The sequence below is a fragment of the Nostoc sp. NMS7 genome (assembly GCF_017115085.1).
GTDB lineage: Bacteria > Cyanobacteriota > Cyanobacteriia > Cyanobacteriales > Nostocaceae > Nostoc.
Genome location: NZ_JABXKJ010000174.1, coordinates 1 through 48,026 on the forward strand (window position 1 = coordinate 1; position 48,026 = coordinate 48,026).

Consider the following 48,026-nt stretch of genomic DNA (forward strand, 5'->3'; position numbering starts at 1 on the left):
TATTTCTAACCCTTTGAATCTAGCAGCATAGACCAGATGATTGTTCAAAATTCTGGCAAATATATACTCTGAAACAATAATGCTAGGAATATAGTTCGTCAAGCCACCTCCAAATTTCTCTTACCTCTTCTAGTTCTTTTCGCCTCTGGCATCCAATTGCCAATTTGTACTAGCAACCAAGTAGACGCGATCGCATTTCCGTGAACTGCTTTGGCAACCATTGCAGCACCATTGAAAGTACAAGCCCAAACTACAAAATCTCTTAAGTGAATTTTGTAAGATGACTGCTTTTCCCCGTTGCGAGTCACCTTTAATCCAAGGCTTATCCAGAGCTTAACCGGATCTTCGGAAATGCCTAAGCATTGATGAAGTTGGCGGATGCTCAACCACCCAGCAGACTCATCTAAGTTCCGCCTACTGTCGATAGCTCCTTCTGCCATTAATAAAGAAATGTGTTTATCAAGGGCGTAATGCGATCGCTCTTTCCACCCTCTGAACTTGGCAGTCCGGTTCCAGCGTTTATATAAATTAGGGCTACGATAGACACAGCAAAGATAATCCTCCTCTTCTGCCGACCAGATATCTCTTCCTGTTGCCAACCTCCCTGGCGTCAGAGCGATATCTAAAGGATGATTCTTGATTCTTTCATACAAGGTTAGGCGACTGATTTGAAGTTTGTCAGCCCAGTCTTTTTTACACAGGGTTTCCCCTGTTGTAGGGTGAGTGATTAAGTGCATTTTAACCATCTTTTTTATCTAAGAATCTCGTGAGTACACCAATACTTTCTAACGCATGAGCAAACTTTAACTTGGTACGGGTGTAGTTTGTTTTGAACTAGACTCTATCGTAGAAGTACGTAGCCGGAGGTCAGTTTTAAAGTATCTTTTTGGGCGTTGTTCATTGTCTTCATTCCAAAGTACTTTTACCTCTTCATCGTCTATCTCTTCAATAACTATCCCCTGTTGGCAATACATCGTAGAGTATTTGTCAGAGTGGGAAACGATCGCACCAACAAGGATTGGCGAAAATGCTGGAAACTCAGCCTCATCGTCTGTTTGGGTACTATCCTCGAAACTATTTTTTAACTGAATTATCAGTTCCTTTTCTTCCCGATCCAACTTGTCCCAATAGTCCTGCTTAATTTGCTCGTACTCGGAAGCGACTTTATACAAATCTTCCCATCCAGATCCTTTGGACAGCTCAATCCTGATATCAATAACTGCCTGGTTTACCAAGTGGTTTCGCTCAATACTAGATGCGATCGCACTTGGGTTAGGCTCACACTTCAAGATAGTTGCAGCAGCAGACATCGCTGCCGAGTCATTCAATGCCTTAGCTAGATTCCCCAAAGCCATGCCCATCAATCGCAAGCATTCTTCGGCATCTTCCTTGGGTGGTTCAAGAGCAAGACTTCGCAAATCAATTGTATTTTTGATGGCCGCTTGAACGTTTTTATTCAATCGCTCGACCACCACATCGCTTGTATCCCACCTCTGCATTGGCTTTTGTTGCAGTTGGTTGCGTAACTCTTCGTTGTCTTGTTGCAACCGTTGATTCTCAACTTCCAATTGCCTCAAGGATTCTAATTCGTCTAACCTCTGTTGCAGAGCTATATTCTCTTCTTTGGTACGTCTGGCGATCGCATTGGCCGCATCTAACTGCTCTTTGACCTCTAAAACTGCAACGCTTTGCGCTTGGGACAACAATCCAACTCGCAGCTCATTCTCTAATCGACTCACCTCCTCTCTGTGTTGCTGCTTCAATTGGGCGATCGCTTCTTCATATTCTGGTGGCAGCTTCCTAATGAGGGCAGAAGGTAAATTCTCATCCCTTCTGCCCTCTGCCTCCGACCCTCTGCCTTCGTCAACAGCTGTTAGGTCACGGTTAAAAATCATCTCCCTGGTTTCTGCAAACTGCACAAACTGCTGCTGGAGGTTTGGCGGATCTCCTGATATCTCACCCTCTTGCCCATATAAAGGATGCGTTTGTGATGAAACCCTGACTTTAACCCCTAAAAAGAACCGTGGTTCTTTGACTTTCCTTTCGTTTTGTGGTGGTGAGGGTTTTGGTTTTTTGGGGAGAACTTGCAAGACTGCTTTGGCGAAATCTTCAGAGGTTGGGTTTTCGTTATTCTGTTTGGCTAGGGCAACAACTTGGCGGATTTTATCAGCTTTGTCGGGAAACTTTAGGAGTTTAGCCACAGGTCTTGCTTGACGTTCGTTTGTCACAGCACCTTCTAATTCAGTCCCCCGGAGAGCATTCCTCACCTCTTTGGCCTGGATTAATTGATTTACTCGCCTGTATCCCCCCCATTGGGATAGGTCTGTCTCACAATATTCTTGGAAGGATGAAAAGCCTCCTTCTTTGTAGATATGGCCATCCCGCATTATACGGAGGTCATCGTAATTTTCCCACTCAAGTTGATCGGTAGTTTTTTCAATAGTGGTAAACCTTTGCTTGATACCGTCTGACAGAGTTGGGAAGGAACATCTATCTTGTAGTGCAACCATTTTGCATCCCCTGAATTAAATTTAAATGTTGGTAATTCTGTGTAGCAGTCATGACACTAATGACAACCATCGCTTCTGTTGAATGCAGAGCAGCAGCTACGCCCACTGTAAGCATCGCTAGTTGTTTATCTTGCTTATTGCCCAAGACCTCATGTGGTGGAAAATGCAGGATTTTCCGATGTGCATCGTGATATTTCCCACCAAAACACCGTTGGTGCAGCTGACGCAAAAGAAGCAATAGTGGACTATTGGCACTCATAGCCTTGCCCCTAGTTGCAGAAACAGGGCGCAGCCGGATATATTTAAGATCAAGATAGAACTCCTACTAAATTTTTTGTGATTTTGTGGAGTGAAAATTCCCAACGCTGCTATCAACAGCGTTGGGAATTTCTTATTGTGGTTGCTGCTGTTCTTCCTGGTATTGTTTGTCCATCTCTCTGGCGATCGCCAAAAGCCTTTCTTTAAAAACCCTTGGCACCCTGATAGTAATTGTTTTACCTGATTGCCAAGTAGGTTTATAGTCGATAAGGTAGTCTCCTTTCTGTTTCTTCTGATCCATTGCCTAATTTTTAACGCTTTTGTTTGATTGTACAACAAAAGCGTGTGACAAGCCCATATAATAAAGACAATAAAGCAAAATTTGAGTATGCTACTCATCTTCTATTACCTCCTAAACACGTAGATACATAAAATCTTTGCAAAGACTCTTCCAAATCCTCATCCATAAAGCAGTACAAGTCAGTCCCCAAGTCAACAATCGCAACTTGCCGCCAATCAATTTGCCGCTCAATTAACCACTGCTTAATCAACCTGTCCGATATATTCTGAAGCAGAATGGAGCTACAGGCTCTTGACAATCTTGCCCAGCCAGAAGGGTCTTCGTGCCAAGATTTGTAGTTAAACCTAGATTTGGTGTGTAAGTGCATCATTCTCTCCTTCCCCAAGGCAGAATCGGACTTAAAGTCTTGAAAGATTCTCTCCTAACCAACCGATACACTACTGCTGCGTTGGGCGATTCGTCTTTGAAGTAATGCTCGATTTTTCCTTCTGCCTCCAAAGATGCGATCGCAGTCCATAATTCGGGATATCGGGCAATCTGTAAGGCATCTTTAAGTTCGCCCGCAAAGCGATCGCCTTTCCTCAACTCCTCAATGATTTGCTCTTTAATTGGTTTCTCCATAACACCTGGGAATAAAATAAGTTGGTTTCATCGAATACACAGCAAAGCGCCAATTTTGTGCTTTAAAAAACTAGTATTTATGGGCTGAAAGCTTCTGATTAGGCGGTTACAAGCTTATGTTTAAATTACTTGAGGGGAAAAAGTATAAAAAAACTAATAATTAAAAACTCCTTTGTATTATTTAAATCAGAAAACAAATTCCGTGTAAAAACTGTGGCTTTTTCATTGTGTATATGTAATAATGTTTGTGAATAAATAAAAACCTGTTGAACATACTTTTTGTTCAAAACCTGCCTGAGCCAAATTAAAAAATGCGGTAATCAGATGGTTGGTTACAATTGCACTACTTGGTCTGCCAAGATTTAGGAGTAGTGCTAGTTTTTATCAGAATGCGTCATGGGTCTTACCTGTGGCGCGTTTTGGTTTGAAACTTATTTTCTCTTCTTCATCTATCCTGCGGTATATATTTCTCCATTAATTTGCCGACATTTTGCACTCGTCTACATATACATTTCCTTTATTAAACACCATACGCGGGAATTGACGCAATTAATTTAACACATACGCTAGAAATATCGTTCTGATTGCGTTGTCCGATGAAGAACATAAAATTGTGTGGCAATGTTCACAATTCTGGAGATGAGTGTAGTGGTAAGAAGGGAGACTCAAGAAAACTACGAAGGCGACAAAAAAAATGTGGTTCTTTACCTGACTCCGAAGGTGAAAGAAGCCTTCGATTCCTTAGCAAGAGGGTTCGGGCTGAATCGCAGCCAACTAGCGGAACAGATTGGGAAAGGAATAATCCCCTTGGGCAACCAAGCCAAGGAGCTAGTGGCGCTGGGAAAATCGCTGCCCATCTGATTGATGATTGCCGGAATCGCATCAAGCGAAACAATCACCAGATTGCTCGAAACGAGCGAAACATCAAGTTTTTAAAGGAGCAAATTGTCCATTTAGAGCAAGAACAGGTTGATCTTGCTTCTGAAAATGAACAACTTCTTACCGAAATTCTTGATTTACAAGAAATTCAAAATCAGATGGTTGACCCTGAATAGCGCCTGCACTTGCGGGCGTTTTATTTTCGGGTTTTAGCGATCGCCCCGAATTGAGGCCAGAGCGATCGCCAGGAGTTCAAGAGCTAAAAGTGAGCCTTGAACGCCGCACTAATAGTGATGAACGCACTATTCGTGTTTTTTTGAAACAGATATCAGGTTGATATCCGCCTCATAGACGAATCAGAAAATATTCGTTTACGAGGAGAAATAAACATCTATCTTTAAGGCTAATGCTTTTTGGCTACTAATTTAGTCAGTATTGTTAAATTAATTAGTAGTCACGAAGAATACATATAGTTTGCGTAAACCTCGCCAAAATCATGGACGATGGAATTTGGTTGACAATTGTGACCTTGCAAATGGATGATTTGGCGAAGCAGCGATTGATAGATTTATTGGTGCGGGTGCAGGGCGATCGCTCACAGAGAGAATTTGCCAGAGATTTAGAAATAACCCCAGGCGCTCTTCAAAATTGGCTACTAGGTCGTGTACCTTCGTCAGATAATTTGCAGAAAATTGCCACAGCCGCCGGAATGACGATTGAGCAATTGTTTAGTGAATTAAAAGGGGAATCCTCGGTTTATGTACCGAAGGTAGCCGAGGATGTGCTGCAAATTGCTCTGCAACTGAATAATGAGCAACGACGGAGATTAATTAAGCTGTTGATTGACACTATCTAGGTTCTTAGCTTCCAAAAATTGCAGTTGTGCTGGAGTGACTGCATGAGTAAACACGCCAGTCCTAAACCTGTCCCGCCATACGTCAGCAGGACAGAAGTTAATCCCGGCATTGATAGCCGACTGTTCGTCCTCAGTGCGATCGCCTATCATCCACGCTTGGTCAACAGTCTTCCCCTCATCTTCAATACCTACTAGTACGTATTGGATCATTCCGAAGTTGGGCTTACGATACTTGCCTTCTAGTGGCTCCAAATATCCAATCTCCGTCGGTACTTCTTCCTGGCAGACAACAAACAACTCTTTCCCTTCAAAATCAGGGCAGAAATAGATTTCTTGTAGCTCCGGGAATAACCCAAGCGTAAATTCAAACTCTTCGCAAGTCGCATCTAGGGTCTTGTGTCCTGATGCAATAGACTACGCCTAGTCATAGACACGCTCCAACAAGTCTGTGACGGTTACTTGAGTGCCCGACAGCTTATCTAGCGCTTTGCATAGGTTGTCTAACGAATCGCCGTCCATTCTAGGAAGCGTATCCGCGTTTTTCATTCTAGTTACAGAATTTGGGTGCATTCCAAGCTCTGAGGCTAAGTCTATAGCCTTTATTTTGTGCCTAGCCATCAACTCTCTTAAAGCCCATTTAATCACTGTTTGTCCCATATATATCAATACCTCAAGTTTACTCTTCCTCCCCAATATACTACAAACTTACGTTAGACAGTGATAACTCACTTTAAGCAATTGACAATTCACTATCAAAAGGTGATAATGAGTGCAGACACTAAAAAGGGCGATCGCCGCCTCCACCACGAGTAAAGCGATCGCTGATTTGCATAACTCACTTCAGGAGATTAATCCCGTGTCCGTAACTCAATCTGAAATCAAGTTAAATTTGGGCAAACTTTATAAATTATCTTCTGGTGTGGTAGCTCAATATATTGGTCGATGGGAAGATAGACACTACGGTTTTAACTGCCTGAACAAACCTGACGAATCGATATTTTTCTTGACTGAAGATGAAGCATTGAACGCTGTACTTGCGGATATCAACTTAATGTTGTTTGTAGAGATCGCCGACGATAAAATTTTACAAGCTTCCCCAACTTGGGACGGGTTAAGTCTTAATTCTCAAGAATATAGGCGACATAGCGAATACTCGCTAGTGGCATTTATTGGGGAATATGGTGACAAGCACGTTACTATCCAGTGTTCTTGCTCTAGTAAGCCTTTTAGCTTGAGCCAGATACAGGATTTAATATATGCTTCACCTGACGAGTTGATTCAATCAACTTTGGATTATTGGAACTCTGCTGAATTGGTCGCAACAAGTAGATAGAAGTTTTTACAAAGCCACTCAGAGGAGCGGCTTTGTTACCAGCTGATGAAAAGAACAGTAGTATTGTAGCAAGTTATTTGCCTGCTAGACACTACACACAATGCCGTTTTAGTACTAAAGAAAGAGAAAGTTTTATGGCGATCGCAGGATTAACAAATAAAGACCAAACCTTTAACTCCTTGGGTAGAGTTGAGGTGAAAGTTTTTAAGGGAACCAGAAAGCAGATTGGAACCACAAGGGAAGGAAAAGAATACGAGGGATACGGGAACGACTTGGGGAGTAAACTACGGATAACATCCGATAATCGACTTATCCGCACGATTTTAAATTCAAGTTATGGCCCGCCAGATGCCAACGGAGACTTCCTAACTGAAGAATTGCGGGTTTACTTCCCCTTTGACGAAGTGGAGAGAACCTTTGCTACTTCGATGTCTGCTTACAAGGGGTCGGGGTTAGAGATTCAGTGCGATCGCACCAACATCCTCAAAAAATGCGTGATGCTCCAAGACAGCAAAGGCCAATATCGACAGATTGTTGACTGTAATGCCCCATGTCCCATGCAGGGGAAACCGTTATCCATGAAGTGCGATCGCGGGTGCAATGCTGAGGGGCAATTGTTCTTTTATGTCAAAGAACTGCTGGACAAGGACTTGATGATTGCTGGACGAATTGCACTGCACTCACTGGAAGATGTCAGTTATGTTGATGCGAAGTTGCGAGAATTCAAGGAAATGCTCGGAACAATAACTAATTCCCCTTTCCCCTGCTGGTGGTATCGTCATAAAGTCCCGTTCATCCTGTCGCGTACCCAAGTTAAAATCAAAACCCCGGTGGTTGAGAATAAGATGCGGACTGGGAAGAGGGCGGATAAAGTGGTTTGGGCGATCGCGCTGCAAGTCGATCCAGAATATATGGAGTTACGCCGAGCTTGGATGGAGCTTGAGGAGCGCAGCAGAAGACAGTTACCCGTGTCGCAATCGGTTGTCAAAGGCTTACTGCGTGGGGATACTTCCGTGATTGAAGATATTGATGCTATTGATGTAGAAGTTGTGGAAGTTCCTGCACAAGCTCATATTTTAGCTGCTGCGCCCCTGTGGATGGACTGGAAATCGCCGCAAGATGCGATCGCATGGGCAATTGAAAAATTACCATTGGTATCGGAAGATCAGTTATGGCAACAGTTTAACGATTTGGAGCCTATAAATGGTAAGAAGGCTCCTGCGTGGTTTTCCATGATTGAAAGTGTAGTGGCTCAACAAAAATATGCAGACTAGATAGGATTTTCTTATGACCGCACACATTCACATAGACTTAACTGGAACAAGTAGAAACCCACTGTTGAGTATTGCTCCCCTTGATATGTACATTGCAGTAGGGTTTGGGAAAGCTCAAATTCTCAAAGATGGCAAAATAATTTACGACGGGGAAGATGAGGAAGACGAAGCTGAGATTAAACAACTTTTGGAGTTTGAAGCGATCGCGCAATCTGAATCCACAACACAATTATCTATGCCATCTTAATGCTCCGCTTTGGAATGCAACATGGGAGAGGCATGACTGGTATTTATTTTTGAGGTCTGGGGATTGGAAAGTCATTGAGGAGAGTAATGGCAAGACGGGAATTTGGGTTTGTATTGAAGCAGGGGAGGGGTTTGCGTGAAAGAACGACCGCTACTCTTCAAGGGTGAAATGGTTCGGGCAATACTTGAGGGTAGGAAAACTCAAACGCGCAGAGTGCGATCGCTTGAAATTATCAACCAAAGCCCTGATAGCTTCAAGTTTGAAAGTTTATCAAGCGAGAAAATCAAAAAGGATTTAGTCGTCATTGCTAACTTCACCCAATCTACTGGCAAATTACTACGTATTCCTTATATTCGTTGCCCCTACGGTAAACCACAGGATTTATTCTGGGTGCGGGAGACATGGCGGCAAGCACTCTCTGAAACTCACGAATGCTACGCCTACCGTGCCGACATGACTTATCAGTGCGGCAAGCCTATGCCGCCAAATGATTACAGTACAGTTGGGTGGAAACCTTCAATTCACATGAAAAAGGCGATCGCACGTATTTGGTTGGAATGCACAAGTATTGGTGTGGAGAGATTGCAGGATATTACTGATGAGGGTGCGATCGCGGAAGGGGTAGAACGACATTCGTTGGACGAAAGCAAATGGCGATCGTACTTGTACCCTAAAGAACCTTGGGCTTACACTGTCAGCGCAAAAGAGAGTTTTGAATCCCTGTGGAAATCAATTAATGGTGTTGAGTCTTGGGATAAAAATGATTGGGTTTGGGTTGTGGGGATTAAAAAAATTACAAAAACAGGTGTTTCGTTATGAGTACCAGCATCTCTTGGACGGATGAAACGTGGAATGCGATAACTGGATGCTCCCGTATCAGTGCTGGTTGTGCTAATTGTTACGCTGCTACAGCAGCAGCATCCCCAAGGCTGCAACAATTCCCGCAATACCAGAAAGTTGCAGATTGGGATGGAACTGTAGAATTTGTAGAGTCGCAGCTACTCAAGCCACTTTCATGGAAGAAACCGAAGCGGATATTCGTCTGTTCGATGAGTGACTTGTTCCATGAAAATGTACCCGATGAATGGCGCGAGCGCATTTTTGCAGTTATGTCGTTATGTCAACAGCATACTTTTCAAGTTCTCACAAAGCGACCAGATAGGGCATTGGAATATTTTAACCAACAATCGCTTTGGGCTAAATGGTATGAAGCAGCTTCATGCCATCTTTGGAGTGCCATTGGCGAGAAATTTGGAGGATTAATTAATCTCCAACAGCACTTTAATAAGCAATCTTTTCCCTTGCCTAATGTCTGGATTGGTACAAGCTGCGAGAATCAAGCGATGGCTGATAAGCGCATTCCTGTTTTGTTGCAAATTTCCGCAGCAGTTAGGTTTTTAAGTTGTGAGCCATTACTGGATGAAGTTAATTTATCTCATTGGGTGGGGTGTAATTGCCCTGCTGATTGTTTTGGACAAGATCCACACAATATTTATTGTCCAAAATCCACAAACTTTGTTGGCAATCATTTATCTTGGGCGATCGTTGGTGGTGAAAGTGGCAAAGGTGCAAGAGAGTGCCATATTGATTGGGTGCGATCGCTTGTACAGCAATGCTTCATTGGAGATGTTCCAGTGTTTGTGAAGCAGTTGGGCAGTAACCCTCTTGGGTCGTCACCATACATTGATGGTGTGGCTTGTGTAAATTATTTTGTCAAGCTGCGCGATAAGAAAGGTGGTGATATTTCAGAATTCCCAGAAGATTTACAAGTTAGGGAGTTCCCTGATGTTTAGTTATCAAGCGCAGCACAAGCCCAGCCAGTTAATTTATGGACAGGGACAAACAGCAGTAATTACCGGGTGGACAGTTAAAGAGGCGATCGCTAAACACCTACAACCCCAAGAGTACGCTGTAATTGGGCAGTTATACTCACCCACTCGTGGGGTAAACCTGCTGATTCGTAACTTATTATTAAATCCCCATGTGCGGTATTTGGTAGTACTTAATGCTACTAAAGAAGATGATAATGCAGGTGCTGGAGAGTGCTTGCTAGACTTTTTTGATCAAGGATTTAAAAAAGGCGTATGCGACACTGGAAGCGAGTGTTGGGTAATTCGCTCCAAAATCAGAGGATATATTGATTTTGAAATCGATAGTAGTGCGCTGGAGACTTTGCAGGATTTTATAATTTATTATGAAGCTAAGTCAATAAATGATGCTATCAGGATAGTTAAAGGCTGCTCTGGTTCAAAACTAAGCCCTTGGGGTCTGCCGATGGAATTCCCAATGCCTGTCCTACAGCCAACGGTTTTACCAGGGCCGCGCTATGGGCATCGAATTGAAGGTAAGACGATCGCCGAAACTTGGGTAAAAATTATCCACCGAATTAAGACAACGGGAGTAATCAGACCGAATAGCTACGACGGGCAATGGCAAGAATTAATTGACTTGATGGCGATCGTTACCGATGAACCAGATAATTTTTATTTTCCAGAACCCAATTATCTCCCTATTGATCGCCCTTTCTTAGAGAAATATATCTCACAGATTTTAGAGGATGCGCCTATTACTGTGGGGGTCAAGTACACCTATGGACAACGATTGCGAAGTTGGTTTGGCTATGACCAAATTGAGCAAGTGATTGAGAAGCTAGTTAACGAAATTGATGCTGCTAGTGCAGTGATGAGCTTGTGGGATGTGAAAGACCATCTTACAGGTAGCAGTCCTTGTCTTAATCACATTTGGTTGCGAGTGGTTGACAATCAATTATCCTTAACTGCAACCCTGAGAAGCAACGATATGTTCTCTGCTTGGCCTGCGAATGCTTTTGGGTTGAGGGCTTTACAGCGATATATTAGGGATAAGATTTGTAGGCGCTCTGTATATAAATTGGCAATGGGGCCATTAATTACTGTTAGTCAATCCGCTCATATATATGATGATACTTGGGATTCGGCGGAGTTTTTAATCAAAGAGCAGTATGCAGGCATGAAAAGAAAAATTGATTATCATGACCCTAGCGGAAACTTTTTGATTGAAATTATAGAAAATGAAATAGTTGTTAGCCAAACAACCCCTGGTAGTGGTGAAGTGGTGAATTGTTATTGCGATCGCAATCCCTTGAAATTAATTAGAGAAATCTGTGCAGCAACACCAGCAATCCGTGCAGCCCATGCCGGATACTTGGGTATGGAGCTACAGAAGGCGGAAAGTTGCTTGAATACAGGGGTAAAATACATTCAGGATGCTCGTTGATCAGGCCACTGAGTTGCAGGTGGTCAAATCAAGACCATGCCGGATACTTGGGGATGGAGTTACAAAAGGCTGAAAATGCTTTGAATACAGGATCGGAATACGTTCAGGATAGGGACTAACAAAAACGATCGCACTTTTAGGTGATCGCATGGCCATCATAAAATTTCAGTGGGATGTTGTCAGCTACTGCAAAATAACTACCCAACTATTATCACTCAAAAATCAGTTTTTGAGTAGTACTGACAACCTTCACAGGTTTCTCTTTCAGGCCTGATCGCACATCTCAAGTATGGCGATCGGGCATTGTTTTCACACGTCAAATCTCCAATAAAATTCTTGGACTGAATTAGCAAAATCTGCTCTGAGATGCTAGTAATTGAGCAAGAGGCAATGCCTCTTAACATAGGCTCGTAACTTTCTGGCGGCAAATTTTCACATAGGGATAAAACCAAAGCCGTTGCTTTGTGTCGGGTCTGACCCGGTTGGTGGGCTATAAATGCGATGGCTGCTTGTACAAGCGCAGATTTTCGCAACTTTCTTTTTTTCCGCTTTTGTACAACTTTGTCAGCGTAAAAGTATCCACACATTAATTCTACAGGAATCAATAATAGTCGGATATCTAAATGAGATGGTATCCCTGCTGAAAATAAATCAAATGTAACGGCAGCGTTGAAAACTAAACTAAATGCGATTAAGCTATCAGTTATCCAATCCCATAACCAATTTAATTTCATAAAAATATCTTAATAATTAACTTTAAACCCTTTAGCTTCCAGAATTTTACCTACATCGCTACAAGCGGAAAGTACTCTTATCAACTGTTCATCATTTAAATTTTCAAGCCCAATCATCTGTGAATTGATAGTACCTGCAATCGTAATCTCTCTAGTTGACTCAATGGGTTTATGAGGTCGAATTAATACAAATTCTCCGCTATCGTGTTGGATTGGTATACTCATAATCTAATTTGCATTTCCAATACTTTCTATTAACTTTAGTGGCGCGAATTCTTTAATAAATAAATCTTCCCTTGTTTCTACTTCTACCTTTGGATCTAAAACTTTTCTAGTCGTTATAAAAGAGCCGACAATATCTGTTACTTCCCAAATACTCTGGTCTGGTATTACTAACCATGTATATCTTTGCCCGATTTTAATATTTTCTTTCTCTTGAGCCGATATTCTTTTGAAAGCCATAGCTATTCGGTAAACTACGTAATTAAGTTTTGATGCCCGTCTCTCCGGGCTGCCACACCACTCGCTTTTCTTTATGAATCCACAACAGGTGTCGAAGGGGAGCCGTTAATAGCGAATTACAGCTAAAGCCAACGCAATCCCTACACTTGCCAACAGTTTCAAGGATGGTCGGAAGAATTTAAGCACAAACAAAAAAACAAATGATTTGACGGGGCGTAGGCAGATATAGCTGCATAGTTTACCGCACTAGGCATCGCTCAACTAAAAACAATGTTTTCTTCTTCATCGTAAGCTAATACTAGCCCATGGATAAATTTTTGAGTTTTTGTACGCCAGTCGCCTATGTGCCCAGAATTGTCCTCGGCAGGAAGTAATGGTAAAACTTGCTCTAGCCTTCGAGCTATTTGTAGGCAATCCCGCCAACCTATTTCCCCTTCACAATCAGAGTGATGCAACAAAATTATTAATGGATCTGGTTTAAATAGTTCCCATCGAATAGGCAAAGATTCATTGATTTGTTTCTTCATTTCTTCGTGGGGTACATACTTAATAGGATCTCCTACTTCTCCCTCTATCCAAAAACCTTCCATCAAACACAAAGGAGGGAACCCTGCAACTTGAGCTATTTTTGTCCTCCAAGTCATGAATGCAGTATATGAACCCTGCCAACAATCGTGAGAAACACTCAACCCCATATTTGTCTCCAAAATAATAATGGAACTAGTGCGGTGCCTGCGGCGGTAAACTACGCACCTACTAAACTATCACGACTAAGGTATATAATCCCTTGATAAATAACAAATTGTATAGTGCGATGCCTACGGCGTTATCGGTGCGATCGCGCAAGCACTTGATATCACATTTAGAACTTGAGGTCATCTTCAATTTTTTCAACTACATACTCAATAAAAAGATAAACAATGAAGCCCCAGAAAGCTAGAAATACAAAGCCCAATACCATCATTCCTGTCTGAAATAATTTAACTATCCCAAAAGGTGTTGCAAACAAAATTAATATTGGCAGTATTGTACTGCGAACGAAGTTTGGTTTCATTTTCTCGCCTGATTTGTTGATTGTACCCAATTCAATAAAAGCGATCGCATTTTAAATTAACATAAATGGAATGTTTGCAGCATTTGCATATTGCTCACATTCAGCATTACCCAACATCAAACATAAATTTCTATCTATCTTAGCCGCATAATCATATCCAGATGACTGTCGTGCGATCGCTAGTTCAATAATACCAGTACCAGGGCTTCTGTAAGTCCCAGACAGACTGTTAAACTTTTTCCACACATCATGAACGGCTACAATACCTCTCTCTCGGTTACAAAAATAACATTCTTTCCCACTTTGGTCAGGAGAAAAGTAAAGTTCTCTAACTTTGGGGAGTGCAGATAAAATTACTTCACTAGCTTTTGGTATTCTAGGCAGATCCATGTTCTCGTTTAAAATGCCTACAGCATAATAACAATTATCAAAGCTATCTATCACCCTAGACAGCCTTTTGGGAACCAATATATCGCTGAGTTCAATAAACAATATCTTTTTCATAGTTACTGCGATCGCGCAAACTAATAATTAACCTTAAAACCTTTGGACTCAAGAATTTTACCCACATCACCACAAGCAGTGAGTACTGCTACCAATTGTTCGTCGGTCAAGATATCAAGACCAACGCATTGAGAAACTTCAGTGCCGACAATCGTAATTTCTCTGGTTTCTTTAATAGGCTGATGGGGACGAATTAAGACGATTTCCCCGTTACTGTGTTGGATTTCCTTGACAACCATTATTATTTTGTCTCTTGGCGAACTTTCTTTTGTGCAAAATCATACCCAGCCATGATTGCATTAGAAAACCATCCAATCATGGTTTCTTCATCGGTTGCGATCGCGGGGTTCTCTTTTGCGATTTTCACAAATTCTTTAGCCCAAATTTGAGCATCTGCTGTCTCCGGTATTTGATTATTCATAAGTCACAACGATAATAGTGCGATCGCATATAAAGAAAGCGCTGTTCTAACTAAAAGTAAAGGATCTAAAATTAAAGTGTTCCTCTGCATACCCATGTCTGCCTCCAAAATAATATTGTATGGTGCGATCGCATCTCAAGTATCAGATATCATAATTTTTCCATCAGCATTTAGCCATCCTTGGCAGTTCCCACAAAAGTTGTTGATAATGTCGTTGGGATTGTAGCTAGTTTTGCCACAAACTGGGCAAGTTATAGAAGGTGGTGGGGTTAGTGCCTCTTTCAAGGCTTTCATCCCTCGAATAATCTCATCAATTAACTCAGATTCTTGCAAAGATGTAATTCTTTGGTAGTCAATTGCCCATCGTAAACGACAGCAAATGTTTAAGTAAATATCTTCTAACCACGACCTAGTGTTCATTAAATGCACCGCCTAATAAATATTAATTGTGGGTGCGAGGTGCGATCACAACATCAAGGGCACAACGCTTACGCACTGTCCGTCGTAAACATCGCAGATAATTCAGGCATATACATCCATCCGATAACCTCTCCGGTTGTCTCAACTATCCCGTCGTGACACCAATCCCATCCAACACAACGCCAAGTATCATCACCATTGGCATCACGATCATTGAACCCAATAGTTCTGAAAACTTCGTTATCTTCTGTAGGATGCCAGTCGTCTTTATTTGCTCGTACCAACAATAAAAGCCAAGTTCCGTCTTGTGGTGGAGCGTTTTCTTCTAGTTTGATGAATGGGGTAATGTCCATATTTTACAATTTAAAGTATTGTGCGATCGCGTTATCCCACTACAAATATCGCTTTTTTTGAAATTCCGTACTCTGTCAAATCGTCTTTATGAACAAAGCGATATTCAACACCAACCATTGTATTAACATAAGCCATGTACTTATTAGCTGTATCTGCTAATACTATTTCTGCCGCTTTGTAGTTTCCTTCTTTGGAGAAATTTTGTATAAGCTTCCATTTTCTTTTTCCAATTGTTCTGCAAACTAAAACTATCTCTAGATGAGTACCCCGCCTTTTGATTCTCTTGTCCATAAATATTAATTGTATATGCGATCGCACAATAATAAATATTAATTGTAGGTGCGATCGCATGGTAAAATAACATTAATGCAACAAACCTCTGCTGGACACAGAGGTTATTAACCGTTGCAGAATCCACCTAATAGAGTAGGCAATTCACTTTGAATATTACCACAAAAATCTACGTCTTAATTGACCCTAGAGACGGCAATATCTTCTATGTTGGTCGTACAACCATGCGTCTGAGCCAACGTTTACATACTCATGTCACAGATGGGAAAAAAGAACGAACAGCGAAAGGGAAGTATATTGCCCGTATACTCGCTACTGGATTAAGACCGCAAGTCAGAGAGATAGAATCGTTTGTTAATGCAAGTAGAGGAACTGCGATCGCAAAAGAGGAGGCTTGGAAGCAGTTCTATGGTATAACCCATACTTTAGCTAATACTGGTGGCGCTGAACTTGGTGGGCATGGCACTAATCAGCGAATCCGTTGGACTCCTGAGACTCTAGCTATGCTGGGGAAGCAAACTGATACCTATATGGCTGAGTTGATGGGGTGTGATCGCAAGTCGGTTGAATATCAGAGGGGTAAGCTAGGAATACCTCGATGTCCACAGACTAATTTTGTTGTTCCTCCTAGTGGCGGATGGAATAAAATCAAACTTCCTGATGAGATAATAAAGCAAATAGGAGAAGTCGCAGGACACACATTAGCTCAATCAGCCAATGTGTGCATAAGCGTCATAAAGAGGTATAGAAAGGAGTTAGGGATTACTAAAGCTGTGATCCGAGGCAAAAACAGAAAGAGCGTTGAAAAGGAAAACGAAGAAAAGTTATAATTCTTCGTCATCTCGCGGATAAAAATGCGATCGCTGTTTAAAATCATTTAGAATTGACGACAGTAAACTTCAAACATTAAAATGAAACTGTCGTCTTTGCGAAGATCGCTGGACAAATCCAATAAAAGCCGACGAGGGGACTCCACCCAAGATAAAATAAACGAGTTGTGGAGTCCCCAAGACGGGCCCCAAACTCAGGCATTTAACCATACAGCGCAAGAGGCGCTCTATGGTGGTAGTGCGTTTTTATACTTTTAATATTAAGTAAACCTGCTATTTAGCTATATTAATTGGCCATTGATTTGGTACTGGTAGTAAGGGGGGTGGTAAGACGGCTCTTCTCCTTATCCTTGGAACCACTGCCCACAAAAGATCCATTATTTTCCGCCGTGAATATCCCCGTCTCAAGGACATAATTGAGAAGTCACGCAGTCTTTTGTCCCGTATAGCCAGGTATAACAGTAATGATAAAATCTGGCGTGGCATCCCAGGCGATCGCACCTTAGAATTCGGCGCAGTCCAACGCGAAAACGATGTCGAGGCATACCGAGGCGTTGAACACGACCTAAAGGCATTTGACGAACTAGGGGAATTCACCAAAAAGCAATATGAATTCTTAATAACTTGGAACCGCTCCTCAGACCCAGAGGCTAGATGTAGAGTTGTAGCCACTTGTAACCCACCCAGCAGCGAAGAATCGATGTGGATTAAGGAATACTGGGGAGCGTGGTTAAACCCAGAACATCCAAATCCAGCGCTACCTGGGGAGATTCGCTGGTACGCGATGGTGGATGATGTGGAGACGGAAGTACCGAATGGGGAGGCGTTTGAGCATAACGGGGAAATGCTCGAACCGCGATCGCGCACTTTCATCCCGTCCAGATTAGAAGATAACGCTTACTTGAGAAATTCTAATTACCGAGGGGTGTTGCAGAGGTTGCCGGAACCACTGCGATCGCAGCTTTTGAGAGGAGACTTTACCACGGTTGCAAAGCAGGACGATCCTTGGCAAGTTATACCGAGTGTTTGGGTTAATTTAGCTATTAAACGGTGGACTCCCGTACCCAATGCGCCACAATCACATTTAGGAGTAGACGTAGCAAGAGGCGGGAAAGCCGAGAGTATCATTGTTTCCCGACACCACTACTGGATTGCCCCAATCATTGCTTTTCCAGGTACAGAAACACCCGATGGTGATTCTCTTGCTGACCAAATAGCTATAGTGCGGAAGTCGGCGAAGGTGGAGATTCGGGTAGATACCATTGGGGTTGGTTATGCCGTAGTAGATGCGCTGAATCGGCGTGGTGCTAAGTTGGTATTTGGGCTGAATGGTGGTGGGGCAACCGAGGTTTTTGATAAGAGTGGGCTGCTGCAATTCTTTAATTTGCGCTCTCGCTGGTGGTGGCACTTACGCGAATTGCTTGACCCTGCTAATGGGTACAATGTAGCGTTACCCAACGACCCGAAACTAATTGCTGATTTAACTACTCCCCGATGGTATCGCACTGGGTCAAGGAACAAGTTTGGGGAAATTAGGATAGAGGCAAAGGAAGATATTATGAAGAGATTAGGGGGACGCAGCTGTGACAGAGGCGATGCTCTAGCGTATAGCTTCGCTGAAGATGTGGATGATGCCAGCAGTTACGATTGGATGAATCAATTATGACAGAAGAAATTAGAACTACTCAATACATACCAGACTGGTGGAAAGACGAAAATCGGAGAAAAAAGGTAATGTTGGAATTAACTAGGAAATCTATTGAAGAAAGACCATTATCTAAGAGTAGAGTTGAAAGTTTCTTAGAGAAAATGCGTTTGCCAAAAACTACGATTAGGCTGGGCACAAGCCTTCGTGCTACTGGTCGAACCACTAGGATGATTCTCAATATAATTGAGCTATTGTCACAGGGCAGCAAAGTAATTTTAATATGTGACAATATGAGGTCTGCTAAATTCATAGCAGATAATATTGCTAAATACTGCCGCGAATTGGGCATCGTCAATAAACTTACATCCGTAGAAAGCTTAAGTCTTTTAGACAAAACAGGCTATATCAACCTTCGTGGATATCATGAGGTAGAAATAATTGTAGACCACTTCGCCGTAGAACAATTCATTGAAAACTATGTTTCTCAATCAAAAAACTTTTTTGGATATGAATACCAACTAGAGCTATTAAGAACTCACCCACGACTCAAGCAGAATAAAGCTACTTTCAACGGTATCCTAAGAATGTACTGTATTGCGATCGCACTTTCAGCGATAGTTCAGTTTTTAGAATTTGCTTCGGACAAGAGAGTATTTGAATTGATAATGTATGGTGTTGTTGATTGAAAAAGGTGCGATGGCTTCGCCCGCCGCAGGCATCGCACTATCTGGTTTCCCCCGAATTGCGCTTGTTTAATGTGTGTCCGCCCCACTCGTGGCAAGTTTCGGCAAGGGAGTTCACTGTCTCCGCCCCAGCACCTACGCCTTCTGTCCACGGGTTATGTTTAGGCGATCGCAATACTATAATACATCTGGATGACCCAATTGTGAAATATCACCTTGAGCTAGAGCGGCTATCTAGGCTAATTCGCCAAAAACGTGGCACGAATGGCTTGCGCGAAGTAGCTAACGAAACTGGTATTAGCCAATCTACACTTTCACGGGTTGAGAGGGGTCAAACACCAGACCTCTCTTCATTTATAGCCCTATGCAACTGGCTAGATGTGTCGCCGTCTACATTCTTTGGAAGCGATGAAATTAGCAATTCTCTGTCTGTGCCAGATGCGATCGCCCTCCAGCTACAATCAGACAAGAATCTTGATCTAGCAGTTGCTAACGCTTTGGCTGTTCTTGTCAAAGCCGCTTATCGTGAACCCAAAAATGAATCTTGAAGATGAATTCAAAAGAATCGCTTACGAGAGAATGATCGCTGATTTTGAAGAAAACCTCAAACTCAAAAGAGTCGCTCACAAGAGAATGATCGCTGACTTTGAAGAACAACTCAAACTAAACCGAGCGATTAGAAATATCGAAGAACAAGAAGAAATCACTATTCGCTACAAGTGTTATATTGCGATCGCTTGGATAGTTATTTTGGGAAGTACATTACCACTTTTTTGGGTCAACTAATGCGATCGCAGAAGTTCTCGCAATTCACGAGAACTTTAATATGCCTGCAACAATGGTTTAGATGAATTGAAGTGCGATCGCCCTATGCCACTAAAACAAGAAGAACTAGGTGTGCTATTGTTATCTATAAAATATCCATCCCCAGCAAATGACAAGATTTTTGAATTGTTATTTGATGACGAGATAACCGCATCTATTGCTCTTGCTCAACTTACGGGGTTTAGCCCTGTTCCTTGCTATGAATTTCGCTGGTTTTATAATCATGAACTCCCTGTTCCGATTGGAACACCACAGCACAGAGCGTTGCTAAGAAGATTTGGGTGTATGTGGCGATGGGAAGAGGCAGAAGACGCACAACAAGAGGAAGCTTGGTATTTAAGGGAGGGTTAGCGATCGCACTTTTTCAGTTACCTTTTTCAGTTACGCGGTATCTCAGGTAGCGTATCGAAAAGAAAATTGACTCGCCACCTACCGAGTCTAAATCCTTTTTTCAGTCCTTTTCTTTCGCTGAAAAGTGGCGGGTGTTTTGTGCGATCGCACTATCTGGTTTCCCCGAATAGCGAAAAGTTTCCTGTGTGTCCGCCCCAGAACCTACGTCTGCTGTCCACGGGTTATCTTTAGTGCGATCGCAATAGTATAATACATCACAAAGTACCCGGAGGCTTAAATGGTTAACAAATTTGGACAACAAGCAAATCAGCAATTTCTAGAATCGCTCCCAGATTTAAAGCAAAAAGCGATCGCTAAAGCTATTAACTGGAGACAGGAAGATTATCACGGGCGGCACTCAACATTGTACGTTGCCTATGATGACGGAAGCGTAGGATGGGAAGTTTGGCAATGGTGTAGCGAACAATATCTAAATGACCCTATGGACTTTCTTGACCGCATAAATATCCCTGGAGTTGACCATATTACCAGATACAGACTGCTGACACAGTTTGCTAATTGCGTTCAAAGAACTCCTAATTGGAGCGAGGTTAACAGACATTAAGCAAGCGCAGTTGTATGAATAATGAAGAATTAGCGATCGCACTTAAAGATAATAGCCGAAGTGATCCTCAAATTCCTCATCGTCATCATTCTCACCTAACTCATTACGCACTTGCTCGTCACAGTTTTCGCACAGACCTTGAATGCCACCCCAAGTAGTAGCGAAATCAAAACGCTCAACTCCTGCCCAGAACTGTCCACACCCATAACAAAAACCTTCTTTTGGTGCGTGTTCGACACAGTAGCGATAATCTGGTTCATCGGTTTCGTTGTCTGAATAAAAGCAGTCCGTTACGCTTTCTTCAGTACATTCTGGGTATTGGCAGTGTGTCATAAACCTCTATCAAAAAGAAAATTGACTCGCCACTTACCAAATCTAAATCCTTTTTTCAGCCCTTTCCTTTCGCTGAAAAGTGGTGGGTGTTTTGAGCGATCGCATATCGATGCCCCCTTACCGAAAATCCGAAACCAAAAACCACCTTCACTTGCTGCACATCCAAATATGCTTTTGTCCAGAACAGATAAGGAAAACCGATATTTGTCTGCTGCAAAACTAAATAGTTTCATAGTGAATACTTTTATAGTGAGGGCATTCTCCGCATTTACTCTTTGGGTTAACAGCGCACTTGATGAAGCGCGATCACGCATTGAACTTGCACGAAGGATCTCCAAGATATATCTTCTGCAATTCTATCCGTTGCGCCTCTTCGATCATCTGTGCATATCTTTCTGGAAAATAAATATTTTCCCCGACTTTATACTCTACTAATTCCCTTCCTTCCTCAGTCAGCATCCATCTGGCTTCACAACTGTAGCTTGGTTCAGATCCTATATCAATTGCAATATCTCTGCGGGGAAGCCTTGGCAACGGGGCAGGACAATTTCTAATGCGAGTAAATTCAGCACCGACTAGTTCAGTTATCCCCGCTAAGGCACTAAACGTTGTTTCATTAAACCTAGCGATCGCGGATTCTACCTCTTTGAAATCAACCGTAAATCTAATCTTTATTGACTTTTGAGGGATAGCTTGCTCTTGCTTGTATCTGTGTCGGTTCCTTCTTCGCTGTCTTCTATTCATCATTTTCTTTCGCTAAACAGTCGAGGATATTCTGTGCGATCGCGCTTCGTTGCCCTTCGCTTAATGAGAATCCTTTACCCAATTCAATGTCAGTTAACTCACGTTGCTCAGACCGCAATCGAAGCCGGACACCTTCAGGGTTTGTCTGAATCAACGACCACTCTGGAAACTCAGATTTGAATTCTGCGTACTCAACATTCGCTAGCGCGATCACATAACCAACACCGTACTCTTTTGCGATCGCCTCCATCTTAGCAAGTGCTTCTTTCAGTTTTGGATCGTGGCTTTGTGTCTCAGACATAGCTACCTACTATCTATCAATAATTAGATATTTCCACGTCTACTATCTCATGTTGCAGAGCATTTACTGTCACCGCACCTCCACTCGATATCGCCTTCACCGTCTTTTTCTCAAACTCATCCAGTGCCGCGCTAATCTCAACCTTGACCGAGTTAGGTAGGATGTTAGCATCTACCAACTTCTGAACCGCTTCCATCTCAGCATGGTACGTGGGTTTAGCTTCTGCCAAATCAATCGCTTCTCCCCAACTACCCAACCCAGTTTCAACCATGACATTCCCCGCATTCACCAAAGGCGCGATCGCACTTGGGGGATATGCTTCTGTGGGTAAATCCTTCATCCGCGATCGCATTTTCTCTAAGATTTCAATACCAAACTCTAGTTTCAGTTGGTTAGCCCTAATTCTGGCTAATTTCCACTCTTCGATGCTGCTGGCACGGTCAAAGCACTTTTTAACGGCTGATTCGGTCACAGTCCGCTTTCTGTCTTCGATCAATTGATTTAAGTATTCTTGGAATTCAGGCTTTTTCCGCCATTTCCCAATGGTGACGCGATCACATCCAATTGCTTCAGCTGTCCGCGCATTATTTAAGCCTTGGGAGAGCAAATTAGCTGCTTCTTTTTGACTAGAATTTAACTCTTTCTTTAAAGGTGGTTCACAAGACATGGGTTAGTTGACAGATTTAGGTAACATCTAGTCAGCAAATCTAACTTTTGACTAGGATTTTAATCTTTAATATATCAAATGCGTTAGCAAAGCTCGCCGTAGGGATCACATTTCTCTCACAAAAGTAGCAATGCGATCGCATTGTGTGATCCTATAAGTCTTGTAACTTTATATATTCCGTCCCCCTTATTGTTTTTACACCGCCAGTCTCGTAATCTAAATTTTGGGGGTCATTTTCCTTAATCCACTCCTCCATCAATTCTCCTGCTTCTCGTTTCGTGAGGCTAGCAGAAACCATCTCTATCTGCTCAACCGGATGGTTTTTTAATCTGATAGCCAACATAAATTACTCTAATCATCTGCTTTTATTATAAAGTTTTATTGCAAATACCCTGAAAAGAACCACGGTTCTTTGACTTTTGAAGGGTTGTATGGTATATAATAGCATGACCGAAAATAGAGAAAATCTTTATCCAGAGCAGATACTCCAGAGAATCATCCGCCACATCCCTATAATTATCAGAAACTTTCAACAAGGCGTGAGCATTAATCTTTTGGCTCAACAACAGCAATGCAGCACAGATGTTATTGAACAGATTATTCGTCTAGGGTTTATATGCACATTTGATATTACGCCTGCGCCACTAGACGATCTTGATCAAAGCTAAGAAAATAGTTTGATTACGTTAAACACAAAATCAGCGACGTGTGATCCAGTAGCAATACCCTTCTGCACGACTTCTCTAATTTCTTCTACTTCAGGCTTTTTCTTTTTAGGACTAGGTTGTGGATTAGCACCAGTAATTTTCTTCTTTTTTGGCATTTTAATTACCGATTAAGTTGTTTAGATAGTTGCAGGAAAGAACTCAATACTTTTCAATACGACGTTGTAAGTTAGCGGGGATTTATCCTGTCCCTCGTCTGTCCATAACACTAAAAGCATAGAGTCTGGGTAAAAGTAAATATGCGGGTATTTACTTCCGGTCTTGCAATCTGCTATTTGTTGCTTAAGGACTGCATTTTTAAAATACAAATCCCGTCCAGTATCCAGAAACCACTCGTATGTGATGAATTTCTCTATTTCTGACTTCATTCTATTAGCCCAGATTTTTCCAATTCTTCCTCTGTGGTTGTTACAACTACGATTCTGAATTCTTTGTCAATCAATTCCTCCAAAACATCGGCACGGCTTTTATTTTGAAGTTTTGCGATCGCATCTATCTTGGCAACGGATGAAGGTGCGATCGCTATCCGGGGAGAGTTCCGCCGAGAATCAGCAGATTTGGAAGCCCATCCACCCTTGTTTTTGATCACGATAATCTCCCCAGTCATCAATTTTGCTAATCCTGCTTAAGAGAATACCTCTGGCTTATTCTGATAAATTTCTGTACAAATATCAGTATTCTTTTGCATCCAATATTGACACCACTCTTTGTTCTCTAGCAGACTCAGCATTTTTGCAAATGAAGTGTTTATGAGGACAGTTTCTTGCCCGAAGATAGTTTCAACGTGGAAACTATCTGGATCTCTAGAATGTCTAGATTTGATAATTCTTAACCCGTACTTGGAATATTTGCGTCTGAGGGTTGCAAGTATTGGATTCTTAATCTTCATGTCTGGTGGTGGGTAGTTTGTTTACTGTTGAAATCCGACAAGCTCCCCGGTCAAATCGTTTTCATACACTTGCATCTGACATTTGCTGTATACAATACCATCCAAGTCTTTCCTTCTGGTAAATTTACCAGAAGTTGACATTCTCGATAAAATCTCTTTTTTGCTAGTGCCTTCAAAGGAATGAGTAAAATCTAGTCCTGCTGGAGTTCCATCACTAGAAAAATCTTTCGTAACCAGCTTGTATCCCACAATATTCATTTTCATTTGTCTCAACCTCTACAATATCTATATTAATCAATACCTAAACCGTTGTCAACAGTCCACGTAGAATTGAAATAGAAACTTCACAAATCCGATTTGATGCTCAACTCACTTTCAAGAAACGCTTTCTCTTGCTTGAGAGCTTGCACCGATTTGACGATCGCATCACGATCGCCCCTCTTCTTGACTAGCTGTTCAGTAGACGCTTCCAATTCCTTGGTTAACTTCTCCAAGCGTTCTTTCAGGTAAGAGTCCTTATTTGCGATCGCACAATATACCTCCACCATGTTCCGAATCAGTCGCTGCTCAGAGACACGGTACTTGAAGTCATATCTATCCGAAGACCCTTTGAGCCATAGATTAATGGTTTCACCATCGGAGGATGCCCATATTTTGCAGTAAATTAGCATACCGCCAAATTCCCCAATGACTTTGGGATCGCTGGTAATGCTCCTCTCGCTATTTGATCGTGTGCGTGTATCTTCTGCCAAAGATTCAATTACTCTGAGGAAGTGAGCATCAGCAAGCTTTTGCGCTTGTTTTACCGTAAGCGGATTGGCTGGCCCGTACTCGCCCTCTCGTTCTGGAATAGATGTTGCAGGGTCTTTCCCCAAGTAAGTGCGATTCTCGACGGTACAAAGAAACCTATCAGGGGAGGCATCTTTTAAGTGCTGCCTTGCTAACTCCACATCGGCAGAACACTCCTCTAACTTAGTTTTGACATACCCAATATTATTTTTGATTGTGGGTAGACTGTCATTAGCAGTGCCGATATTCAACCGATTAATTTCCCGCATCAGTAAGCTGGCACGGCTTTCCTCCTGCTCTAATTCGCCCTTCAATTTCATATAATGACCAAATCGAGCATCACCCGTGGCGTGAGCGGATTGCATCATAAAGAGTAACAGGGTATCATCGTCCTCCACGACTCGTCGCACAGTCAGATCACCACGGAGAATCTGCTCACGGCTTTTCATCTTGGTTTCCAAGAGTCCCATTTGGGCAGCGTCAGCGCCAAAGTTACCTTTTTGCCCTTTGGTAAGATACTGGTAAACAATTAACTTGTCGTTCTCATTGCCTGATCGCTCTGCACGACCCAATCTTTGCTCGTACTGATCAGGACGACGGGGAATATCGACAAAGTGAACTACTTTGATTTTCTTTTGAACATTGACCCCAATTCCTAGTGGTTCAGTTGACCCAAACAAGACTCGGACATCACCCTTATTCACCTCCTTGAATAACTCGCTCTTGTCTTCATCCTTGGAGTAATCTTGAATAAAGGCAATTTCTTCTTTGGGAATACCTTTGGCGATTAAGCGATCACGCATCCAGTCGTAGAGAATAATCTTACAACTACCCCCAGGTGTTCCCCAGTCGAGAAATACCAGTTGCGTAGAGCGTTGCTTTTTAGTTTTACGCCACCAACTATAAATGATGGTTACACATTGGCTGATTTTGTCTCCTTCTACAAATGGTTCCTCTGGGTCGATTAACTGTGGGGCAATCATCAACTTCCTAGCATCAGTCAAAGTCCATAGGTGGTTATCGACCTTTTTACCCCATTTCAAACCAAGTGCGATCGCCTCTTTTACTTCTGTAATTGGCTGTCCCGTACTAGGGTGAGTTAACCGCTTACCTTTAACCTTTTTGTTCTCCTCACTTTTGGTAGCTGGGGCAATTAAGCATCCATCAGTGTCCCTATCTTCAAAAATCATTGGTTCGTCGGAGTCAATGTACTTTCCACGCAGGGCAATCCACTCCATTGCCTTAATTTGGAATTCGCTCAATGGCGTACCGACTGTAAATACTCGATGCGTAGGACGGGTGAATCCAGCTTGTCCCGCTACGTCATCGAAACGCTTGATATGACAAACGCTCAAGTACATTTGCAATAATTCGGGTACGTTAATAAACTCTGCAAAGCGATCTGAGGTCTGCAACCCCCCACCTACACCAGCTTCAATCTTGGATACAACCCGACCGAAAGCAACTGCCCAAGCGTCGAAGTGAGCTAATCCCCGTTTCTCTAACTCCTCCGGTTGCAAGTAGCTTTGAAAAACATACACCCCAGTCATGCTATTAGTCGGTTCTGGTGTACCCGTAATCATTAACAGGAAGTTATTCGCGGGGTATTTACTACGCATGAAGGACAACTTAAGATCGAAATCCTCTGACCTCTGCGAGACAGTCAGATTAATTCCCTTGGCTTGAATGCGAGTAGCGAAGTAGTTATTCTTGTACCTCTGGCACTCATCGACTGCCAGCATTGACGGGTTTATATCTTCAAAATGGATGCCGACATCATGCCAAGCGAGAATCTTTTCCAGGTGCATATAAAGCTTGTCGCGCATCTCTTCAAGTTTCTTAACTATCCGATTGCCGCGCTTCTTGCCCTTTTTCTGACTGGTTTCACCCTTGGCATAGAGGTCTTCTAAATCAGCAGCGATTTTACACAGTTGCCGCTCAACAAAGACCCTCTCTGTCTCAATCCGAGTGGGGATAGCCTTAAACGACTCGTGGGTGATAACAATAGCATCATGATTCCAGAATGCTGCTTTTGCCAAGAACTTTTGGCGGTTTTTACCGCTACAATCGTCTGGGTCTGCACAAAGGACGTTAGCGCGGGGATACATCTCTTGAAAAGCTCTGCGCCAGTCCGAAAGTGTGGACTTCTGCACGATGACTAGAGCTTTTGTACTGGTCTTGTAATGCTTTCGGAGCATAATTGTAGCAATTGATGCGGCTGTCTTACCTAGACCGACCTCCAGACCGAGTAATGAGTTGCCGCTAATGGCCATACGCCAGATAGAATCAAGCTGGTAAGGGCGTAACCTTTCAATCCACGTTTCACTCATCCCCGACGCCCGTAAAATATCTTTAAATCCTGCGGGTGCTGTGTTATCCCAGTTGGGGAGAACCAGTCGGTTGAATTTGTGATTGTAGATTTTCTCTAGTTCGCTGCCACGTTCACCCTCCTTACACCATTGGCTCCACAGTTTTCGTAATTCCTCTTGCTTGAGGAAAGCTTCTCTGCGACTGGTGGGGTCAGCGATCGCAGGAACTTTAAAGTGCATCGCCATTGTAAATAATCCATTTTCAATGCGATCACCTACAGCAGGAATAACTTTTACCTCGTCTTCCTTCTCACCCCGTTTGACGTAGCTGTATCCGTAGGTTATTTGATTTGCTTGAGAACCACCGTTACTCAAGGTTAAATCCCAACTTGCGGCCATTGGGGAAAAGTAGAAGGTTACATCAACATCAAATACTTGTTTGCAGAACTGTTCGTAATACCGGGTGGGTATCCAAGTTGCACCGATGGCGATGTCAACATCGGCGATCGCAATGGGTAGGGGTAAGATTTTCTTGAGTACCCTTGTTTCTTCCTCGAATGTTGGGTCAAAGGCGATCGCGCTTTCGGCATTTCTTAGTTTTTCTAAGATGTCACCGGAAAGGAATCGGTGAGCATCGACTACGTTGAATAATTGCATTTTGGTATCTCCTAAAAGTTTGCATGAAAAAAGCGATCACTTCGGGTGCATTGGTGTAGCACTGGATAGCGATCGCTCTAGTTAACGGATATTTGAGTTATTGAAAATGAAATTGATTTACAAGATATTCATTCAAAGAGTTGAGTATATCTCTTTCGCTTGAATGTATCAAAAAATCTTTGTGCAATCCATTACAAAATTTTAGAGTGAGAGTAGAAGCCTCAGCCTCGCTAATTTCATACACACCAGTAATAGTCTGATAAACAAGTTCCTTGATTTCTAAGAACACTTCTGATGACATTCTGTATTCTGCCTCCACCATTTTTTCACTGCTAAATCAAATATTGGTTTTATTTTGTTCCAAGATAAGCGAGTCCATCCACGAAGTATGCGATGATGAGCCTTGCCGTATAATATAATTTTCCCTCCTTCATGTAATACGATTACTCCCTTAATTTTTTTGCTTTTCATGTACTGCTGTCTTTTTTGCCAATAGTATTGCTCCGTTACAAACCTGATTCCAGATACATGAATTTTTGCGTTTGTTAAAATATCTGTTGTCCAAGGAGACAAGCGACCATAGGTAAGATCCTTCCATAAATCCAGATATTCGACAATCAAAGACTCCCAGTGAGCCAGTTCATTTTTAGCAAGTGTATTGCCTACAAAGTCTTGAATCATATTTATTACTGGCTGAACAACAATTGCCAGTCCCGCAAGCAGGATTCATTTAAATTAATACTAGATGCTCATTTTCTATTGACATAAATCTCCTAAACAATAATTGATGAATATTTTTGCGGTAGCATCCAACCATTGCGAGTATGAGATGCCAACTTCCAAGCATCTTTACAAGTACGTAATATATCTGCAACATACTTGGGCTTTACTCCCAATTGGGACGCGATCGCACCTGCCGTGTGCCACTCCCCATCCTCTAAGATTTTCAGAATTGCGATCGCTCTTTGGGCGGAAACTGGGCAAGGGTTGGGAATCCTGCCCAGCAATAAATCTGGGGCTAATAATTGCAGCTTGCTAGTATCACGCATTGGCTTTGAGCTTTTTTTCTTCGTCTTGAGCAATCCTGTAAAGGAACTCGCAAGCATTCTCTAAGTAACCTCTTTGTCTACCTGCAAACCTCCCTACATCTCCTCCAAAAGCTTTATAAAAAACCTCTTCAACAAGGTATTTAGAAAATTCAAGAATAGCTTCTTGCTCTTTTTCGCGGTCTGAAATTACCCACCATCCCAGAGTGTCGCTACTGCCACGAATACGCGACATTAGTTTAAAGTTTTCCCCAGCGATAACTTGTGTAAGTGTTTCTGTGTCTCGAAGGGTGCGATCGCACCTACAGATAATGTCAAATGAATCGTATACTGGCTGCACAGCTTTTCTTGCACTTGGCCCGTATTTACTCATTTTATAAAGAGGCGCACGATAGAACGCTCGGTATAGCTCAACTAACTTCTGAGGATGATTGACGCTCATGCCGTTACAACCTCCATCCCTAACTGACTTGCTATGACATGAGGATAAATATAGTACTCTTCCAAAAACTTCTCCTTCAAATATTCAATATGCTCATCAACTTGAGCTTGAGTGTAAAAACAGTATTCAGAATCTTGGATATTCCAGAACCAACCTTCAAACTCAAGTCTAATTTGGTCAACCGTCATCGTAGCTAAACGAGGCGCGATCGCGCTTACCACCTCATCAAAATCAATCACATTATTGATAAGTATCATTTATTTGTTCCCTTTCTACACTTCTGATATTACTACCCTCCGGGGGTATATGTCAACCATTGGGGGAAACTTTTTAGCTTGGGAGATAGCGCTGATTTCCTCCTCCTATCTGCTTGTTCAAAGAGACGCGATCGCCGGCTGACTGCCCCGCTTGATATCCCTCACTGGAGCTACAAGATGGTCGAGTATTCCGCTTTTTAATCTTCAAGTTGTCTGCATAGGCTTTGTTCTCTGCATCTAGCTTCTCAATTAGCGATCGCACTACAATAGCGGAAACAGATTCTTGTTGGTCGTTGGCACTGATACCTTCTTCCTTCTGCTTTTTAAATCCCTCAGTGATTCGACTACTGAGTCTTTGGGACGCTCCTAGCCTAAAGGCATTTTTGAAAGCGCGGTCGCCATTGCTCCCGTTTGCTAGTCGTTCTACAGCTTCAACCAAGTATTCAAGTTGGAGTTTAGCCGATTTAATATTTACCGGACGACCGAGCATCACCTGTTTCGCATCAATACCATTCTTGCGAATAAAGCAATGACAGTAATTAGCTGTAGCAACCGCATGAAGCAAGTTTTCTTGCCAATACACACGTTTTGATGATTGCGATATTGTTTGCTCAAGAACTTGTTCAGGGGTGGAGTCTGCCAAATCGGACACCGAGAGATTATGACGAGTTAGTAACTCTTGAGCTTTAGAAAAGGCCGCGATCGCCTCTGCCTCATTCGGCGATTGCGACAAAGCAAAGAGCTTTTTAATTTTGTCAGCGACCTTCTCTAAGTCTGGTGGCTCCTTAATGAAGTCGGAAGTCGGAGTTCGTCGCGGGGAAGTATCGGATTTCTTACTTCCGACTTCCGACTTCCGACCTCTTCACTCTGCGTTTTGAAATGGTTAACTAGCTTGTCAACTTCCGTTTGCCAGAATTGGTAATTGTCCCAAGATTTAAATGATCGGCGTACCCATGTATTCGGGTTCTCCTCGGATTTAAACCCCTTTTGTTCCAGCATATTTTTCAGCATGGAGTGCATTGAGTCTGTGGGGTCGAAATCAATGACAGAAATAGCGATCTCGGTAGCATAGTAAGTCGCTTGGATTTGCATTATTTCACCTGTAGAATTTTGTAATTTGTTGGTATTTGTCATGATCTGGATGATCTCGATGCCAAGAATCGATATACTTAGGTTCCAACTCTTTTAAGCAACTTAACGCCCCAGTGATGCTAGAGAAGAAGGAAATACAACGACAGACAGTAAGCTCGATTAAAGCAAACTGCTTATCGTCGCTGGGTTTGTCCTTTGGTACTTCGCAAACGCCGAGATGTTTGCCACAGTTGACTACTACATCTGCAACCTTGGGGATAAAATTGACAGTGAGATTGTGATCGCGCAAAGCAACCCTCGGACTACGACCAGATACTATGGTTGCTGCCTTCTCATAAGCATCATTTACAAGCTGCATCATTTTCGTGGCATGGCTAAAAGAATTAATATCGGGATGCCAGAATTTAACTTTCTCCCGGTAAGCCATTTTTAATTCAAAAGCTGAATCTATATCTGCGTCCACTTCCAGCAGCTCCCACCAATTCTCAGTTTTTATTCCAATCCAGTGACGGTAGACTAACTCTAGTTTTTGCAGAATCTCTAAAGCGCGATCACAATCAACCCCAGATTTTTCAGCAATCTCATCTAACACCACTTCCCCAAACCAGCCCATGCACCAAGAGAAGGCATTGGTTAATCGGGTTTCCAAATCCTCCTCAAAGAACTGTTGCCCGGTTGCCTCTACGGGTGGGTGATTAATCCGCTTGCGGAAGATATCAGATTTGTTCCCGGCTGAGTCGGTAAGTTGGCTAAGATAGATTTCCAGTCGGACATCTGGCCATAAGCCATCGTAGTAACTGTTGCAGTTTACGAGTAACCCGAATTCTGGGACGAAGGAATCGTAGAATTGATTTAAATGGTCACGGATGCGATCGCACTCAATATCATCATGGTGAGTCGCTTCTGCTTCTAGTAATTCCTCCACAATAAATGCCCCTTCAAGTAGTCGCCGCATCAGTTCAACTTGTTCGGCAGGTGCGCTAATTGGTTGGAACGTACCGGGAAGAATCGGGATACGACAAGTAATGTTTCTGACATTCTTGTGAACTTTGGGTGAAGCTCCACAGTATTTTCGCTCCACATCGAACTCCAACCTAGTATGGGCATTCTTGAAAGAGATACCGAGTTGATTTTCAAAGAAGCAGAATACTCCACTCCGAAAGCGTTCTGTCCATTTGAGGTCGTCGTCGGCTAAGGCGATCGGATTCTCTAAGAATTCTACAGTTGGGGTGAAAGGTGCGATGCCTGCGGCCGGCGTAGCCATCGCAAACTTCTTACTTTTTCTCTTCTTCCCTCTTCCCTCTAACCTCTTCCCTCGAACTTCTCTCTCAATTGCCGCAATTTCTCGTTCGCGGAGGAATCGAACTTTTTTAAAGTTGCGATCTCCTCCTGAAGTTGTGTTAATTGAGCTACAATTGCATCATATGTTGTGAATGCACCCTGATGATTCATTTGTGAGCCTATCGATATTTCTTCATGTTCAATAGGCTCATTTCCATATTTATTACAAAGTTTTGTAACTTGAGAGAACCAAAATTCAAAAGATTCCGTAGGAATCTCAGTGAACTCTTGGCGTTTCCATGCAGACTGATCTCTTAGTGGTTGAAACTTCTTCGATTCCAGCATTTGTTGGAGTTTCTGCCAAAAAGCGATCGTTGGGTCGAAATCTGGACAAATAACTGTGATGTATTTGTCCTCTTGATAGAGAGCTTTTATTTGCATGACAATTGACCCTGCTTATGACAGAGTGGTGAAGGATATGAAAGCTTATGATTAAACGGTCTTACTTACTGCGATGCCTGGGTTGAGTCGATGCCATCGCCGTCAATGCGTAGGCAATCGTCTCGTAGAGAAGGCATCGCAGTTTTTTGTCTAGAATCGTTGGTTGATGATTTCTTTCAATTTGTCGCCGTATTTATCAATCAGGAAATGCTTGACTTGGGGTGAATATTTTGTGGCGATCGTGTAGTAGCATCCGGGTTCTGAATCCTTGAGGATAAAAAGTGTTCTGGTTTTGCACTCCTTCTTGAACTCCTTGTTTTCTTCAAAGGTTGCTAGCATCTCGTAAATCAAGTTATCCCCTTGTTCAAAATTGAATTCAAATCGACCTTGGGAATCCAAATATTTGATGTGTTGATTAAATAATTCCTCAAATTCTTTATTTTCCCAACGCCACATACATGAACCACCTGTACCCCCGTTGCTTACTTGTGCTGCTTTTTTGTTGTTGATATACAAGTTGAGTTCAAATCTTGGGGTTTCTTCACCTCCAGCAGTTTTTACAGACTTGATTGCTAGGTTGAAAAGATGCGGGTAGTATTGAGTCATGATTTTCTCCAAGGGTTTATTTGTCGGGTGAGCGACAGAAAATCTAGTTGAGTTGCTTGTGTGTAGGGTAAGGCAATCCGTAATGGGCAGCACAATCTGGCCCGTAACCAGCGAAAAGCGATCGCTCATCCGTAAGAGTTTTTTTGCAAAAGCAACAGTTACCAGATGTGTGTCCGTGGTCTTGTGCATAGCGGGTTGGGTCAGAGGCAAAACGCTGTAACTCCGCCTCCAATGCCGGAAATGGTTGAGATTTGTTGAGGGTTAACAGCCCCGTGACTTCAATCCGGGCGTACCATCCAGAATTGCGATTTAAGGGTGAAACGTAAACCGCACCAGGGTATTTTCCTCCACTGGTGCGATATAGTTGATACTGGCTAAATCGTATTTTTGGGTACTTTAGTTTTGCGGATGCTCGATCAAACAAACGCAAAATGCTTGAGTACCCGATTACTTTCCCCCGTCTAGTTCATCTAAATCAAATCCCGACTCCTCCTCCTCATCATCAAACTTTGGTTGGGGTATCGATTCATCAGCAAAGGTGGGGGCAATCTCCTCAAGTGATTCGTCAGCGAATACGGGTTCATCGTCAAAGGTTGGGGCGGATGGCGCGGACTCTGGTTCTAAACCAAACTCCAGGAGTTGCGATCGCATCTGCTCACATTCAAGCTGCAATTGAGCGATTGTATCTTCACTATGAGCAAGTTGAGCCTTATAATCTTGGATAAAAGTTGCCTGAGAATTAGCTATGCTTTCTAGTTGACAGTAGGATTTTTGTATCCGGTTCATCTGCTCCCTTTCTTCTTCAAGAAGTTGAGTAAGTCCTACGGAGTCTTTTACCAATGCATCTCGTTCAGCCGTTAACCTCAAATTTTCGGCTTTAAGGTTGTCTAACTCTTGAGAATCACGTAGCTCTGATTTGAGCCGATCCATGATACAAGCGGCAATATTCTCCGCTAGTGGGTCAACTTTGCTGTTAAGGAGAGACGCGATCGCATCCAGCAACTTATTCGGTGTCGGAGGGTGTGCAGGGTGGGTACTTGCTGCTACTGGTTCTTTTGGAGGATAGCGGCGGCGGGAAGGCGTTCTCTCCACTGGTTCATTTGAACCTAGTTCGTAAGCGCCAAGGGTTTTACAACTAGCAGTCCAACTACGCGCTCTTGCTATCAGTGCCTCGGAGTAAGTTGCGTAGTACAACTTGGGGTTTTTGTTCGCTTGCTTAAATCCTGCACCGATAATTTTGGCAATAAAGGCGATCGCATTCGCACTGTCAGTTTTACACTCTGGCGGAAAGTGAATCTCAATCCCCCGCTTCTCTGGGTTCTCCCGGAGAATGAAAGAGTAGACTGAATCGTTATCGAATTTGTCAGCAGGGATAACAGTTGCCATGATAATTTGCTCCTTTTGTTGTTGATTTGAAATTTCAATTAATTCCCAGCGATCGCAGGTTAATTGCCAGCGATCGCAGGTATACTCACTTTCCTCTGTTGCAATAACCACATGACTTATCGCCTCTCCGTCTGGGTTGACTAGGGTGATAGTTCCTTGAACTTCCTCGCCAGTGCCAAGACTGCGACCAAAAGCATATTTCCCGACGAACGGATGCTCAGAGAAATAGTCGCCATTCAATTCGGACAGATGCCAGTTGTAGGCTTTCAGCGCAATTGAGAGCGGGTCATCTCCAAGGAATTGATAATTACCAGAGCGCTTAATATTGAGTTCATTCTTGTCAGCCGCAACCCAATGTCCTTTTTCATTGGTTTCCGAAAGAGTTATGTAACCATTGGGAATTGTGAATAGGTATACCCTACGGGCAAGCCACTCATGTTTGAGTTCTCTTAGATCCCATAAAGGCACGGCGACTGCCTCACCTTTGAAATACGAATGGGCGAAAATAACAGCTTGCTCTTGCAACCCGATATCTGCTGGACACTGCACAAGTTCGATGTTGTGACATTCTTCAAAGGTTGAAGCTATGGAGACGAAAAAGGGCAGTCTTGGCGAATCTCTTACCCAGATGCGTTGCCCAAGGTATTCGTACTCAAACGTGGTATGCCAAGTTGCGCCAAGATCCACTTTCTCTATGAATTTGGGTTCGATATTTACCTCCTTGTTCAGAATTAGGTTTAATTTCTCTCTCAACTCACTCAAAACATCTTGGTTGGGGCGTGGTTGCAAGGCAAAATTAGCAGCAGGATTGCCATTTCTGCCCCGCAAGTTGCCACATACGGGTTCGTCTCAGCCTTGAGTTTAGCGTCAGCGTCAGCCTTAGCCTTAGTCTCAGCCTTGAGTTTAGCGTCAGCGTCAGCCTTGGCCTTAGTCTCAGCTTTGAGTTTAGCGTCAGCGTCAGCCTTGGCCTTAGTCTCAGCCTTGAGTTTAGCGTCAGCGTCAGCCTTAGCCTTAGTCTCAGCCTTGAGTTTAGCGTCAGCGTCAGCCTTGGCTTTAACCTCAGCTTTGAGTTTAGCGTCAGCGTCAGCCTTGGCTTTAACCTCAGAGTCTAACTCAGATTGCAACTTAGCACCGTTTTTAAATTTTGGCGGTTCTAATGTTGTATCATCGTCATCAAAAATTGGCCGATCTGTGATCAGATTTGCAACAGTTGATAATGACTTAAAACCATTAGTATTAGACATTGCTTTTCACCTTATAAATACTAGCTGGATTGCTAGTAATGCGATCGCCCGGTATCGCACCGGGAAAACTACACTTATAGCGATCGCATATACGATGTCATGTAGGGTAAGGTATCTTTTTTAGTTGTTTTCCCTCTCTCTTGAATTTCCCAGGCATAAGACCCGGTTCCCTAGTCAGAACATAACCGCTCGGACATCTCACACTTTCAACCCTTGCCGTATCCATACAGTTAATCTGATATTTGCCAGTAACTATTAGCAACTTTGGAGGTAGGTTACATTTCACAAGCGATCGCCCAATAAGCAGATCAAGAAACAACAAATCACTGTTATCACCGTTAAGCAACAGTCCCTACTATTCTTTTTTCAAGGTACAGGTTTAATCACGCTGAGTAGCTATACAAGCCACAATCAAAGCAGTAATTTTAATGTCTGGCTTATTAGTTTATTAGCTGGCTACGCATAGCCACAACCAACAACTAACTAAGCTTTTATCAACTATTTTTATCTCATTCTTTACCCTCTTTACTAAACCAACCTCTGTCAATTTATCACTAATATTTCACTAACACCGCAAAGTTTACATTTCTTTACAATTACTTTTAGTCACTAAAAAATCACTGATTAAAACATAATCAGTGATTTTATTCTGTATTATTTACTACTTTTTATTTTTTAGTGATTCAGATCCTAATACGCGGATCGTTGCTGGCAATTAGCTGTGTGGTGGGATCGCAGATCAGATCGCCGGATCGCGGATCAAGTAGTGGGTTTCGGTCGCTTTCTTCCGTGTATTTTTGGTGAAACTATGCCGTTACGGAGAGCGCAACTACTAACACTGTTCGCTGTTACAGTTACTCCAGTTTCTTCAGTGATTATATCAGCTAATTGAGCGTAAGTCCAATCAATTTTTTCTTGCTCCATTTGGGTTATTAGTTCTTTGACGCGATCGGGTTGAATTGTCCTCGGCGCTCCCATTTTTAGTGGCATAATTTCACCAATATAATTGTCAATTCTAGCGGAAATTGAGGCAAAGTTTACAATTCTTTGTTTGGGCGTAATGTGACCCTGTGCCGACCAACAAGCCTCGGATGGGGTTCTACTGACGTTAGGAGCTTTAGGTTGTATGCCGCTTGTAAGACCTCAGCCAACCTTTCCTCTGAAGGATTCATGAAAATCATGCTGCCATATTTAGCTATAGTTACCGTTATTTTTTGTTCTAGTTTTGTGTCAATCATCTCAAAGTAATTTTTTACCCGTGCCATCGCAAGCATCACACTTCCTGTGCAGTGTTACTTTGTTCCCTAGTGTTTGAAAAGCTTTACCTCCCTCGCAAATAGGACAAGGCTCGTTTGATAATCTCAGAGGTTCATCTGATAAAGTCCATCCAGCTTTGACAAAATCTTCGTGAGTGAATTCCCAGATTGCTCCAACTGGGTCATCAAGAAACTTTTCTCTGGTGCGTCGCTTGTTAACGTATCTTTGGTTCATAGAATTTCTTGTCGAATCATCAAAAGTTCGTACTCGTCAATTGCCTTTACCCACTCATTAGTATCGGGTTGAGCATTCCATAACATTGTAATTATTTGATTTTGTTCGTAACCACGTACTTGCAAATCCTCAATCAACTTCAAAGCATCATTCTTGGAAGCATTAAAAATAGTAAATTTTACATTTTGGGAGGCTTCGTTTAACTCAGTTCTTTGCTGTTGAGTGAGTGCATCAATTGATTGAGAGGACAATTCCGGGAAGAATTTTAATAGAGTTCTTGCGGGGTCTGGATGTCCGTTACCAGGATGCAATTCAGTTTTTAGCCACTCTGGGATACTTCCTAATTCCCCACCCGCGATCGCACTCCCGAAATTTTTCACATTTGCCTTAAAATAAGCACCACTAGCCACATTCATCTTCCTTAATCCCCCAGCATCGACTGCAACAGTACTGCATCCCACAAACTGCACGCCTTCTTTAAATGTCGCTGCTAATCCGGCGGTTTCTTTCCCCGCGATCGCAGAAAGGTGATTAGCGTGGAGGACGATTATCAAAGTTGCCCCAGTTTTTGCAAATCGACTCAATAAAAATTGTAATGCCCAAGTGCGATCGCTCTCATTCATCAGTGAAAGTAAGCGCATCGCCTCATCAATTACAAGTAAAAGATTTTTGTGTGAGTAAGGTGTCGAACTTTCTAGCTTTTTGAGAAACTTCAGTAGGTTAGTAGCAACTTGTCTATCCGCTTGTTCACTGTCTTTATTTGGGTACTGTAGTCCACTGTGCAAGTTACAAGCAAAGGGGTAAATATCAACTCCGGCGGTGAAATATTCTACAACTAAGGTTGGGTCATAAGCTTTTGACAGGGTAGCCAAGATTGCCGCGAGAGTTCCTTTACCACCTCGCTGACTACCTGCGATCGCAATCACCTGGCTACTCATCACTTCATCAATTTTAAATCCGCTATTTACCAAACATCTGACGATGAATTCAGCACGAGGAACAATGGGTAGTCGATTAACTGTTTCCACTTCTGGAATAACGCTTCGGTTTGATATTGGAGATACCTCATCAGTTATATTAGAGACTGCTGAACGCTCACTATAAGGTGTTGATGCGATCGCCTCTGCGTCGCGTTGCGCTCTGGCATCTGTACTTGAGCAAGAGATCACAGTGTCTTGGATGTGGCTAGGAAGAGTTGTATTACTTGGTGTTACATCTTTTGAGGGTAGCTGGAAAACCTTTCTTGATGAAATAGCTTTCACCGAATCGTAATTAACCCGTGGGTCACAAGTAACTGTTTCCAGATGCTTAGTTAAGCTCTCTTGGTCGGGGATTGCACCTTTGTAATCCACATAGCGATCGCATAACCACCGATAAGCGTAAAAGCGCTTCCCCGACTCAACTCCACTTAAATACTCACTCAATATACTGTGCCTCCCCCGCAGCATAGCAAACTCGTATCGCTCCAAAAGTTCCAAATGGAACATTAAATCAGCAATCTCATTTCTTTGAGAGAGCCAATCCTCACGCGCTTCGGCATCCCCCATTGCCGTCAAGAATTCCATAATATTATCCCGCACAAAGGGAATGGGGGCAAAGCGGTGTGAGTCGTTTAGGTCAAGCGCTACTGACCAAAAATAACTTGTTGCTGATGCGATCGCACCAATGGTTGCTAGTGGGGAAGTTGCGTAACAAATTGCCCCAATCGCTAACCCACCCAATCCAATTAACTTCGAGAAATTCATCTCGGAGCGCGACGCTTTCGCCTTGCACAATAACTGGTCGTGGCGTTCCTGCAACCATGATGCTGCGTGTCCTGCTTCTAGGTGTTCGATGCTGGGATATTGCGATCGCAGTTTCCGAGTTTCTAATGTTGTTAATTCTGTTTGGGTGACTGGTTGGAAGTCCATTCTATTCCTCGCTTACAGCACTTTAGTCAAAAATGAAGGAGACGCAGCAGACTCGATTCTGCCGAGTGGAGTAGAGCTTATCTCGATCAAAGGTTTTCCCTCTCTATCTTTGAAGTGTTGCGATATCCCTACGACAAAAGCCGTGTCAGATTCATTGCCAAATATTTTTACTTTGTCACCGACCTGTAGTGAAATCTTGCGAAGCCTACTTACGTGACAATCGCTTTCTTCTATTGGTTCTCCATCTCCATTTGTAATTTTTACTGGAGTGTCCCATTTTATAACTGGGTATTCTGAAGGGTAAATTTCTGTACTAATAACAGTTCCGGTTTGACCAACATGAAACCCACCCAACAACTTTTGTCCAGGATGCAATTCAATTAATTCAACCCTGTCACCTTTTGAAATAGTCATTTTTGCACTCACTTTTTACTTTCGTCTATCTCTTGTATATAACGTCCTGCCGCACCCACCGTGTATCCCAAAGGGATTGCATAGACTGTAATTTCTGGCTTAAATACCAATGACACTAATCCGATTATTGCCCCAAACAAGCAGCCATTTAAACAAATTACCAGCAATTTACTTTTGGGTTTCTCTTCTGCATCCAAGGTTACTTGCGCTAGAACTGCATTGTTTTCTAGCTGATCAATAAATACATCAATCGAATTGCCAGATACTTTCTCAATTCTTTGTATAGCTTCATTGTCTTTCTTGACTGGGCTAGAAGCTAACTCTTTCAAAACTTCCACCAATTCTACACTCATCTTTTACTTTTTTGTATACTTCCAAATCGCAAAGCCAGTTTCCCCAGCAATCATCGACAGCAAGTCATAAATAAAGCACCCAAATATTTCACTGGGGTCGCTATAACGCCAAGGGTTACGCCCAACGAATGTAGTGATAATGTCAAAAACCCAGAAGAATATAGCAATCCCCGCCCCGGTGCGTCGTTCCTTCATTCCTGCACGTTTATAGTCTCCCCACAGTGCTTGGGATAAGTCGATTTTTCCTGTTGGTTTGGAGGGTAATTCGTATTGTTGCGAGTCCTGAAACTCAACTTTCGCTTGGTCTGGTCGCTTCCCTCTTAAGGTTTTCGCCTCCATGATTTGCACCAAGGCACTCATAGAAAAGCTAATCCAGAAAAATAAATTAAAGGGTAGCTTTATCCAACCAATCCAGCTTATCCATCCGTCCTCATACCAAGGAAACATGGGAACACCTTGAAATAATGTCTGCCAAATCCCATCGGTACTAAGAAGCGTTCCAAAGATAAACCCGATCGCGCCAATTATCCTAGTTCCCGAAGCACCTGGGGTCAAGAATTGCTCCAGTACAGTACTCAGAAAGATGAAGGGAACGGAGATAATAGTGACAAAGGTTTCAGCCAACATCTCAAAAAAATTAGGCGTTCTCTTGGGGTCAATCTCTCTGCCATTTTGATCGAGTACCATCTAATCCGCCTTACAAACATTTTTGTAGTGATACTTCCACAGCCATTTGCGATTCTCGATTTTCCCAATACACCGCCCAGCACTGTCATACACAATTACCGTTTCATCATTCAAATATCCTGTGGTGTCTGGTTTGGGGTTGCGCTTGGGAGTGTCAAGATATCGCACAAACTTGAGCTTTTTGAATTCGGGCATGATTCCCAACTCATCCAACTTTTTAGCTGTAATCGCCTTTTGCTGCGATCGCCATTGCGACAACTCCTCCGACTTCTGTAAGTTGAATTTCGCAAATCCCAACGGGATGCCTAGCAATAAGGGGGAAGCAATCAATGCCAATCCGATCGCTCCCAAAATTGTTGGTGACTGATACTTGCTATTGATTAACATCCTTTTAACTGCTCAACAAGTGCTTGAATAAGTCCCAGTTTGTCGGCATCGGGAATACGAACTTCAGTATCTTCGGTGAGCGATTTAACTCTATCACTGACTGATTCATCTACACCTAGCCAGAGGTAATAAGCAAGTTTTTGAATCATCCAAAGTCGTTCAGCATTGCTTAGTCCTTGCAACTGGCTCCCCCAAAGTTGCTCCATCTCTGATAACAAACTATTGTCACTAAGGGTAAAGTTTGTCCAATATCCAAGAAGTCTAGGCATTTTTTGTATTCTTAGAGAAAAACCAAGCTACTGCGATCGCACAAACAGCGATCGCACTTACTGAACCTGCCAATACTCCCACCATTGGGTCAACATTAATTTGACGGGCGATCACTACTCCAGATGTAGACGCTAAGGCGCTTGTCCCAACTCCCGCCGACACGCCAAACATTAAGTAGTTAGCGCATTTAATTTGCTCTACTTCTTGTCGGACGGCGCGGCCAATAATCCCACCGTCCTCTGTGGCGATTGTGGCAGCAAGTTCTTGGAAGCTGCCCCTAGTATTACTTGCTGCAAAAAAGTTTTCCCCGTTGCTCCCACGCGACTACCCAGAATAACTTTTCTGGCAACATCGATTGACTCTGCTACTTCTGGGGAAGTTAACACCGCTTCACTGTTAATTGCAGCTGCAAGCAGAGGATAGTAGGCTTGCGAGTACTGAATGGCATCTTGCAAAACCTTGTCTTGTAGAATTCCAGCAGTTAGTTGATGGTTAAAATCTGCGCCCAACGCTGACTGTTGGGTTAAGAGTCCTTCCATGTCCGGTTCTGCTTCTTGGGGAAGTTGTCCAGTTCTGGCATACTCAACGGCTTCTCCCAATGGGTAGCCCTGTTTTATTAGAGCGTAGGCATTCTCTACAAATCTTGCCGTTTCTTCGCTTAATTCGGTTTCGTCAGGAAGTCCTGCGACTTGCAAAATTGCGGTGATTTGTCCGACACTTTCGCATCCTGCTAGGCGTTTCTTTAAGTCTTGTTTCGTAATCGGCATAGGGTGTTAGTCCTTCTTCAGTTAGTTTGTTGATTAGGCTTTCGCCCAGGTAATCGTATGAGCGCCAATCTCTTAGCACGTCGAAGGCATGGCGCTGGCGATCGCTATAAATCCTTGTTCTTTTTGATAACTGCAACTCTGGGCAGCATTTAGCCAATAGAGCTTTGTCGCGCTTGAATGTGGCAGGTGATATATCCAAATAATCGATTAACTCTGCTGTGCGCCACGTTTTGACAATTTTCCCGGTTGTAAGGTTTGTGAAGCTGGCTTCTACTGCAATTCTCTTAGTTGGCACGAGCCGATTATGAGCATTAGGTTAGCTATGAGTGAGCCAATAATAGAAGCTCCGTTATCGGCTCACCCATAGCTCTACAATAAAAAACCCAGATTCATCTGGGTAGTCACAGAGGCAGTAACATTGTTACTAGCTAAATTACTTCTTCTAGCTCTGTGTAATATTCTGCTTTTTCAAAATCAAACCAGGGACGACCTACCATTTGCCATTTCCCATCACCGTGATAAACATAAGGATAGGCATAGTACTCTACTGGCTCATCATGAATTCTACAAAAATGAGCAGAGTAAATATATCCTATTTCCCCAGGTAATGTTTTTTCATTGGCACTCTCTTGCGTAAGCCTGAAAAATACTTCTACTTGGGTTTCTGCTGCAACTTCAAGAGATATTTTCATTGTGCTATCGTTAGTTGTGAAAGTTCCTTGTCAATTCTTTCAGCCAGGATATATGCCATTGAAGGCGGGTTCCTATATCCAGTCGCTTCTTCAGAAAATGCCCATCTTCTTGCGGCTGCTTCAGTTACTCCGAATTCTGAAGCTAATTTAAGATAGCTCCATTTATGCTTTCTCATTAGCTCGATAGGGTTCATACTTGTAATGCTCCTGCCATAGGTTAGGTCTGTGGTTGGGGAAGTCCTAGCATCTTGTCCATGCTAGGGCGCTTTAAGAAAAAAGCTCTCGCTTATTGACCGCGATCACCTTCAACTTTGCTGATATGGTAGCATAGTTAAAGTAAATTTGTTTTACTTTAAGGTAGAATTGATTTAATAACCAAATAGCTGATAACTATGCACTAATGGCTTACCAGTTCAATCTCTCGTACTATTACGTCACTCCGGAAAATAATGAAAAGCTTGATATTTTCAGTAAAGCATCGGGTGATTCTAGGCAAACGCTAATTATGCAATACGTCCGGGGATGGCTGGGACGAAACCGACCTTACTACACCAACCTAGCAAGATTAGATTTTACCAAACGAGAGATTGAGGCTAGTGAGTGGATAGATGTAGTCATCAATCAGGGATTTGAGGGTTTACCTGATTATAGAAGCCCAATACAGGATGGGGATGTTCCACCAAATCCATTAGGGCATATTGTTTTACTTGGAGTGATGGATAAACAAGTAATCAATTACATACACCTAACAAAGCAAAACTACATTTTACTCAAAACCGCGATTTATTTTGATGGGTCAAGGATTGCTCAGTATCTTTCTAAGATCATCCACGAGCATTTACAACGCAACTGGGATGCACTATACGCCCCCCAAATTAAAGCAGAAAACTCAAATGATTGGCTAAAAGGAGAAAAATAAATGGTAACAACACAAGCAAGCGAACTAACCCTAGAGAAAGTCACTGAAGCGATCGCACTTATTCTTGAGGAATTGGGCGAACCGCAAGCCGATGCACAACGCCAAGCACTTTCAGCTTTCAATTCCGGCGATCATGCAAGAGTAAAAAGATTGTCGTTAACCTATCCAACTGATTATTTTTGCAAGTCACTGGGATATTTAGGAGGAGCGTTAAAACTGACACCCAACACTGACACTATATTAGTTGAGAGTATCCGCGCAGCTGTAGACCATAGTAGAGAGGTAAGGCTACAAAATCTAGGTCAGGAAATTAGCGGAATTTTAAGTTTTTAACTGCGTAGTTTACCGCCGCAGGCATCGCCCTATGACCACCCAGCAACGACTAGAAGAAATTCAACAAAAGTTTGCCCTTCTTGGGTGGATACCCAGAGAAGACCTGTTGTGGCTCATGGAGACATTGGCGCAGATGTGCAAAGATGGGTAGCGATCGCAATTTATTTCAATTTCTGGTAAAATACTTCCAATAACAAAACCCGGCAAGCGTCGAAAACTACCGGGTTCTGTCTACTACTATCACTAGCTTGACGAGCAATCGCCAAAGCCGATTTCTTATGCCTACTTTAGCACCTCTTAAGACGATTGAGCAAGAAGCGATCGCAAAAAAAATTTTATATCTTCTCAACCAACTCCCCCTCAAGGACAAACTAGAGGTGGAAGGAGAAGTGAGCCGCAGTATCAGCGAGGAATTAGCAGCCAAAAAACAAAAAACTCTCTTGTGGCAAGAATCGTAAAAAGTGGTCAGAATGCCTTAAAGAGTCGGGTTTTGTCCCTCAAGATGCGGAAAAAAGAATTCGGCTCGTAAAGATTCCTAAATGGGTTTGGGGTGTTGGCACTTTGATGGTGTGTCAAATTGCCAGCCCAATCTATAGCGATATGCTGGATGACCTGATAAAGCAAGACAGCATCACTCAGGAATTAACCAAGTCGCGGATGGATGAAGTGCAGCAGGTACGAAAACTGGAGCGGATGGAGCGCAAAACGCACAAACAAGCTGAGGTAGAATCCAAGTTTTTGGAATGGAGCAAGAATATTCACGGTAAGCGAGTGCTGAATATTGTTGAGATCCCAGAGGCAGTTGGGAATGAGTTGGAGCAGATGTTTGCTGCATTTAAGAAAGCATCAGAATGTAAAGCGGATTTCCCTTTGTTTGCATCTGAAATTGTGAATATATGCAGGGAATCCGAGAGGTGGATGGAGATTGAGGCATTAGCTGATTACAACGAAACCACGGATATTACACCAGAAACGATACCCCTAAGCCAAGTAGGGAAAGGGATGGTGGTGAAAATTGTGGACAAAAATAGCGATCGCTTTAACCAACTAGCCACAATTTCTTCTTACAACAACGGTAGCGGTTGGTGGGGGATTTTTGAATCAGAAGTCGGCAAGGATAACCCACAGGCAGAGTGGATTAAAACGCATCAAGTAGAGGTGGTGGCAATTTAAGGGTCTAGATCAAGGTATGATATATGTCTAACGCCGATGATAGGATTGGATGGATCTACTTGATAAACGCTGTAGGGACTAATCGCTATAAGATTGGTAAAACTTCAAGTATAAGTAGAAGAGTTGCAGAATTAACTTATCAGTCTCCCTATCCTCTAGAGATTGTTATGTATTTTCAAAGTAATTACCCGTCAGCAGACGAACGCGCTTTGCATAGAAAATTTGCTAATAGCCGAGTACACGGTGAATGGTTTGAATTTGACTTTTTAACTACAGCAGAATTTTACCCAATAGGAAGTTATACAATTTTGTCAGCAAAATACTTGAGTAAACTAAGTTTAGTAGCTTACTCAAAGCCTTCGTCTGATATCAAGAATGAATTGAAAAGAACAATAATTAGATGTCTTGTTTCTCTTTTTAACAAAAATATTGGAGATATGTATATTACAGGTTTATACAAAGCACTAGAGAAAGGAATGATCAGAGATAGTCAAGAAATTCAACAAGAATACAATACAAAAACATTATCGATTATAAATACAACTTTATTATACTGGCTTGAGGCAAGAGAGAAGAAGTACGGGAAAGGTGCGCTTCACTGTCAAATTACTTATCAGAACTGTAATTCTCATGAGCCAAGTTCTGATAAGTAAACTGAGTATATTAATCTATCAGGAATGCGATCGCCCGCCGCAGGCATCGCATCGCAGAAAAGCAATGACCGAAGATATCGATACATCTCTTGCAATCGACAAACCTGGAGTACGAAGTCTTACCACGACTTCACAACTCCAGACCCAAATTGACCTGTGTGCTGCTGATGTGATAACTCTGCAACAATTCTATCTTTACGTTGGTACGGAACTTGGCGCACTCACTGAAAACGATTGGGATTACTTGCAGCAAAACAACTGCATACCCTCAGAGGAAATGGTGCGATCGCTCTTGGCGAAAATAGATAGCTGGCAGGTTGTGGATACCAGTAAGTTGCATCAATTAATACCAGTGGTGTGAAAACTGACATTATCACACCACTTGAAATCCTGAGTTAAGGAACCGTGGTTCCTGAGAATTGGCTGAAAGTATTATGATTGCGTTAGGAAACTATAGACAGAGTGCGATCGCACTATGAAGAATCGAATTGAAATAACCGTATCTGGCCCAACCGGATCGGGCAAGTCTATTGTCATGGCAGCAATAGACGGAGCATTAAAAAATCTAGGTGTAAACGTTCTTAGCGAAGATTTAGAAACGGAAAGGAATCTTAATAAACCAGACTCACCATCTGATTGGGAGCTAAAAATGGTTAGAGATTCATACGTAGTTTTGAAAGAAGTGAATATTCCTAGAGAATTATAGAAAGGAGTGGTGATGCTAACGTAAGGAAAGTACACGCTATGAGCGAAGAATTGTGGATGTTTCTCGACAAAGGCTCGTTGATCAATAATTATGGAAGTTTGGATGATTGCTTGGAAATTGCTTTAGAGTATCTACGTTTCCCAAATTAACCTGATGACAGTTCAACTTTAGTCAAGTTATTGCAAGATTTGAAAAAGCTTTGCTTGAATTTGGGCAAATACGAGAACGATGATTTTAGTATTTTTAAGGAAGGGTAGGCGATCATACATGACCCTCAAGCAAGTAGATTGTGGGCTATTCACCAAACAGTTCCTTAAAGGTCGGGCGAAGGAATCGAACAGGACTCTTTTCGACTGAACGCCGATTGTGCGACCACCACACTAACCCGTTAATTTGTAAAATAACACAGAAGCTTTTTTGAGGTGTGATCGCATGAAAATAAATCTTAACCAAAAAGTTAAAGCCAAAATAACAGATACGGGCAAAGTCTACCTGCTGCGCCGCTATAAAAGAATATTTGGAAATCACAACGCTCCAAAATTCAAGCTGCCAGAGGAAGACAAAGACGGATATTCTGTATGGCAACTATGGGATCTAATGGGGCATTTTGGCGAGGCACTTCGGTTTCCAACTCTCAATGTAGTAATAGATCCAGATATTGAATTGATAGAGGAAGAATAGGCGATCGCTAATGACCAGATTACCGCCCAATCTCAATGAACACTGGCAACATTTCAAAGGTAACAAATATAAATTTTAATCAGAAGATGAATACAAAAGAACCAATTAAAACATTCACTTTAGGACGCTACCGGGCTGAAGTTTTTCCCCCTACATCTGATTTGGGATACGCAATATATATCAGCAAAGATGGCTCTACATTCAGCGGATTTTGGAAAGATGCTGAAGCAGACGTGATCGCTGCCGCTCAACAGACACTAAGTGACTACTACGAAATGGAAGACTTTTCAGGCATGAAACAAACCGACAGGGAAACGTATGATAAGGTTGTAGAATTTTACAGGACTCATGAATTAAGACAATTGCTGAATCTTGAGTTTCCGGAGCCAGGGTGCTTTGTTACTCAATGTGGAAAATCAATTACCAACATAGATGCTGTAGGTAACTGTTTTGTTAAAGATGAATTCTTAGAGAATTATCAACGACCTGCTTAGTAAGTGTCGGGGGCTTTGCTGGAATTTCAATAAAGTATTGCATAATTTTTAATAAAAAATTGTGTTTTAACAAGTTGCTTTTTACTAAAAGAGCAACTTGTTAAGATTTAGACCGTACCTTCGTATCCCCACTTGTCGCCATTGGATAATATTGCGGGACTTCCTTCTTTTA

Annotated in this window: 82 protein-coding genes and 1 pseudogene; 26 read left to right on the top strand and 57 right to left on the bottom strand. The window is 42.5% G+C overall.

Annotated elements, in window-relative coordinates; all coding sequences use genetic code 11:
- Positions 1-98: 98 nt before the first annotated feature.
- The 6 genes from HWQ38_RS19160 to HWQ38_RS19185 form a co-directional block, all read right to left on the bottom strand.
- The gene (locus tag HWQ38_RS19160; protein WP_292796468.1) at positions 99-737 is read right to left on the bottom strand and encodes a hypothetical protein; all 639 of its coding nucleotides are present in this window, start codon (positions 735-737) and stop codon (positions 99-101) included.
- A gap of 66 nt (positions 738-803) precedes the next feature.
- Positions 804-2,510: a hypothetical protein gene (locus HWQ38_RS19165; RefSeq protein ID WP_292796471.1), complete on the bottom strand. Its 1,707-nt coding sequence runs from the start codon at positions 2,508-2,510 to the stop codon at positions 804-806.
- Complete coding sequence (locus HWQ38_RS19170; RefSeq protein ID WP_292796473.1) at positions 2,491-2,769, bottom strand: hypothetical protein; 279 nt, start codon at positions 2,767-2,769, stop codon at positions 2,491-2,493. Before HWQ38_RS19170 ends, HWQ38_RS19165 begins: the two co-directional genes overlap by 20 nt.
- Before the next feature lie 132 nt (positions 2,770-2,901).
- Complete coding sequence (locus HWQ38_RS19175; RefSeq protein ID WP_292796476.1) at positions 2,902-3,069, bottom strand: hypothetical protein; 168 nt, start codon at positions 3,067-3,069, stop codon at positions 2,902-2,904.
- Between the two features lie 94 nt (positions 3,070-3,163).
- Positions 3,164-3,439 (bottom strand): hypothetical protein, encoded by a 276-nt coding sequence (locus HWQ38_RS19180; protein ID WP_292796479.1) that lies wholly within the window; start codon positions 3,437-3,439, stop codon positions 3,164-3,166.
- Positions 3,436-3,690: a hypothetical protein gene (locus tag HWQ38_RS19185; RefSeq protein ID WP_292796482.1), complete on the bottom strand. Its 255-nt coding sequence runs from the start codon at positions 3,688-3,690 to the stop codon at positions 3,436-3,438. Before HWQ38_RS19185 ends, HWQ38_RS19180 begins: the two co-directional genes overlap by 4 nt.
- Before the next feature lie 596 nt (positions 3,691-4,286).
- Here HWQ38_RS19185 and HWQ38_RS19190 point away from each other — a divergent pair.
- A complete protein-coding gene (locus tag HWQ38_RS19190) occupies positions 4,287-4,745 on the top strand; it encodes a hypothetical protein (protein ID WP_292796485.1) in 459 nt (152 codons plus the stop codon).
- A 320-nt stretch (positions 4,746-5,065) separates the two neighbouring features.
- The gene (locus HWQ38_RS19195; protein ID WP_292796488.1) at positions 5,066-5,425 is read left to right on the top strand and encodes a helix-turn-helix domain-containing protein; all 360 of its coding nucleotides are present in this window, start codon (positions 5,066-5,068) and stop codon (positions 5,423-5,425) included.
- On the opposite strand, the gene HWQ38_RS19200 is transcribed toward HWQ38_RS19195, so the two are convergent.
- Together HWQ38_RS19200 and HWQ38_RS40510 are read right to left on the bottom strand one after the other, a co-directional pair.
- Positions 5,396-5,722, bottom strand: a complete 327-nt coding sequence (locus HWQ38_RS19200; protein ID WP_292796491.1) for an HAD hydrolase-like protein — start codon at positions 5,720-5,722, stop codon at positions 5,396-5,398. The two genes, HWQ38_RS19195 and HWQ38_RS19200, sit on opposite strands and share 30 nt — an antisense overlap.
- 123 nt (positions 5,723-5,845) lie before the next feature.
- Complete coding sequence (locus HWQ38_RS40510) at positions 5,846-6,082, bottom strand: helix-turn-helix transcriptional regulator (protein WP_366933319.1); 237 nt, start codon at positions 6,080-6,082, stop codon at positions 5,846-5,848.
- A 112-nt stretch (positions 6,083-6,194) separates the two neighbouring features.
- Here HWQ38_RS40510 and HWQ38_RS19205 point away from each other — a divergent pair, with 112 nt between their 5' ends.
- From HWQ38_RS19205 to HWQ38_RS40515, 7 genes are all read left to right on the top strand, one after another.
- The gene (locus tag HWQ38_RS19205; RefSeq protein WP_292796494.1) at positions 6,195-6,758 is read left to right on the top strand and encodes a hypothetical protein; all 564 of its coding nucleotides are present in this window, start codon (positions 6,195-6,197) and stop codon (positions 6,756-6,758) included.
- A gap of 32 nt (positions 6,759-6,790) precedes the next feature.
- On the top strand, positions 6,791-8,032 hold the full coding sequence (locus HWQ38_RS19210) for a hypothetical protein (RefSeq protein WP_292796497.1): 1,242 nt from the start codon (positions 6,791-6,793) through the stop codon (positions 8,030-8,032).
- A gap of 13 nt (positions 8,033-8,045) precedes the next feature.
- Positions 8,046-8,279 (top strand): hypothetical protein, encoded by a 234-nt coding sequence (locus HWQ38_RS19215; protein WP_292796500.1) that lies wholly within the window; start codon positions 8,046-8,048, stop codon positions 8,277-8,279.
- A gap of 135 nt (positions 8,280-8,414) precedes the next feature.
- Positions 8,415-9,098 carry a hypothetical protein gene (locus HWQ38_RS19220; protein WP_292796503.1) on the top strand — a complete coding sequence of 228 codons (684 nt, stop codon included), beginning with the start codon at positions 8,415-8,417 and terminating at the stop codon, positions 9,096-9,098.
- Positions 9,095-10,072, top strand: a complete 978-nt coding sequence (locus tag HWQ38_RS19225) for a DUF5131 family protein (protein WP_292796506.1) — start codon at positions 9,095-9,097, stop codon at positions 10,070-10,072. Before HWQ38_RS19220 ends, HWQ38_RS19225 begins: the two co-directional genes overlap by 4 nt.
- Complete coding sequence (locus HWQ38_RS19230; RefSeq protein ID WP_292796509.1) at positions 10,065-11,534, top strand: thymidylate synthase; 1,470 nt, start codon at positions 10,065-10,067, stop codon at positions 11,532-11,534. Before HWQ38_RS19225 ends, HWQ38_RS19230 begins: the two co-directional genes overlap by 8 nt.
- Positions 11,531-11,653, top strand: a complete 123-nt coding sequence (locus tag HWQ38_RS40515) for a DUF4346 domain-containing protein (protein WP_366933320.1) — start codon at positions 11,531-11,533, stop codon at positions 11,651-11,653. Before HWQ38_RS19230 ends, HWQ38_RS40515 begins: the two co-directional genes overlap by 4 nt.
- A gap of 96 nt (positions 11,654-11,749) precedes the next feature.
- On the opposite strand, the gene HWQ38_RS19235 is transcribed toward HWQ38_RS40515, so the two are convergent.
- The 12 genes from HWQ38_RS19235 to HWQ38_RS19290 all read right to left on the bottom strand — a co-directional run bounded on the left by HWQ38_RS19235 (position 11,750) and on the right by HWQ38_RS19290 (position 15,774).
- Positions 11,750-12,268 (bottom strand): DUF6464 family protein, encoded by a 519-nt coding sequence (locus HWQ38_RS19235; protein ID WP_366933321.1) that lies wholly within the window; start codon positions 12,266-12,268, stop codon positions 11,750-11,752.
- A 9-nt stretch (positions 12,269-12,277) separates the two neighbouring features.
- Positions 12,278-12,493, bottom strand: a complete 216-nt coding sequence (locus tag HWQ38_RS19240; RefSeq protein ID WP_292796512.1) for a hypothetical protein — start codon at positions 12,491-12,493, stop codon at positions 12,278-12,280.
- Positions 12,494-12,496: 3 nt separating this feature from the next.
- Entirely contained in the window at positions 12,497-12,730 is a 234-nt protein-coding gene (locus HWQ38_RS19245; protein WP_292796514.1) for a hypothetical protein, read from the bottom strand.
- A 257-nt stretch (positions 12,731-12,987) separates the two neighbouring features.
- The gene (locus HWQ38_RS19250; protein ID WP_292796516.1) at positions 12,988-13,374 is read right to left on the bottom strand and encodes a hypothetical protein; all 387 of its coding nucleotides are present in this window, start codon (positions 13,372-13,374) and stop codon (positions 12,988-12,990) included.
- Positions 13,375-13,486: 112 nt separating this feature from the next.
- A complete protein-coding gene (locus HWQ38_RS19255) occupies positions 13,487-13,609 on the bottom strand; it encodes a hypothetical protein (protein WP_292796519.1) in 123 nt (40 codons plus the stop codon).
- On the bottom strand, positions 13,593-13,784 hold the full coding sequence (locus tag HWQ38_RS19260; protein ID WP_292796521.1) for a hypothetical protein: 192 nt from the start codon (positions 13,782-13,784) through the stop codon (positions 13,593-13,595). Before HWQ38_RS19260 ends, HWQ38_RS19255 begins: the two co-directional genes overlap by 17 nt.
- 51 nt (positions 13,785-13,835) lie before the next feature.
- Positions 13,836-14,288, bottom strand: a complete 453-nt coding sequence (locus tag HWQ38_RS19265; protein ID WP_292796524.1) for a hypothetical protein — start codon at positions 14,286-14,288, stop codon at positions 13,836-13,838.
- Between the two features lie 20 nt (positions 14,289-14,308).
- Complete coding sequence (locus HWQ38_RS19270) at positions 14,309-14,527, bottom strand: hypothetical protein (protein WP_292796526.1); 219 nt, start codon at positions 14,525-14,527, stop codon at positions 14,309-14,311.
- A 2-nt stretch (positions 14,528-14,529) separates the two neighbouring features.
- Positions 14,530-14,709 carry a hypothetical protein gene (locus HWQ38_RS19275; RefSeq protein WP_292796528.1) on the bottom strand — a complete coding sequence of 60 codons (180 nt, stop codon included), beginning with the start codon at positions 14,707-14,709 and terminating at the stop codon, positions 14,530-14,532.
- Between the two features lie 135 nt (positions 14,710-14,844).
- Entirely contained in the window at positions 14,845-15,129 is a 285-nt protein-coding gene (locus HWQ38_RS19280; RefSeq protein WP_292796531.1) for a hypothetical protein, read from the bottom strand.
- 68 nt (positions 15,130-15,197) lie between these two features.
- Positions 15,198-15,482, bottom strand: a complete 285-nt coding sequence (locus HWQ38_RS19285) for a hypothetical protein (protein ID WP_292796533.1) — start codon at positions 15,480-15,482, stop codon at positions 15,198-15,200.
- Positions 15,483-15,513: 31 nt separating this feature from the next.
- Entirely contained in the window at positions 15,514-15,774 is a 261-nt protein-coding gene (locus HWQ38_RS19290) for a hypothetical protein (protein WP_292796535.1), read from the bottom strand.
- A 149-nt stretch (positions 15,775-15,923) separates the two neighbouring features.
- On the opposite strand from HWQ38_RS19290, the gene HWQ38_RS19295 reads away from it, so the two are divergent.
- From HWQ38_RS19295 to HWQ38_RS19320, 6 genes are all read left to right on the top strand, one after another.
- Entirely contained in the window at positions 15,924-16,604 is a 681-nt protein-coding gene (locus HWQ38_RS19295) for a hypothetical protein (RefSeq protein ID WP_292796537.1), read from the top strand.
- A 436-nt stretch (positions 16,605-17,040) separates the two neighbouring features.
- Entirely contained in the window at positions 17,041-18,270 is a 1,230-nt protein-coding gene (locus HWQ38_RS19300; protein ID WP_292796539.1) for a hypothetical protein, read from the top strand.
- Positions 18,267-18,938 carry a hypothetical protein gene (locus tag HWQ38_RS19305; protein WP_292796541.1) on the top strand — a complete coding sequence of 224 codons (672 nt, stop codon included), beginning with the start codon at positions 18,267-18,269 and terminating at the stop codon, positions 18,936-18,938. The genes HWQ38_RS19300 and HWQ38_RS19305 overlap by 4 nt, the downstream gene beginning before the upstream one ends.
- A 5-nt stretch (positions 18,939-18,943) precedes the next feature.
- Positions 18,944-19,483, top strand: coding sequence for a helix-turn-helix transcriptional regulator (locus HWQ38_RS19310; RefSeq protein WP_292796543.1), 540 nt, complete (start codon positions 18,944-18,946; stop codon positions 19,481-19,483).
- A complete protein-coding gene (locus tag HWQ38_RS19315) occupies positions 19,473-19,721 on the top strand; it encodes a hypothetical protein (RefSeq protein ID WP_292796545.1) in 249 nt (82 codons plus the stop codon). The genes HWQ38_RS19310 and HWQ38_RS19315 overlap by 11 nt, the downstream gene beginning before the upstream one ends.
- A gap of 84 nt (positions 19,722-19,805) precedes the next feature.
- Complete coding sequence (locus HWQ38_RS19320; protein WP_292796546.1) at positions 19,806-20,111, top strand: hypothetical protein; 306 nt, start codon at positions 19,806-19,808, stop codon at positions 20,109-20,111.
- 100 nt (positions 20,112-20,211) lie between these two features.
- Here HWQ38_RS19320 and HWQ38_RS19325 read toward each other — a convergent pair whose 3' ends face one another.
- Complete coding sequence (locus tag HWQ38_RS19325) at positions 20,212-20,409, bottom strand: hypothetical protein (RefSeq protein ID WP_292796548.1); 198 nt, start codon at positions 20,407-20,409, stop codon at positions 20,212-20,214.
- Between HWQ38_RS19325 and HWQ38_RS19330 the strand changes: the two genes are divergently transcribed.
- A complete protein-coding gene (locus tag HWQ38_RS19330; RefSeq protein ID WP_292796550.1) occupies positions 20,389-20,715 on the top strand; it encodes a hypothetical protein in 327 nt (108 codons plus the stop codon). The genes HWQ38_RS19325 and HWQ38_RS19330 overlap by 21 nt on opposite strands.
- Positions 20,716-20,757: 42 nt before the next feature.
- Here HWQ38_RS19330 and HWQ38_RS19335 read toward each other — a convergent pair whose 3' ends face one another.
- From HWQ38_RS19335 to HWQ38_RS19360, 7 genes and pseudogenes are all read right to left on the bottom strand, one after another.
- Positions 20,758-21,048, bottom strand: a complete 291-nt coding sequence (locus tag HWQ38_RS19335) for a hypothetical protein (protein WP_292796552.1) — start codon at positions 21,046-21,048, stop codon at positions 20,758-20,760.
- Complete coding sequence (locus HWQ38_RS19340; protein WP_292796554.1) at positions 21,045-21,281, bottom strand: hypothetical protein; 237 nt, start codon at positions 21,279-21,281, stop codon at positions 21,045-21,047. Before HWQ38_RS19340 ends, HWQ38_RS19335 begins: the two co-directional genes overlap by 4 nt.
- Positions 21,268-21,348 (bottom strand): annotated as a pseudogene (locus HWQ38_RS40520) (DUF6464 family protein); the annotation flags it as partial. The gene HWQ38_RS19340 and the pseudogene HWQ38_RS40520, both read right to left, overlap by 14 nt.
- 6 nt (positions 21,349-21,354) lie before the next feature.
- Entirely contained in the window at positions 21,355-21,795 is a 441-nt protein-coding gene (locus HWQ38_RS19345; RefSeq protein WP_292796556.1) for a hypothetical protein, read from the bottom strand.
- Positions 21,785-22,093 carry a hypothetical protein gene (locus tag HWQ38_RS19350; protein WP_292796558.1) on the bottom strand — a complete coding sequence of 103 codons (309 nt, stop codon included), beginning with the start codon at positions 22,091-22,093 and terminating at the stop codon, positions 21,785-21,787. The genes HWQ38_RS19345 and HWQ38_RS19350 overlap by 11 nt, the downstream gene beginning before the upstream one ends.
- Before the next feature lie 16 nt (positions 22,094-22,109).
- The gene (locus HWQ38_RS19355) at positions 22,110-22,760 is read right to left on the bottom strand and encodes a phBC6A51 family helix-turn-helix protein (protein ID WP_292796560.1); all 651 of its coding nucleotides are present in this window, start codon (positions 22,758-22,760) and stop codon (positions 22,110-22,112) included.
- Between the two features lie 151 nt (positions 22,761-22,911).
- Entirely contained in the window at positions 22,912-23,103 is a 192-nt protein-coding gene (locus tag HWQ38_RS19360) for a hypothetical protein (protein WP_292796562.1), read from the bottom strand.
- A gap of 88 nt (positions 23,104-23,191) precedes the next feature.
- Between HWQ38_RS19360 and HWQ38_RS19365 the strand changes: the two genes are divergently transcribed.
- On the top strand, positions 23,192-23,428 hold the full coding sequence (locus HWQ38_RS19365) for a hypothetical protein (RefSeq protein ID WP_292796563.1): 237 nt from the start codon (positions 23,192-23,194) through the stop codon (positions 23,426-23,428).
- On the opposite strand, the gene HWQ38_RS19370 is transcribed toward HWQ38_RS19365, so the two are convergent.
- The 29 genes from HWQ38_RS19370 to HWQ38_RS19510 form a co-directional block, all read right to left on the bottom strand.
- Positions 23,425-23,583, bottom strand: a complete 159-nt coding sequence (locus tag HWQ38_RS19370; RefSeq protein WP_292796565.1) for a hypothetical protein — start codon at positions 23,581-23,583, stop codon at positions 23,425-23,427. The genes HWQ38_RS19365 and HWQ38_RS19370 overlap by 4 nt on opposite strands.
- A 266-nt stretch (positions 23,584-23,849) precedes the next feature.
- Complete coding sequence (locus tag HWQ38_RS19375) at positions 23,850-24,074, bottom strand: hypothetical protein (RefSeq protein ID WP_292796567.1); 225 nt, start codon at positions 24,072-24,074, stop codon at positions 23,850-23,852.
- A gap of 36 nt (positions 24,075-24,110) precedes the next feature.
- Positions 24,111-24,374, bottom strand: a complete 264-nt coding sequence (locus tag HWQ38_RS19380) for a hypothetical protein (RefSeq protein WP_292796569.1) — start codon at positions 24,372-24,374, stop codon at positions 24,111-24,113.
- 21 nt (positions 24,375-24,395) lie between these two features.
- The gene (locus tag HWQ38_RS19385) at positions 24,396-24,638 is read right to left on the bottom strand and encodes a hypothetical protein (RefSeq protein ID WP_292796571.1); all 243 of its coding nucleotides are present in this window, start codon (positions 24,636-24,638) and stop codon (positions 24,396-24,398) included.
- A gap of 80 nt (positions 24,639-24,718) precedes the next feature.
- On the bottom strand, positions 24,719-28,129 hold the full coding sequence (locus HWQ38_RS19390) for an SNF2-related protein (protein ID WP_292796573.1): 3,411 nt from the start codon (positions 28,127-28,129) through the stop codon (positions 24,719-24,721).
- 279 nt (positions 28,130-28,408) lie between these two features.
- Positions 28,409-28,810, bottom strand: a complete 402-nt coding sequence (locus HWQ38_RS19395) for a hypothetical protein (RefSeq protein WP_292796575.1) — start codon at positions 28,808-28,810, stop codon at positions 28,409-28,411.
- Positions 28,811-28,902: 92 nt separating this feature from the next.
- Complete coding sequence (locus HWQ38_RS19400) at positions 28,903-29,178, bottom strand: hypothetical protein (RefSeq protein WP_292796577.1); 276 nt, start codon at positions 29,176-29,178, stop codon at positions 28,903-28,905.
- On the bottom strand, positions 29,171-29,617 hold the full coding sequence (gene cas10d, locus HWQ38_RS19405; RefSeq protein ID WP_292796579.1) for a type I-D CRISPR-associated protein Cas10d/Csc3: 447 nt from the start codon (positions 29,615-29,617) through the stop codon (positions 29,171-29,173). The genes HWQ38_RS19400 and cas10d overlap by 8 nt, the downstream gene beginning before the upstream one ends.
- Positions 29,614-29,874: a hypothetical protein gene (locus HWQ38_RS19410; protein WP_292796581.1), complete on the bottom strand. Its 261-nt coding sequence runs from the start codon at positions 29,872-29,874 to the stop codon at positions 29,614-29,616. Before HWQ38_RS19410 ends, cas10d begins: the two co-directional genes overlap by 4 nt.
- A 73-nt stretch (positions 29,875-29,947) precedes the next feature.
- On the bottom strand, positions 29,948-30,664 hold the full coding sequence (locus tag HWQ38_RS19415; protein ID WP_292796645.1) for a DUF2786 domain-containing protein: 717 nt from the start codon (positions 30,662-30,664) through the stop codon (positions 29,948-29,950).
- Positions 30,643-31,008, bottom strand: a complete 366-nt coding sequence (locus tag HWQ38_RS19420; RefSeq protein WP_292796583.1) for a hypothetical protein — start codon at positions 31,006-31,008, stop codon at positions 30,643-30,645. Before HWQ38_RS19420 ends, HWQ38_RS19415 begins: the two co-directional genes overlap by 22 nt.
- Positions 30,971-32,230: a J domain-containing protein gene (locus tag HWQ38_RS19425; RefSeq protein WP_292796585.1), complete on the bottom strand. Its 1,260-nt coding sequence runs from the start codon at positions 32,228-32,230 to the stop codon at positions 30,971-30,973. Before HWQ38_RS19425 ends, HWQ38_RS19420 begins: the two co-directional genes overlap by 38 nt.
- A 38-nt stretch (positions 32,231-32,268) precedes the next feature.
- A complete protein-coding gene (locus tag HWQ38_RS19430; RefSeq protein WP_292796587.1) occupies positions 32,269-32,688 on the bottom strand; it encodes a hypothetical protein in 420 nt (139 codons plus the stop codon).
- Between the two features lie 150 nt (positions 32,689-32,838).
- Entirely contained in the window at positions 32,839-33,294 is a 456-nt protein-coding gene (locus HWQ38_RS19435; protein ID WP_292796589.1) for a hypothetical protein, read from the bottom strand.
- 43 nt (positions 33,295-33,337) lie between these two features.
- Positions 33,338-33,724 carry a DUF6011 domain-containing protein gene (locus HWQ38_RS19440; RefSeq protein ID WP_292796591.1) on the bottom strand — a complete coding sequence of 129 codons (387 nt, stop codon included), beginning with the start codon at positions 33,722-33,724 and terminating at the stop codon, positions 33,338-33,340.
- A gap of 17 nt (positions 33,725-33,741) precedes the next feature.
- Complete coding sequence (locus HWQ38_RS19445) at positions 33,742-35,508, bottom strand: hypothetical protein (RefSeq protein ID WP_292796593.1); 1,767 nt, start codon at positions 35,506-35,508, stop codon at positions 33,742-33,744.
- Positions 35,439-35,924 carry a hypothetical protein gene (locus tag HWQ38_RS19450; protein ID WP_292796595.1) on the bottom strand — a complete coding sequence of 162 codons (486 nt, stop codon included), beginning with the start codon at positions 35,922-35,924 and terminating at the stop codon, positions 35,439-35,441. Before HWQ38_RS19450 ends, HWQ38_RS19445 begins: the two co-directional genes overlap by 70 nt.
- A gap of 759 nt (positions 35,925-36,683) precedes the next feature.
- Positions 36,684-36,914 (bottom strand): helix-turn-helix domain-containing protein, encoded by a 231-nt coding sequence (locus HWQ38_RS19455; protein ID WP_292796597.1) that lies wholly within the window; start codon positions 36,912-36,914, stop codon positions 36,684-36,686.
- 249 nt (positions 36,915-37,163) lie between these two features.
- Complete coding sequence (locus HWQ38_RS19460; RefSeq protein ID WP_292796599.1) at positions 37,164-37,415, bottom strand: hypothetical protein; 252 nt, start codon at positions 37,413-37,415, stop codon at positions 37,164-37,166.
- Positions 37,412-39,325 carry a hypothetical protein gene (locus HWQ38_RS19465; protein ID WP_292796600.1) on the bottom strand — a complete coding sequence of 638 codons (1,914 nt, stop codon included), beginning with the start codon at positions 39,323-39,325 and terminating at the stop codon, positions 37,412-37,414. Before HWQ38_RS19465 ends, HWQ38_RS19460 begins: the two co-directional genes overlap by 4 nt.
- Positions 39,326-39,337: 12 nt before the next feature.
- Positions 39,338-39,739, bottom strand: a complete 402-nt coding sequence (locus tag HWQ38_RS19470; RefSeq protein ID WP_292796603.1) for a hypothetical protein — start codon at positions 39,737-39,739, stop codon at positions 39,338-39,340.
- An 8-nt stretch (positions 39,740-39,747) separates the two neighbouring features.
- Complete coding sequence (locus tag HWQ38_RS19475; RefSeq protein WP_292796605.1) at positions 39,748-40,092, bottom strand: hypothetical protein; 345 nt, start codon at positions 40,090-40,092, stop codon at positions 39,748-39,750.
- A gap of 3 nt (positions 40,093-40,095) precedes the next feature.
- Entirely contained in the window at positions 40,096-40,779 is a 684-nt protein-coding gene (locus HWQ38_RS19480; RefSeq protein WP_292796607.1) for a hypothetical protein, read from the bottom strand.
- Positions 40,780-41,166, bottom strand: coding sequence for a hypothetical protein (locus HWQ38_RS19485; protein WP_292796609.1), 387 nt, complete (start codon positions 41,164-41,166; stop codon positions 40,780-40,782).
- Positions 41,160-41,435, bottom strand: a complete 276-nt coding sequence (locus tag HWQ38_RS19490; protein WP_292796611.1) for a hypothetical protein — start codon at positions 41,433-41,435, stop codon at positions 41,160-41,162. The genes HWQ38_RS19485 and HWQ38_RS19490 overlap by 7 nt, the downstream gene beginning before the upstream one ends.
- Complete coding sequence (locus HWQ38_RS19495) at positions 41,428-41,598, bottom strand: hypothetical protein (protein WP_292796613.1); 171 nt, start codon at positions 41,596-41,598, stop codon at positions 41,428-41,430. Before HWQ38_RS19495 ends, HWQ38_RS19490 begins: the two co-directional genes overlap by 8 nt.
- A 35-nt stretch (positions 41,599-41,633) precedes the next feature.
- Positions 41,634-42,203, bottom strand: coding sequence for a hypothetical protein (locus HWQ38_RS19500; protein ID WP_292796615.1), 570 nt, complete (start codon positions 42,201-42,203; stop codon positions 41,634-41,636).
- Positions 42,204-42,631: 428 nt separating this feature from the next.
- On the bottom strand, positions 42,632-42,895 hold the full coding sequence (locus HWQ38_RS19505) for a hypothetical protein (RefSeq protein ID WP_292796617.1): 264 nt from the start codon (positions 42,893-42,895) through the stop codon (positions 42,632-42,634).
- Positions 42,892-43,089: a hypothetical protein gene (locus tag HWQ38_RS19510; protein ID WP_292796620.1), complete on the bottom strand. Its 198-nt coding sequence runs from the start codon at positions 43,087-43,089 to the stop codon at positions 42,892-42,894. The genes HWQ38_RS19505 and HWQ38_RS19510 overlap by 4 nt, the downstream gene beginning before the upstream one ends.
- 206 nt (positions 43,090-43,295) lie before the next feature.
- Here HWQ38_RS19510 and HWQ38_RS19515 point away from each other — a divergent pair, with 206 nt between their 5' ends.
- From HWQ38_RS19515 to HWQ38_RS19555, 9 genes are all read left to right on the top strand, one after another.
- The gene (locus HWQ38_RS19515) at positions 43,296-43,814 is read left to right on the top strand and encodes a transposase (protein WP_292796622.1); all 519 of its coding nucleotides are present in this window, start codon (positions 43,296-43,298) and stop codon (positions 43,812-43,814) included.
- Positions 43,815-44,147, top strand: a complete 333-nt coding sequence (locus HWQ38_RS19520) for a hypothetical protein (RefSeq protein ID WP_292796624.1) — start codon at positions 43,815-43,817, stop codon at positions 44,145-44,147.
- Positions 44,148-44,425: 278 nt separating this feature from the next.
- The gene (locus HWQ38_RS19525) at positions 44,426-44,605 is read left to right on the top strand and encodes a hypothetical protein (protein ID WP_292796626.1); all 180 of its coding nucleotides are present in this window, start codon (positions 44,426-44,428) and stop codon (positions 44,603-44,605) included.
- 106 nt (positions 44,606-44,711) lie between these two features.
- The gene (locus HWQ38_RS19530; protein ID WP_292796628.1) at positions 44,712-45,320 is read left to right on the top strand and encodes a hypothetical protein; all 609 of its coding nucleotides are present in this window, start codon (positions 44,712-44,714) and stop codon (positions 45,318-45,320) included.
- A 23-nt stretch (positions 45,321-45,343) separates the two neighbouring features.
- Positions 45,344-45,973 carry a GIY-YIG nuclease family protein gene (locus HWQ38_RS19535; protein ID WP_292796630.1) on the top strand — a complete coding sequence of 210 codons (630 nt, stop codon included), beginning with the start codon at positions 45,344-45,346 and terminating at the stop codon, positions 45,971-45,973.
- Positions 45,951-46,334 carry a hypothetical protein gene (locus tag HWQ38_RS19540; protein WP_292796632.1) on the top strand — a complete coding sequence of 128 codons (384 nt, stop codon included), beginning with the start codon at positions 45,951-45,953 and terminating at the stop codon, positions 46,332-46,334. The genes HWQ38_RS19535 and HWQ38_RS19540 overlap by 23 nt, the downstream gene beginning before the upstream one ends.
- A gap of 114 nt (positions 46,335-46,448) precedes the next feature.
- Complete coding sequence (locus HWQ38_RS19545; RefSeq protein WP_292796635.1) at positions 46,449-46,679, top strand: hypothetical protein; 231 nt, start codon at positions 46,449-46,451, stop codon at positions 46,677-46,679.
- A 432-nt stretch (positions 46,680-47,111) separates the two neighbouring features.
- Complete coding sequence (locus tag HWQ38_RS19550; protein ID WP_292796636.1) at positions 47,112-47,360, top strand: hypothetical protein; 249 nt, start codon at positions 47,112-47,114, stop codon at positions 47,358-47,360.
- Between the two features lie 86 nt (positions 47,361-47,446).
- Positions 47,447-47,854: a hypothetical protein gene (locus HWQ38_RS19555; protein ID WP_292796639.1), complete on the top strand. Its 408-nt coding sequence runs from the start codon at positions 47,447-47,449 to the stop codon at positions 47,852-47,854.
- Positions 47,855-48,026 lie beyond the last annotated feature (172 nt).

What these genes read in the sequence shown, in the direction of transcription:
- HWQ38_RS19160 (WP_292796468.1), bottom strand. Translation starts at nt 737, where the DNA reads ATGCACTTAATCACTCACCCTACAACAGGGGAAACCCTGTGTAAAAAA.
- HWQ38_RS19165 (WP_292796471.1), bottom strand. Translation starts at nt 2,510, where the DNA reads ATGGTTGCACTACAAGATAGATGTTCCTTCCCAACTCTGTCAGACGGT.
- HWQ38_RS19170 (WP_292796473.1), bottom strand. Translation starts at nt 2,769, where the DNA reads ATGAGTGCCAATAGTCCACTATTGCTTCTTTTGCGTCAGCTGCACCAA.
- HWQ38_RS19175 (WP_292796476.1), bottom strand. Translation starts at nt 3,069, where the DNA reads ATGGATCAGAAGAAACAGAAAGGAGACTACCTTATCGACTATAAACCT.
- HWQ38_RS19180 (WP_292796479.1), bottom strand. Translation starts at nt 3,439, where the DNA reads ATGATGCACTTACACACCAAATCTAGGTTTAACTACAAATCTTGGCAC.
- HWQ38_RS19185 (WP_292796482.1), bottom strand. Translation starts at nt 3,690, where the DNA reads ATGGAGAAACCAATTAAAGAGCAAATCATTGAGGAGTTGAGGAAAGGC.
- HWQ38_RS19190 (WP_292796485.1), top strand. Translation starts at nt 4,287, where the DNA reads ATGAAGAACATAAAATTGTGTGGCAATGTTCACAATTCTGGAGATGAG.
- HWQ38_RS19195 (WP_292796488.1), top strand. Translation starts at nt 5,066, where the DNA reads ATGGACGATGGAATTTGGTTGACAATTGTGACCTTGCAAATGGATGAT.
- HWQ38_RS40510 (WP_366933319.1), bottom strand. Translation starts at nt 6,082, where the DNA reads ATGGGACAAACAGTGATTAAATGGGCTTTAAGAGAGTTGATGGCTAGG.
- HWQ38_RS19215 (WP_292796500.1), top strand. Translation starts at nt 8,046, where the DNA reads ATGACCGCACACATTCACATAGACTTAACTGGAACAAGTAGAAACCCA.
- HWQ38_RS19225 (WP_292796506.1), top strand. Translation starts at nt 9,095, where the DNA reads ATGAGTACCAGCATCTCTTGGACGGATGAAACGTGGAATGCGATAACT.
- HWQ38_RS19230 (WP_292796509.1), top strand. Translation starts at nt 10,065, where the DNA reads ATGTTTAGTTATCAAGCGCAGCACAAGCCCAGCCAGTTAATTTATGGA.
- HWQ38_RS19235 (WP_366933321.1), bottom strand. Translation starts at nt 12,268, where the DNA reads ATGAAATTAAATTGGTTATGGGATTGGATAACTGATAGCTTAATCGCA.
- HWQ38_RS19240 (WP_292796512.1), bottom strand. Translation starts at nt 12,493, where the DNA reads ATGAGTATACCAATCCAACACGATAGCGGAGAATTTGTATTAATTCGA.
- HWQ38_RS19245 (WP_292796514.1), bottom strand. Translation starts at nt 12,730, where the DNA reads ATGGCTTTCAAAAGAATATCGGCTCAAGAGAAAGAAAATATTAAAATC.
- HWQ38_RS19250 (WP_292796516.1), bottom strand. Translation starts at nt 13,374, where the DNA reads ATGACTTGGAGGACAAAAATAGCTCAAGTTGCAGGGTTCCCTCCTTTG.
- HWQ38_RS19255 (WP_292796519.1), bottom strand. Translation starts at nt 13,609, where the DNA reads ATGACCTCAAGTTCTAAATGTGATATCAAGTGCTTGCGCGATCGCACC.
- HWQ38_RS19260 (WP_292796521.1), bottom strand. Translation starts at nt 13,784, where the DNA reads ATGAAACCAAACTTCGTTCGCAGTACAATACTGCCAATATTAATTTTG.
- HWQ38_RS19265 (WP_292796524.1), bottom strand. Translation starts at nt 14,288, where the DNA reads ATGAAAAAGATATTGTTTATTGAACTCAGCGATATATTGGTTCCCAAA.
- HWQ38_RS19270 (WP_292796526.1), bottom strand. Translation starts at nt 14,527, where the DNA reads ATGGTTGTCAAGGAAATCCAACACAGTAACGGGGAAATCGTCTTAATT.
- HWQ38_RS19275 (WP_292796528.1), bottom strand. Translation starts at nt 14,709, where the DNA reads ATGAATAATCAAATACCGGAGACAGCAGATGCTCAAATTTGGGCTAAA.
- HWQ38_RS19280 (WP_292796531.1), bottom strand. Translation starts at nt 15,129, where the DNA reads ATGAACACTAGGTCGTGGTTAGAAGATATTTACTTAAACATTTGCTGT.
- HWQ38_RS19285 (WP_292796533.1), bottom strand. Translation starts at nt 15,482, where the DNA reads ATGGACATTACCCCATTCATCAAACTAGAAGAAAACGCTCCACCACAA.
- HWQ38_RS19290 (WP_292796535.1), bottom strand. Translation starts at nt 15,774, where the DNA reads ATGGACAAGAGAATCAAAAGGCGGGGTACTCATCTAGAGATAGTTTTA.
- HWQ38_RS19305 (WP_292796541.1), top strand. Translation starts at nt 18,267, where the DNA reads ATGACAGAAGAAATTAGAACTACTCAATACATACCAGACTGGTGGAAA.
- HWQ38_RS19315 (WP_292796545.1), top strand. Translation starts at nt 19,473, where the DNA reads ATGAATCTTGAAGATGAATTCAAAAGAATCGCTTACGAGAGAATGATC.
- HWQ38_RS19320 (WP_292796546.1), top strand. Translation starts at nt 19,806, where the DNA reads ATGCCACTAAAACAAGAAGAACTAGGTGTGCTATTGTTATCTATAAAA.
- HWQ38_RS19330 (WP_292796550.1), top strand. Translation starts at nt 20,389, where the DNA reads ATGGTTAACAAATTTGGACAACAAGCAAATCAGCAATTTCTAGAATCG.
- HWQ38_RS19335 (WP_292796552.1), bottom strand. Translation starts at nt 21,048, where the DNA reads ATGACACACTGCCAATACCCAGAATGTACTGAAGAAAGCGTAACGGAC.
- HWQ38_RS19340 (WP_292796554.1), bottom strand. Translation starts at nt 21,281, where the DNA reads ATGAAACTATTTAGTTTTGCAGCAGACAAATATCGGTTTTCCTTATCT.
- HWQ38_RS19345 (WP_292796556.1), bottom strand. Translation starts at nt 21,795, where the DNA reads ATGATGAATAGAAGACAGCGAAGAAGGAACCGACACAGATACAAGCAA.
- HWQ38_RS19350 (WP_292796558.1), bottom strand. Translation starts at nt 22,093, where the DNA reads ATGTCTGAGACACAAAGCCACGATCCAAAACTGAAAGAAGCACTTGCT.
- HWQ38_RS19355 (WP_292796560.1), bottom strand. Translation starts at nt 22,760, where the DNA reads ATGTCTTGTGAACCACCTTTAAAGAAAGAGTTAAATTCTAGTCAAAAA.
- HWQ38_RS19360 (WP_292796562.1), bottom strand. Translation starts at nt 23,103, where the DNA reads ATGTTGGCTATCAGATTAAAAAACCATCCGGTTGAGCAGATAGAGATG.
- HWQ38_RS19365 (WP_292796563.1), top strand. Translation starts at nt 23,192, where the DNA reads ATGGTATATAATAGCATGACCGAAAATAGAGAAAATCTTTATCCAGAG.
- HWQ38_RS19370 (WP_292796565.1), bottom strand. Translation starts at nt 23,583, where the DNA reads ATGCCAAAAAAGAAGAAAATTACTGGTGCTAATCCACAACCTAGTCCT.
- HWQ38_RS19380 (WP_292796569.1), bottom strand. Translation starts at nt 24,374, where the DNA reads ATGAAGATTAAGAATCCAATACTTGCAACCCTCAGACGCAAATATTCC.
- HWQ38_RS19385 (WP_292796571.1), bottom strand. Translation starts at nt 24,638, where the DNA reads ATGAAAATGAATATTGTGGGATACAAGCTGGTTACGAAAGATTTTTCT.
- HWQ38_RS19390 (WP_292796573.1), bottom strand. Translation starts at nt 28,129, where the DNA reads ATGCAATTATTCAACGTAGTCGATGCTCACCGATTCCTTTCCGGTGAC.
- HWQ38_RS19395 (WP_292796575.1), bottom strand. Translation starts at nt 28,810, where the DNA reads ATGATTCAAGACTTTGTAGGCAATACACTTGCTAAAAATGAACTGGCT.
- HWQ38_RS19400 (WP_292796577.1), bottom strand. Translation starts at nt 29,178, where the DNA reads ATGCGTGATACTAGCAAGCTGCAATTATTAGCCCCAGATTTATTGCTG.
- cas10d (WP_292796579.1), bottom strand. Translation starts at nt 29,617, where the DNA reads ATGAGCGTCAATCATCCTCAGAAGTTAGTTGAGCTATACCGAGCGTTC.
- HWQ38_RS19410 (WP_292796581.1), bottom strand. Translation starts at nt 29,874, where the DNA reads ATGATACTTATCAATAATGTGATTGATTTTGATGAGGTGGTAAGCGCG.
- HWQ38_RS19420 (WP_292796583.1), bottom strand. Translation starts at nt 31,008, where the DNA reads ATGACAAATACCAACAAATTACAAAATTCTACAGGTGAAATAATGCAA.
- HWQ38_RS19425 (WP_292796585.1), bottom strand. Translation starts at nt 32,230, where the DNA reads ATGGCTACGCCGGCCGCAGGCATCGCACCTTTCACCCCAACTGTAGAA.
- HWQ38_RS19430 (WP_292796587.1), bottom strand. Translation starts at nt 32,688, where the DNA reads ATGCAAATAAAAGCTCTCTATCAAGAGGACAAATACATCACAGTTATT.
- HWQ38_RS19435 (WP_292796589.1), bottom strand. Translation starts at nt 33,294, where the DNA reads ATGACTCAATACTACCCGCATCTTTTCAACCTAGCAATCAAGTCTGTA.
- HWQ38_RS19450 (WP_292796595.1), bottom strand. Translation starts at nt 35,924, where the DNA reads ATGTCTAATACTAATGGTTTTAAGTCATTATCAACTGTTGCAAATCTG.
- HWQ38_RS19455 (WP_292796597.1), bottom strand. Translation starts at nt 36,914, where the DNA reads ATGCCACTAAAAATGGGAGCGCCGAGGACAATTCAACCCGATCGCGTC.
- HWQ38_RS19460 (WP_292796599.1), bottom strand. Translation starts at nt 37,415, where the DNA reads ATGAACCAAAGATACGTTAACAAGCGACGCACCAGAGAAAAGTTTCTT.
- HWQ38_RS19465 (WP_292796600.1), bottom strand. Translation starts at nt 39,325, where the DNA reads ATGGACTTCCAACCAGTCACCCAAACAGAATTAACAACATTAGAAACT.
- HWQ38_RS19470 (WP_292796603.1), bottom strand. Translation starts at nt 39,739, where the DNA reads ATGACTATTTCAAAAGGTGACAGGGTTGAATTAATTGAATTGCATCCT.
- HWQ38_RS19475 (WP_292796605.1), bottom strand. Translation starts at nt 40,092, where the DNA reads ATGAGTGTAGAATTGGTGGAAGTTTTGAAAGAGTTAGCTTCTAGCCCA.
- HWQ38_RS19480 (WP_292796607.1), bottom strand. Translation starts at nt 40,779, where the DNA reads ATGGTACTCGATCAAAATGGCAGAGAGATTGACCCCAAGAGAACGCCT.
- HWQ38_RS19485 (WP_292796609.1), bottom strand. Translation starts at nt 41,166, where the DNA reads ATGTTAATCAATAGCAAGTATCAGTCACCAACAATTTTGGGAGCGATC.
- HWQ38_RS19490 (WP_292796611.1), bottom strand. Translation starts at nt 41,435, where the DNA reads ATGCCTAGACTTCTTGGATATTGGACAAACTTTACCCTTAGTGACAAT.
- HWQ38_RS19500 (WP_292796615.1), bottom strand. Translation starts at nt 42,203, where the DNA reads ATGCCGATTACGAAACAAGACTTAAAGAAACGCCTAGCAGGATGCGAA.
- HWQ38_RS19505 (WP_292796617.1), bottom strand. Translation starts at nt 42,895, where the DNA reads ATGAAAATATCTCTTGAAGTTGCAGCAGAAACCCAAGTAGAAGTATTT.
- HWQ38_RS19510 (WP_292796620.1), bottom strand. Translation starts at nt 43,089, where the DNA reads ATGAACCCTATCGAGCTAATGAGAAAGCATAAATGGAGCTATCTTAAA.
- HWQ38_RS19515 (WP_292796622.1), top strand. Translation starts at nt 43,296, where the DNA reads ATGGCTTACCAGTTCAATCTCTCGTACTATTACGTCACTCCGGAAAAT.
- HWQ38_RS19520 (WP_292796624.1), top strand. Translation starts at nt 43,815, where the DNA reads ATGGTAACAACACAAGCAAGCGAACTAACCCTAGAGAAAGTCACTGAA.
- HWQ38_RS19525 (WP_292796626.1), top strand. Translation starts at nt 44,426, where the DNA reads ATGCCTACTTTAGCACCTCTTAAGACGATTGAGCAAGAAGCGATCGCA.
- HWQ38_RS19530 (WP_292796628.1), top strand. Translation starts at nt 44,712, where the DNA reads ATGGTGTGTCAAATTGCCAGCCCAATCTATAGCGATATGCTGGATGAC.
- HWQ38_RS19535 (WP_292796630.1), top strand. Translation starts at nt 45,344, where the DNA reads ATGTCTAACGCCGATGATAGGATTGGATGGATCTACTTGATAAACGCT.
- HWQ38_RS19540 (WP_292796632.1), top strand. Translation starts at nt 45,951, where the DNA reads ATGAGCCAAGTTCTGATAAGTAAACTGAGTATATTAATCTATCAGGAA.
- HWQ38_RS19545 (WP_292796635.1), top strand. Translation starts at nt 46,449, where the DNA reads ATGAAGAATCGAATTGAAATAACCGTATCTGGCCCAACCGGATCGGGC.
- HWQ38_RS19550 (WP_292796636.1), top strand. Translation starts at nt 47,112, where the DNA reads ATGAAAATAAATCTTAACCAAAAAGTTAAAGCCAAAATAACAGATACG.
- HWQ38_RS19555 (WP_292796639.1), top strand. Translation starts at nt 47,447, where the DNA reads ATGAATACAAAAGAACCAATTAAAACATTCACTTTAGGACGCTACCGG.